Genomic DNA, 57,671 nt, shown 5'->3' with positions numbered 1-57,671 from the left:
GCTTCAGCACCTCAGCGCAAAAAGCCTCATTGACTGCGGAGAAGGGGGAACGACCTTTCGATTTATGGCTCTAAGGGCGTCCCGACAAAAAGGGACCCATGAGCTTTTGGCAGCGGCTCGCTTGCTGCAACGACCTCAGCAGGGACTTTTAGATTTGCTTGAGCAGTTAGGGGTTGTCGCTCGGATCGCGAATCAAAAACTTGTGATGGAAAGTCAGGGATGGAGGAAACCATCGCGCCCTTTGCAGGTAAATACTTCGGAATCCAGCCAATATGCTTCGGCGTTAGCTTTAAATGCATGGATTTTGGACTTTGATTTGGAATTCACACTGGTCGGTGACAAGGTTTCAGAGTCCTATTTTCTGCTGACGCTTGAGATGCTGCGATCCTTGGGCATGAAAATCGAGGAGACCCCTCAAGGGTTTCTGATTCCCTCGGGACAAAAGATCAATAAGTTTGAGTGGACTGTTGAGCCGGATATAAGTTCGACCTTCACCATGGCGGCCGCTGGTGCGCTGGCGGGAGAGGCCATTCTAGATAATTTTCCAGAGAAAAGTGCGCAGCCCGATCTCGTCTTTTTGGAGATTTTTAAGAAGATGAATGTGGATTTTTCTGTGGAAGGTTCGCGATTGACGGTGAAAGAAAGCTCGTCCCTCAAGGCGGTGGATTGGGACCTCTTTCAATCGCCGGATCTTTTCCCGGTGTTGGCGGTGCTTTGCAGCTGGGCACAAGGTGTCTCTAAGCTTTATGGGGCCCCTCATTTGGCTCTCAAAGAATCTCACCGCATTAAAAAAGTTTCTGATTTATTAACCTTAGTCGGCGTGGTCCATGACGTACTACCTGATGGAATGATCATCCATGGCAATCCTCGACAGGCCTTCGTGCGAGGCGCACGCTTTTTTCCCGACAAAGATCATCGTATGGTCATGGCAGCCGCTTTGATGAAATTAAAAGGGCACGAGTTTCATATTGAAGAGCCTCAGGCAATTAATAAAAGCTTCCCCGAGTTTTGGGGGATGATAGGACTTACACCATGATCACCGCCGTTGTTGGACATCGAGGAACGGGTAAGACTGAGTTGATGATGCGGTTGCAGCTTTATCTTCGCGATGTTTCCGTTGAGTTGATCGACTTGGATACAGAGATTGAAAAGAAGATCGGCAAAACCATTCCTGAGCTTTTTTTAGAGCACGGTGAAGCCTATTTTCGAGAACTAGAAAGACAGCTTTTTTTAGAGACTTTGCAAAAGCCTCACCAAGAGATGTATTTGGTTTTGGGCGCGGGTTTTGATCTCACGGTAATTCCTGAAAGTGTTCGAGTATTGTGGGTGAAGCGCCGAACCGATTTAGATGGACGTATTTTTCTTAACCGACCTCGACTTAATCCCGAGATGTCACCGTTAGAAGAATTTATTAAACGCGCAGAGGGGCGAGAGCAAAACTATCGCAATAGAGCCGACGAAGTTTATCTCATGCCTGAAGGTCAGTTTGAAAATCATCATCAGGCCATGGCAGTTGAGAAAACTCTTTTGACCCATACTCTTCATGAGGTGGGAGGGGCATTGACGGTGTTGCCGGATGTCTTTCTGACCGAAAGACGGTGGGAGTTATTCAAGGAAAGATATTCTCACCGGGGAATTTCCTTGATCGAACTTCGTGATGATTTGTTGTCTGAAGAACAGATGCGGCGAATTTTGAACGAAATGCCCAGTGAATTTTTTATCTATTCATTTCGGGAAGAGCGAGACTGGGACTTATTTTGGAGCCAAGAACAAACCATTGAATTCTTAAATAGAGCAGCTTGGATTGATTGGCCTTGGGAACTGGGAAGTCCAGAAAATGTGCTGGCTTATGTGCCTAAAGAAAAGCTGATTCTTTCACTGCATGATCAAACCCAAATGAAGGAATGGCAGAAATTTGAAAATCAGGTGGGGCACATGAAATATGCTCCCGAGATTCAAAGTTTTTCTGAGTTGGGTGAAGGTCATCAGTGGCAAGTGGCCTTGCCGGCGCAAAGAAGTTTTTTACCACGCTCAAAACAAAGTTTATGGGACTGGTATCGTCTGTATCAAAAAGGAAAACAGTTTATCAACTTTTGGAAGGAAGACGGTGGCAGTGCCGGTGATCAGCCTTCTCTGTGGTGGTGGGTGATGACGCCGATCAAGCCTGCTCATTTTGCAGCAGTGCTTGGAGACCCCGCCTATCATAGCTTTACGCCTCTTGAGCATTCAGACTTCTTTCATAAAAAGGGAATGCCCGTTTTTGCTATCACGATTCGTCGCGAGGAATGGGACGAGGCTTTGCCGCTTCTAAAAAAGCTGGGACTGACTCATGCCGCAGTGACGGCTCCTCATAAGGAAAAGGCCGCTCAACTTTGTCAGCACCCTGAAGTGAAGGCCCTTAATACATTGTATTGGAATGAGTCTCAGGGGCTCTGGCAGGGCGCCTCGACGGATGATCAAGGATTTTTAGAATTGATTGAAGGGGCGGGAATGATTGCTCCCTTGCAAAAAGAAATTTTTGTTTGGGGTGGTGGTGGAACTTTAGAGATGATTCAAAAAGCTTTGCCTCATGCAAGTTACTTTTCGTCCCGCACGGGCGCCCCGCGGGCAGGAAGTGAAGGGGCTTTGGAGTTAGAGCCTAAGATTGTTATCTGGGCGGCGCCGCGATCTTCAGAAACTTTGATGCCTCCTCTGGAGTGGCAGCCGACAATGGTTTTTGATTTGAATTATAAAGAAGACTCTCTGGGGCGTGAGTACGCGCAGAAGTGTGGAGCTAATTATCAATCGGGTCTTGTGATGTTTATCGGGCAAGCCCAAGGCCAGAGACTCTTCTGGCGTCAGTGCGAGGAGCAATCATGAGTGCCAATCAGTTTGGTTCACGCTTTGTTGTGACCAGTTTCGGTGAAAGTCATGGGACGGCCTTAGGGGTTGTCATTGATGGCTGCCCGGCGGGTGTGACTTTTGATGAAGGACTTTTAAAAAAGGAATTGGAGCGCCGTCGTCCAGGGCATCACGGCTCGGGTCAGATTGTTTCAGGACGCCAGGAAATAGATGCTCCGGAAGTTTTAAGCGGCATCTTCGAGGGGCAAACTTTAGGGACACCGATTGCGGTGATGGTGCGCAATCAAGACGCTCGCTCTCAAGACTATAAAGAGATCAAAGCGACTCCTCGTGCGGGCCATGCTGATGATATGTGGAAGAATAAGTTCGGTCATAGCGATCATCGAGGCGGGGGGCGCTCTTCGGGCCGTGAAACTGTTTCCCGTGTCATGGCGGGAGCTTTTGCGCAAATGTTGTTGAAGCAGGTCAGTGCTCCGACACGAGTCATCGGATATGCTTCTCAAATTGGTTCCTTTGTCTTGAGCGAGGAAGAACGCTCTCAAGTAGCCCAGAAGGACGTCGATTCTTTTCAAGCCCGTTTTCCATCTTCTCGAGATCAAGAGGTCGCGGAGATGTTAAAAAAGGCCCAAGAACAAGGTGACAGTCATGGCGGGGTCGCTGAAATTTTAATTCAAAATCCGCCGGCCTACTTGGGGCAACCTGTTTTTCACAAATTGAAGTCGGATTTGGCGTTGGCTTTCATGAGTGTTGGCGCCACCAATGGTTTTGAGCTGGGTTTGGGATTTGAGGCAGCCTCAGTGCCGGGGATTCAGTTTCATCAAAGCTCACAAAGTCCCTATGGGGGCATTCGGGGCGGAATTTCGACCGGCGAAAATATTCTTTTGCGAGTTTCCTTTAAACCCACGAGTTCTATTTTAGACGTGGCAAAAAAAGGTCGCCACGATCCTTGTATTGTGACTCGGGCCATTCCCGTGCTGGAAGCCATGACATGGCTGGTGTTGGCAGACCATTACTTATGGGCTAAAACGGATCGGGTATAAGGGAGGAAGGAATTATGGTTTCTGATATTTTTAATCCCGAATGGTGGATAGAAGTTCCTGGGTTTGAGTTTCAAGATATTACTTATCATCGCGCAAAAGATCAGGGCACCGTTCGAATTGCCTTCAATCGTCCTGAGGTTCGCAATGCGTTTCGTCCGCAAACAGTCGACGAGTTGTACACCGCTTTAGAACACGCACGCATTTCTGCGGATGTGGGTGTGGTGATTATCACAGGGAATGGACCGTCGCCCAAAGATGGTGGTTGGGCCTTTTGTTCTGGCGGAGATCAGCGTATTCGTGGAAAAGATGGCTATAAATACGAAGACAAAGAAGCTGTCGGAAAAATGGATTTGGCTCGTTTGGGTCGATTGCATATTTTGGAAGTTCAGCGGTTGATTCGTTTTATGCCGAAAATTGTGATGGCCGTGGTGCCGGGTTGGGCTGTGGGCGGAGGGCATTCTTTGCACGTTGTCTGCGATCTCACGTTGGCAAGTCAAGAGCATGCCGTCTTCAAACAGACAGATCCTGACGTTGCAAGTTTTGATAGTGGTTATGGTTCGGCTTATTTGGCACGTATGGTGGGCCAAAAACGAGCTCGCGAGATTTTCTTCTTGGGTCGCAACTATTCCGCGCAAGAGGCATTCGATATGGGCATGGTCAATGCGGTGGTGCCGCATAAGGATCTTGAAAAGGTCGCGTTGGAGTGGGCATATGAGATGAATTCAAAGTCTCCGACAGCAATGCGCATGTTGAAATACGGCTTTAACTTGATCGATGATGGTTTGGTCGGACAACAGCTTTTTGCCGGCGAGGCCACACGTCTTGCTTATGGGACAGAAGAAGCCGTTGAAGGTCGCAATTCTTTTGTTGAAAAACGCCGCAAGGACTTTTCAAAGTTTCCTTGGCATTACTAAAACGATTTTTTCAAAATATGATTTTATTGAACTCAGATTTTCTTAAGGGAATCTGAGTTTTTTATTTGTGTTCCTCTGAGTCTGTCCAGTGTAAGAAAACAAGTATCATGCGTTCTCTCAGAGAGAGAAAATGAAGTCATGAAAATTCTTGTCGTCACTCTTCTTCTTGTTTTGGTTGCATTGGCATTTTGGGGATGTCCGACGAAGAAATATATTCCTGATCCGCTGCCTCCGCAGCCTCAAGTTCAAAGATTGGAAGACACTCCCGGCTATCTCGGACGAGAACCTTACGTCGGTCCGCGTGTTCAGTTTCGTCGAATGTTAGCAAACAACAATTAGTAGAAAAGGTCTAGAACCGTGGGGCTTTTGCGGACGTTGATAAAACAACTTATGATTTTCTTTTATTAAATTTGCGTGAATCTCTGGTCCTGGTTCTGAAAAAAATTTGCGCTCCAAAGTATTTGTCACTCACCATGAACTCCTCAAAGCAGAATTGGAATCTTTGAAAGCGAGGAATTCCTCAGGGAAATCTCCTGCTCTGGATTTGTGTATTTAAACAAGTGTCGATGACACAAAAGGAGTGTACGAATGTTTACATGGAAGAAGGTGGTTCAAGCGGCCACGGTCTTGCTGATGGGAGCGGCGATGGTTCGTTGTTCTGGTGCCGGCGGGACAGATGCAGCAAGTGGGGCAAGTGATCTGACAATTGCAGGAACATTGGGGGCGAGTTTCGTTTCCTCAGTTTCAAGTAAACCGAGTGATGTCAGAGTAAACGCCATCACTCTTTCGGATCTTGAGATTTATGCGATTGCGTTCACGACGCCTCCTGCGATTGGTCAGGCCAGCGTTAATGCGAATGGGTCTTTCACAGTCTCATTGCCCGGAGCCAAAGGTTCTCAGGTCATGGCGGTTTTCCGTAATAAGACTTCTTTAGTATCCGTTGGTACTGTTAAGTTCCAAGACAATTCAAAGAAGGACATGGATGGTAATACTCAGAAATCTGAATCTATCACGTTGTCAGACAGCGTGAATTTGGGCGCGATTGCGATCAATGAAGAGGGTGAAGTGGTTGTTGATGTTGCCGATATCGCAACTGCGGTAGACACAACTCCGCCACCAGTATCTGCGGCGTTGGATTTGAGCGGAAATTGGACGATCTCGGCCTTTGAAGGCACTTTGCCAACAGGCTATATGAGTGCATGTCCTCTTGGAACTCCAGATAACGAATGTCACGGTCCAAAAGTGAACGAAAACGTTTTCCTTATTGGCTTGAAGGGCGTGGAAGTGGATGCTCAAGGAAACGAAACAACGACTCCTGTTTACGGTCTTTCTTTCTGGAAGGATTCTGCGACAGTGAATGCTTGTGGTAACGTCATTGGGTTCACGGACAATGATTCAAGAACCAACGCGAAGATTGCTCTGACTATGCCGGTGAACTATATGGATGGTTCGACGCAAAGAAGTGTGGGATTCGGTGACACGTTTACGTTCACAACACCCACTGGATTTGGTGGTGATTCCTGTGGAGCTGGCGTGACTGGATCTTGTAATCTTGCGTGGATGAAAACAGCGGCCAAAGCAAAGCACGACATGTGGAGCTGCGATCGTATTTCTGTCGATGGCAAAACGGCGTCTGTTTGTAAGATGGTTAAGGCGTCGAGTCCGGATGTTTACTCTGCCCACATCGAAGGTGGTGGCTGTGTGGACGCGAACAACAAGCCTGTGATGATCAGCAATTGGGGTTCTTTGACTTCAGCTGGATCTTGTACGGAGAACACAACGGGTGTGCCTGCTGGATTTAAATCTTGGACTTGCCCATATACTCTAAATTCTGCGGCGATTACATGTACGAATACTCATGGAAATTTCAGTGGATTTGATGGCACAGCTTTGTCTGGCGCTCTGAGTAATCAGGATATGAACGGATATAATCCTGAAGGCAATGTTGTGGCGAACACCACAAACTGTAAAGATATCGTAAATAATATGACTCGCTACCGTTGTTATGCGGAAAGCTACTGGGATACCAAAGTTGAAGGTGCGGGCTGTTATAAGCGTTATCACTTCAACTGGGGTGCGACAAACATCGCGAACTTTGTTGTGGCGGAAGGCCGTAACAAGCCCGATGGCAACCATATGACTGAAAGAGTTACTTACTCTCCAGATGGTTCTAGCGGTGTCGTCAGCGGCAAAGAGATTGAGCGTGTCTCTGTGAAGGGTGCCGAAAACTCTGAAACAATTTGTGAAACTGAAAGATCTCAAATCCTCAGCTTCAAAAAGGTTTCTGATGCGAAGGTTCTTGTCGATATGAAGACAAAAACACGTCTTGTGAACTCTTCAAACGCAACTTGTGCAGCAGCGGCTGCAAACACGGCTTGTGAATCTGGCGGTGGCGAAAACTGTGAAGTGTACTATCGTCTTAAAGATGGTGGTAACGCACTTTTCTATATCAACAAGTAATAACGAATTTAACGAAAGGGCTCTCCCAGAGAGCCCTTTTTTATCTGTATTGATATGAAATCTAAAAAATTGATCGCAACATTTATTTTTACCCTCTCTTTTACATCGACGACTTTTGCTAAGGAAGAGCGTAAAGGCCTTTCCATTCAACAAATGCAAATGATGCATCTTCAACAAGAACAGCAGCAAAAGAACTACGAGACCATCGTTGGCAAACATCAAAAGCTGGAAGCGTTGGAAGCTCGATTGGAGCGGGTGAATCAAAAACTGGGGCAATCCTCTCTCCAAAACTCCATGTCCCGCTTGGGAGCAATGAAAGAAAAAGCCCATCTTGAAAAGCAAATCGACGACCTCAAAAAAGAAATTAAATCGTCCAAATAGAAGGTACGCCGTACCTTTTTGAAGTGCGCCGCACCATCAGTAAGTGATGGCGTCGGGGCTACTATAATTAAAACTGAACCTTTTAGGCGACGGTGCCTTTGTAGATATAAGCAATTCCGCCAGTCAGAGCCGTGTATTCGCAGTGCGCATAGGCGCCACTGTCTTTCATAAGGCCCAAGAACTCTTCACGACAAGGGAAAGCGGCTGAGGACTTTTGAAGGTACTCGTAGGCTTCTTTTTGACCTGTGACGAGTCCGCCAATCTTAGGCAGAATATTTTGAGAGTAGAAGTTATAAAGTGTTCCAAAGACAGGGATGTTCACCTGACCAAACTCAAGCACCATCACGGTGCCACCGGGCTTGGTCACGCGAGCCATTTCTTTCAACGCCTTCACGGGATCACCCACATTGCGGATGCCGAAAGAAATACTGCAAATATCAAAGCTATTATCGGCGTACTGAAGCTGAGTCACGTCGGCCTGTTCAAACTTGATGTCTAAACCACGCTCTTGGGCTTTGCCTGGGGCTGGGATCAACATCTCAGCGCAGAAGTCTGTTCCAATCACGTCGCCAGAAGAACCCACAGTTTTTTTAAATTCAATGGCAAGGTCGCCAGTGCCGGTTGCACAGTCCAAAACTTTGTGGCCCAGTTTTGCGCCACTGTACTTCACTAACTTTTTTCTCCACAAGTGGTGGATACCCATCGACAAGACGTTATTGCCCTTATCGTAGTTCGCAGCCACTTTTGAAAACATCGAACGGATGATCTCAGGATTGGGAGAATGTTTAGTTTGCATGAACTTCCGCCTTATGAAGAGGTCTGTCGATGGCAGTGAGAATTTTATCAAGCTTGCTCATCATGGTTTCAAAATCACCCAAAGTCAGTGCCTGCATTCCATCAGACAAAGCCTCTGAAGGGCGAGGATGAACTTCGACGATAATACCATCAGCGCCCACGGCAGCAGCGGCATAGGCTAGATCTGGAACCAGCGCACGAATGCCTACTGCATGAGAAGGATCGACGATCACGGGGAGATGGGTATTTCTTTTTGCAAAAGCCACGGCGTTGAGATCTAGAGTATTGCGAGTGGCTGTTTCAAAAGTGCGAATGCCGCGCTCACAAAGAATAACATTTGGATTTCCACCACTGGTAACGTACTCAGCGGCTTTCACCCACTCTTCGATCAAGGCCGCAAAACCACGCTTCAGCATGACAGGTTTCTTTTGCATGCCCAGTTCTTTAAGCAAAGCGTAGTTGTGCATATTGCGAGAACCGACTTGGAAACATTCCACCAAGTCATAGATCTCTTCGATTTGGCGAGCGTCTGTGACTTCAGAAACCAAACTCATGTTGGTTTCTTTGCAAACCGCTTTGATAAAATCAAATGAGGAAGACCCCAAGCCTTGGAAGGCTTTGGAAGACGTGCGCATTTTCCAAATGCCGCCGCGAAGAATATGTGCGCCAGAGGCCTTCACACCTTTTGCGGTCTCCATGAACTGCTCGTAACTTTCAATCGAGCAAGGTCCGGCGAACACGGTGAACTGAGGGCCTCCAATATCAAACCCACCGACATTGACGATTTGGGTTGAGGGAGTTGTTTGCATAGTTTGCATTTCCATAATACGACTTCTTTAGTGGAACGGCAGAATAGCATAACGCTCTCAGGCATTACAAACTTTTTGGAAGCAGGGGCCCTCTTGCGACATAGGGATCAATGGATTCTTATTGAGGGGCCTTTTAAGCCATCTGAATCCTTGGATTGTGACGAAATTACAGTCTTTTTCCCCGATTTCTACGATTTGAAGTCCTCCGTACCCTTGAAAGGGGCTCGAACCTACCGTCTTTCCCCAGAGGAGCTGCGTAAGAATTGTGAGGCTTACTTGGCTCAAAAGCCCCCTTCTAAGGGGCCCTTAACGAGGTCCTCCTGGGTGGAGCCTCAGAGGGAGCACTTTCTCCAGGCATTGGAGGGTATCCAATCACGTATCCAAAAGAGTGAAATTCAGAAGGCCGTCCCAGCCATTTTTGCGCGATCCTCGCAGACTGTGACAGCCGCCGAACGAGTGCAGATGGTGCTCAAACTTTTGGAAGCTCCGCCGACCTTGTACGTTTATGGCTTTTGGCAAAATGGAGAGGGTGTTCTGGGGGCGACGCCGGAAGTTCTCTTTGATTACTCCCAGGGTGTCATGAAAACCATGGCTTTGGCTGGGACTTGCCCTAAGGCGGAAGCTCTTGAAAGAGAGTCTTTGCTCGATGATGAGAAGGAAATGCAAGAGCACCTTCTTGTCTTGGAAGATTTAAAAAATACACTGAAATCTTGGGGCGAAGTGAAAACCAAGGGGCCAGAGATTTTAGAGTTGCCGATGCTGTATCACTTAAAAACTGAGATCGAGGTTCATTGTGCTCAGAAACCTGATTTCTTGTCATTGATCGAACAGCTTCACCCAACTCCGGCGTTGGGGGTGGCTCCTCGTTCGCAAGGTTATCAATGGATGGCCGAGTTCCCGGGACAAGAGGGCCGTCGGGGATTTGGAGCCCCTTTTGCTTTTTTAGGCTCGGAGGAGGCTCTGTGCCTTGTCGCCATTCGAAATTTGCAGTGGAATAGTTCCGTCTCGATGATCGGCTCTGGGTGTGGCATCGTTGCCGCCAGTGAGTTTGAGCGAGAGTGGAGAGAGCTTTATCAGAAACGCCTGTCTGTAAGAAAGATTTTGGGGCTTGAAGTATGACAAACATGGAATTAGCAGCGAAGGTCATTCAAGAGTTGATTCATACGGGGGTGCGAGAATTCGTTCTATGCGCCGGAGCTCGTAACAGCCCCTTGGTGCATATTCTCGATGAAAATAAAAATCTCAAAGTGTATTCCTTCTTTGAAGAGCGTTCTGCCGCCTTCTTTGCGTTAGGTCGAATTGCCAGCACTCGTCGTCCGGTTGCGATCATCACCACGTCGGGAACTGCGGTGGCGGAACTTCTTCCTGCGGCGGTGGAGGGCACATACTCTTCCTTGCCATTGATCATGGTCACAGCAGATCGTCCAAAACACTATCGTGGCACGGGGGCGCCGCAAACGATCGAGCAGGTCGGTATCTTTTCTTATTACAATGAAGTGGCCTTGGACATTGATGCCGAGAACTCTCACATTTCTTTTAAATCTTTGTCGTGGAAAAAACCGGTGCATGTGAATATCTGTTTTGAAGAGCCTCTGATCGACGGGCCGATTCCTAAGATTGAATTCCCGACGGTCTCTGAGCGAACGAAGCTGCCGGGACAAATTCCTTTGGGAACTTTGAAAGAGATGGAAGATTTTTTGAACACCCATCAGCCTTTGGTGATTGTGGGCATTTTGCCCGAGAAAGCCTATGGAACGGTGTTAGAGTTTTTGAAACAATACAAAGCGCCGGTTTATTGTGAAGGTATTTCCAGCCTGCGTGGGCATCCCGATATCAAGGATATCGAGATTCGCTCTGGCGAGCAGATGATTCATCGAATTTTGAAATCGAAAGAGTGTGACTCCATTTTGCGTATTGGAGGAATTCCCACGGCGCGTGTGTGGAGAGATCTGGAAAGTAAGTACAAAGACATTCCCGTCTTTTCAGTCAGCTTTAATCACTTCACGGGCCTAAGCCGTCCTACGCAGCATTGTAATTCCTTGGACCTTTTAAGCCAGGTGGAGTTCTCTTATCCTCATCGTGAAAATGTGAAAGTGAACATTGAAGATGGAACGCGCGCTGAAACGATCCGCGCACTTTTGGAAAAGTATCCAGAGTCCGAGCAAGGATTGATATACGCACTGTCAAAAAAAATGCGGGGCGCCTCAGTCTATCTTGGAAACTCATTGCCCATTCGCGAGTGGGATTCCTGCTCGTCTCATGATGCCATGCCATTGCGAGTGGCGGCCAATCGGGGCGCGAATGGAATCGATGGACAGCTTTCAACATTCCTAGGATGGGCTCACCCTGAGACTGAGAATTGGTGTCTTGTTGGAGATTTAACCGCCCTGTACGATTTATCGTCACTTTGGGCGACTTCTCAATTGGAAGCCAAAAGATTCCGCATTGTGATTATTAACAATGGCGGAGGTCAGATTTTCTCTCGCATGTTTAATAAAGAGATATTCATAAACAAACATCAGATTTCTTTCGAATCCTGGGCAAAGATGTGGAATTGGTCTTATCAGAAATGGCATAATATTCCTGTGACCACAGATTTCGCCGATCAACAGATCATAGAGCTTTGTCCCGATGGGCAGCAAACCCAGGCATTCTGGAAGGAGTATGAATCTTTGTGGAAAGAGTGAATCTCTTTTTCTTGCACGGATTTTTAGGCAGACCCTCGGATTGGGCCGCCGTCAAAGCGCACTTGCCCTTCTCAGAGGAGCTTCGCTTTTTTATTCCGGATTATTTCAAAGACCCTCAATTGGGACCGCAACATTCCTTGGATGTTTGGGCCGAGAATTTCACCAAGTGGGTGGAGCTCAATGGCTGTGCGGGAGAGCGTAACATTTTGGTAGGCTATTCTTTAGGGGGACGTTTGGCGCTGCATGCATTAAAACGTCGTCCCGTCTTGTGGCATAAAGCCGTGCTGATCTCTACAAATCCAGGTTTTAATGACCTTCATGAGTCGCTCAATCCCATTTCGGCCGAGCGCCAGCAGCGCTGGATGAACGATTCATATTGGGCTGAAGAATTTCAAAAGTCTTCTTGGGACATGGTTCTGCGTAACTGGAATGCGCAGCCTGTTTTCGGTGGCAGTGAAAGGGAGCCTCAGAGGGTTGAACAAGATTATTCCCGCGAATCCTTAAGTCTTGCCTTAACTCAATGGTCGCTGGCTCAACAAGTAAATATGCGTCCTTTGCTGCAGTCGCAACTTTCTAAAATCCTATGGCTTGTTGGAGAGCGCGACACGAAGTTTGTTGAGCTTTCGCGCCGTCTCGAGCAAGAAGTCCCAGGGTTGCAGATGCAGTTGATTTTCGGCGCTTCTCATCGAGTTCCCTTTGATAACCCCAAGGATCTTGCGACTTTCCTGAGCCCGTTCTGTAAGATTTAGAAATCCATTTTTCTCATCTGATGTTGGCCTCCGATGAAGAGGTCTGCTGATTCAAGGATAAAACCAAAACTATTTTCGCCAAGAAGGAAAAGATCATAGACGGGATCCCAATCCTGAATTTTAGGGGACGGTTTCGCCGAGATATCCTCGAGAGTCACCCAGGCACCGGTTTCGAAAGATTTGGACTGCACAAGGCCCGCATTGCTCAGAACATAAAGCTTTCCATTTCTATCTACAGCCAGGCTGGTAATGGTGGTCATTCCGGCATCCACACTGACTTCAGTCCACGTGGTGCCGTTGTCGGCGGTGACAAAAACCTTTTGTGCACTGAAGACGTAAAGTTTTTGATCAGCACCCAGTTTGAACTTAAAAACCGATGATGTGTGGGGGCTTCTCATCTTTTCCGTCCAGGTGGCTCCGTCATCATTTGAGTAATAGACCGCAAGATAAGTATTATCGATCTGGGCTGCTAACGCCAAAGCCCCATCATTCAGTATTCTGAAGTCTCGGTAATCGACAGTGGTTGTTCCCGGGATGGCAAGAGTGGAGGTTTCCGTCCAGGATTGCCCCGCATCCGTGCTCTTTATTAAAGAATGCGTAGCTCCTTTATTGGACACCGAATAGGCCGTTCCGTCCGGCGCAAAATCCAAGAACAGATGAGTGCGTGAGACCGGGTCGGTCAGGTCGGAGCTGATCCAGGTGGCGCCATTGTCATTGGATCTCATAAAGCACGGGGAGGAGTAGTTTTTATATCCGGCGATGATCATTTTTCCTGAAGCATTTTTGGCAAAATCTTGGACTTGATAACATTCGCCGGTGTTCGTCATCATGTATTTATCGAACTCTTTGACCCAGGTCTTTCCACCATCCGTCGTTGTGATGACGGAGTACCCATAGTGATTATTTTCGTTAAGTCCTTGGTAGGCCAAAACAATTCGACCATCCTGCTTTTGGATGGCATTTTCGGTCCAGTTGGCCCAATGGTTCAGATAGACGTGCTTGCGAGTTCCAAAGGTCCATGTGGCGCCGTCATCAGTTGAGGTGAGAGTTCTCATGGGGTTGTTATGAACATCCGTTTCATCACTAATCACCCCCACCAGAGTGCCGTCAGATAGTTTCAGCATCGCGGTGCCTTCGTATCCTATGGGGATAAGGCCACTTGTGGGGTTGGTGACAGTGAGCACGCCCCAGGGGCCTGCGGGAGGTTTGCGATAAAGGCGATTTTGATAGCTTGAGAGTTGAACAAAAAACAAAAGAGAACCATCGTCGGCGCGAATAAGTCCGTTGGATTTATAAATAGTTGCAACTGAGAACTCCGAAGTCCAATTGACTCCGCCATCGGTTGTTTTCCACACCTCGGCAGCCGCGCCGGGGCCATTTTTGAAAGTCGCTGCATAGAATGTCGTCGGCGACTCAAAGATAAAAAAGTGAGATCTTGCGGCCCCGTAGGAAACCATAACTGAGGTTGGACCCGTCGCAGGTTTTGTCCATGTCCACGTGTCGGTGCCGGAGTTGTAGGTTCCCTTCAGGATTCCCATGGTCGTCATCAGCCACAAATTGTCCCAGGGGTCGGTCTCCATAATTAACAAAGGAGAGATGTCAGCAGGGGCCAAATCGCTGTCTTGAAGGATGGGGTTCCACGTCTGACCTTGGTCTTTGGAGACCTTGATAAGGGAGCCATTGAGGTCGTCATAACCGCTAAAGAAAACATGCCCTGACGAATTCACGGCAAGATTATAGCAGTAAAAGTCTTTGTTATCGTCGTGAAGATGTAAAGCGGTCGACCAAGTGACGCCATCGTCGACGCTTTTTCTTATGATCAGCTCGAGAGTGCCCGCGCGATCATTCCATAAATTTCCACAGGCGTAGATGATTCCATTTGTGGGGGACACCACGATGTCATGCGCATATCCTTCGAAGTAAGAGTCGAAGTCCGGGGCTGGTGTATCAACGGCGGCGAAGGTCTGTCCTTTGTCGGTCGATCTGTAAATGACGAAAGCTTCGGCGTTTCCTCGAGGACCATTGGGGGTTCCGACAGCGACAATATTTCCCAGGGCCGTTTCAGCAAGCTGTATGATTCCAGCGTTTTCTCCGCCCTTGGCGTAAGTCGTTGGCGGGGCTTCATTCGAGAAAGCATGGATTTTAACCGGAATTGTGGAAGTCGTTCCATGAGAATCCATCACTTGCAGAGTGTCGTTCAAGACCGTCGTGCGAAGGGGAGCGGTGTAAGTTGAAAGAGCTTGATCAAAGAACTCGGCGATACTGCTGACCGTGAAAGGACCTTCGCCGTCTAAGAAAGAGAGAATGATAGATTCTCCTGGGAATAACTCCAGACGTGATTTATTCCAGCGCAATTTTTTGGTCGTAAATGTCCCGCGGATTCCGCGATTTAAATCAATCACTGCGCCATTGGCCATGGGAAGGGCTTCAAAGGTGTAGGTGGTATAGTCGGAGAGAGTGCAGGAGTGATGTTCGAAGAAGTTTCCGTTCACGTCCACGGAGGGACAGACTTCGCTGGCTCCCGTGGCGTCATAGATCGTGACCTTGTATTGACTGGCTCCCGTGTTCTTCCAGGTGAAGTAGGGGAAGGGGGAACCACTGAGTGTAGTGTCCATCGTTGAATCGGAAAGTCCTGTGACGGAAAATTCGGTGGACATCTGTGATGAGTGTTCTAACTCGACGATGCTTCCATCAATAGTACATCCCACAAGAAGCATATGGGCCGTGATCAAAATGATTCCTAAAACGCTCCGGATTTCACGCATACTGATAGGTCGGTATTTCTGAAAAATTGCTTGAGAGTCTGGGGGGGGGGAATTGGAATACTTTTCGAAGTCGTCTCAATTTGAAACGACGATCATTATTCCTTTGTAAGGAGAGTTCGGTTTACTTAAGTAAGGTCTGTGATCCCTCTAGGATCCAAGAGCGGAACTTCTTGACGTTCATATAGATGGACTTCTCAGAGCAGACGTCTTTGTTCTCGATATATTCTTTTCTTTCATTTCCATCCAGCTCGCTAGGAACAGTCCAGGAAATAGCTGAGGCAATGCCGACAACATAATCTTTGCCATTATAGCGCATTAACGCAGGTCCACCGGAATCCCCACTGCAGATGCCTTTGCCAGTTTTTTGATCGACATAGAATTGGGATTCATCATCGGCAACACTTTCAATCATGAGCTCCACGTGGCGTAGAGATCCAGAACCTTGTGTGTCTTTTCCTGTGTTGTCCTTTTTCCCAGAGGTGCGCCCATAACCTGAGGCGGTAAAAAGAAGTCCCTTTTTCAGCGGAAACTCGTCGTTCGGTATTTGCAAAAGCTGGGTTCCTGTTGGGGCTTCCCCTTTGATAAGAATCAGCGCAAGATCGTTGCGATCTTGAGTATTATTTTTTTTGTAAAGAGGATGAGTTAAAACCTTTGCGGCCTGGCGAAGAGTGTAATCCCCAGAAAGAGGTTTGAGTCCGAAGGCCAAAGACAGCCCGGTGTGATCAGATTTAATGCAGTGAGCGGCTGTGAGGATGATGTTTTTTTGAATCAGGAGCCCGGTGCAATAAGTTTTCGTCGGGTTGTCGTAAATGAGCACCACGTATTTGGAAATAATATTTTCTTTTGTGGTGTCTTTTCCACCAACAATGGCTGCGTCGGTCTCGTAAGTGAAAGTCTCCACCTCACTGAGCGATCCCCCACAAGCCGTTAATGCAAAAACGAACAAAGAGCTGACGTACAACTTCGTTTTCATAACTCCCCAGGCTTTATCTTGGATTTCAAATAACAAAAGGGCCGCCTTTTTGTCAGCAGCCCTTTTGCAGTTTTGAAAAAACTCTGTGGTTTATTAAATCTGAGAATTACTTAGCAACTTGGGGATTCACCAAGGAGGTGGAGAGTTTGTTAGCCATTCTGTTCAACCACGTCTTGTAGAAAAGAGCGCTGGTGTAGGCTGAAAACTGTGAGCAATCATTTTTCTCGTCTTCGACTCCGCGGCTGGTGATTCCCCAGAGGTAAAGCTTGCCCTTGATGTCGATAAAGGCGGGGCCACCAGAGTCACCATGACAAGCGCCTTGTCCGCGCGTTTGGTTCAGTTTCATTTCAGAACTGCTAAATGCGGGATCTTCGATTTTTACTGTGGTTACGCGAAGGATTCCCGCGCCATCGCCGGTGACTCCGTCTGAGATACCAAAGCCTGCCAGAATAACCGTAGCGCCCTTCTTAAGAAGGTTCTTGTTTGCCGTGCTGATGAATGTGGCGGGCTTGTAGCCGGCAGGAACGCTGCCCGTGAAGTGAACCAAGGCGATATCGCCGGTGTCTTTTTTTCCGTACTGACGAGACTCCCAGTAAGGGGAAACTTCAACTTTGTCGACCTGACGGCGAAGACTATTTTGAGTCAGTTTTGTGTCGAACATAACGAACATCGACTCAGGCTCGGACCCGATACAGTGAGCCGCCGTTAATACAAGATTGTTGGGAAGAAGAGAGCCTGTGCAGAGTTGTCCTTCATTCGCATCGTAAACAGCGACGATACTTTCCTGAACTTTATCGCCAAGCTGAACCTCGGTACCACCGATAATTGCTTCGCCGGAAGTTTGAATTTCACCGGCATTGTCCGCTTTCGGAGCGCATGCTGAGAGAGCCAAACTTGAAACGATCCCCGCCAAAATCAGAATATTTAGCTTCACTTAAATCCCCCCGGATTTAACATCACAACCCCTGTGGTGCGTTGAGCTAATAAACCCAATTTGGAACCACTTTACAAGATGATAATGTTTATGGATGCCATAAGGGACCGTGGGGTCCCCAGGCAGATGAAAAACTTACAGGTGTTTAAAGCTCTCTGTGGCCTCTATTAGAGCTGAACGAGTTCCGGGTTCCGCTGCTGCATGTCCGGCATCGGCAACAAATGTAAATTTTGCCTCCGGCCAAGCCTTATGAAGCTCCCAAGCCGAACGCGCCGGACAGACGACATCGTAGCGGCCTTGAACGATCGCACCGGGGATGTGGCGGATTTTTTCGATACTCTCAAGAAGCCAGTTGTTGGTTTTAAAGAAAGCATTGTTTGTGAAGTAATGGCATTCGATGCGCGCAAAACTCAAAGCGTATTCAGGATCATCAAACTCTTCAATCGCACTTTGGTCCACAATCAAACGAGACGTTGCCGCTTCCCATTTGCTCCAAGCTTTGGCGGCTTCCAAACGAACATCGGCATTTTCATGCGTGAGTCGTTTGTAATAGGCTGCGACCAAGTCATGACGTTCATTGACGGGAATGGGTTTGAGATACTCATCCCAAACATCGGGAAAGATTTGCGACGCGCCCTCTTGATAGAACCATTTTATTTCGGAGGGACGGCACAAGAAGATTCCACGTAAAACAAGCGCTTTGACTCGTTCAGGGTGAGTGATGGCATAAGCCAAAGCTAAGGTGGATCCCCAGCTTCCTCCGAAGACGACCCACTTGTCGATCTTCAGCATCTCGCGAAGGGTCTCGGTGTCTTTCACTAAATCCCATGTGGTATTTTCGCGCAGTTCCGCACAAGGAGTCGATTTCCCAGAACCGCGTTGATCAAAAAGAATAATACGGTAAGTTTTGGGATCAAAAAAACGACGGTGATCGGGATGAATTCCGCCGCCGGGTCCCCCGTGCAAAAACACCACAGGCTTACCTTGGGGGTTTCCACACTCTTCCCAATAAAGAGTATGAAGATCTGACACCTTTAACATTCCTTTATTAAAAGGCTCAACTTCTGGAAAAAATTCTTTCATAAAAAACCTACCGTGAGTGTTTATTTAAAATGTTTTTTAAAACCCTGCCAACAGTCTTGGTAGTCTTCTTGGATGAAGCCTTTGCCAAGAGCAAAGTCAGTGACCATGTAAGGAGTGCGAGACTCAAACATGAAGGCCATGGTGTTTTGAATCTTGTGTGGTTTTAAATCATCATGACTGGCTTTTTCAAAAGTCTCGCTGTCGGGACCGTGGGCCGAGAAGATGTTGTGAAGACTTCCTCCGCCGGGAACAAAACCGCCGGCAGTCTTAGCATCATACTCTCCATAAATCAGTCCCATGTATTCGCTCATGAAGTTGCGATGAAAATAGGGAGGACGGAACGTATTTTCTGCCACCATCCAACGGGGTGGGAAAATAGCAAAGTCGACATTGGCAATTCCCGGAGTATCACTTCCAGAAGTCAGAACTGTGAAGATCGAAGGATCTGGATGATCATAGCTGACGGTGTTGATGGCGTTGAACTTACGAAGGTCGTATTTGAAAGGAACATAAGTTCCATGCCAAGCCACGACATCCAGAGGAGAGTTCGCCATCTCCGCACTCCATAGTTCGCCGTTGAATTTTCCGATCAGCTCATAAGAACCTTCTTTGTCTTCGAAGGCAGCCACCGGAGACAAGAAGTGGCGACGGTGAGCCAGGCCATTGGCACCGATCGGGCCTAACTCTGGTAAACGGAAGGGGCTGCCGAAGTTTTCTCCGACATAACCCGCGCAAGGACCTGAGGTCAGAGGGTTTACTTGAAACTTCATTCCGCGGGGAACGACGACGATTTCGCCGGGCTCGACTTCAAGAACTCCCAGTTCGGTTTTAATTTGCAAAGATCCTTTTTGCGGGACTATCAGGAAATCACCATCCGCGTTCATCATGAACTTGTTGTCCATTCCTTGATTGAAGGAATAAAGATGCACATGCAGTCCGCGTTGCTCTTGACTGGGGCCGGTGCCGCAGACAGTGCGAAGACCTTCGAGGAAGTGGCCGGTCATATCAGGGAGAGAATTCCAGCGCATTTGATTGGGATTAAAATGCTGAGGTTTATAGAAGGTTTTTTGGGTCAGCTCTTTAAGAGGCTGAAAGGCCTTGTGCACAACAGAAGGACGAATGCGATACAACCAGGTAAAAAGATTGACGTGACGAGGAGCTGTGAAGGCCGTGCCACTGAGTTGTTCCGCATAAAGCCCCAGAGGAGCAATTTGGGGAGAGTTTTGATCTGCGGGAAGCGCGCCAGGGCGAGCTTCAGACGAAAAATGATTTCCTAAGCCTGATAGATATTGTGTTTTCATGTCCTCCAGCTAATCAGCTAGAGGCTTTGAAAGTCAACCCGAAGTATAAAAGTCCCCTCTGAAACGGTTCTTGTCTGCGTCAGGGAGGAAGCTGTTTTCGAAGGCCACCTGATTGCAGCGCTGGAAATCGGCAAAACCAAAACCATGCACGCGATGAAGGACTTCGTAGTCATCGCTCAGTGTCGTTGCAAAGATGCCAGGATCGTCAGAGTTGATTGTGACTAAAACACCGGCATTGATGAGTTGTCGAATGGGATGCTCTTCGTAAGTTTGAAAACTTTGCGTCAGGTAATTGCTGATCGGGCAGACCTCGAGGGGGATTTTGTGGTCGCGCACGAAATGAAGGATGGAGGTGTTGCGAACGATTTGAATTCCGTGGCCGATGCGTTCAGCGCCTAAAATTTCAATGCTATCCTTCACCCATTGAGCGGATTCCGGTTGGGGAATTTCTCCAGAGTGGACCGTGATGTGCAGTCCCGCTTTTTTTGCTTTTTGAAAAAGAGGTGCGAACACTTTGGGATCAAAACCGACTTCATTGTCAGCAAGATCTAAAGCGATGAAGCTGCCTTTATGGTCAATGGCAAAATCAACGACATGCTCGGCGATGGCATAGGACTTCGTTCTTTGCACGATACAAATTAGTCCGACGGCCAAGGGATATCTTTTTTTGGCCATCTCGATCCCTTTGTGAAGAGAGTTGTGAATTTTTTCGAAAGTGAGGTTGGGATGTCCCTCCGAGATAAAAGTGGGGGCGTAACGAAGTTCCAAAAGACGGATGCCATCATTGTATGCGTCTTCACAGGCTTCAAAGGCGACGCGGGTTAAAATCTCTTCACTGGCTAAGACTTTTTGGGCATTGAGGAACTTGTTCAAAACAGATCCCAGATCATTCATGGGTTCAGTAATCAAGAACTGATGCTTTTGTTCACTGGAGGTGACGGCCAAGGGGATCCCGACCTGAGGGGCAAGTTCAGTGAGGGTGCTCCAACGCACTGAGCAGTCCAGATGTCGATGCAATTCGACCTTCAAAATGTCACGAATGTTATGTGAATAGAGATTTTCCATTTAACGCTCCCGGTAAGCTTTCCAGTTCGCTTTACCCCTTTGCTCTTCCAGAGTAAAACTTATCCTATGACAGAACCCATCCAAATCACAACAAAACTCGCTGGCAATCCTTCTCAGGAGCCTCAATTTAAAACCTTCGTCAAAAGTAAAGAGGGTCGACAGATTCCCGTCGCAGATCCTAAAGCCACGCGCGCTTTGGTTTCTTTGATGGATATGAACGCCGTTCTTGGGGGCGCGGCCTCTCACTATGGCGGCCCTGCGGCTTTGGCTGAATTAATGTCAGCTCTTCATGGTCATGTCTTTGATGTGGCGGCTCAAGAAAAGAAACAGTGGCATGATCTCTTCCACCTCATCAACGATGCGGGCCACTGCGAAAATGGTTTGTATGCTTTGAAGGCCAACTATCAGATGGCGGGTCTCACGATCGAGAGCCTGAAGAAGTTCCGCTCGATTGAATCCGGCCTGACTGGGCATGGTGAAGTTCACTGTTTCCCAGCGGGAGTGTTTATTTCCAATGGTCCTTTGGGCTCCGCGTTTCCGCAGACTCAAGGCGTGGCGATGGGTGAAGCTCTTTCGGGTCGTCAGCGTGTGACGATCACGACGATTTCTGATGGTGCGTGTATGGAAGGCGAGGCGAAAGAGGCTTTCGCGGCCATTCCGGGATTGGCGCAAAAAGGGATGATGGGTCCCTACGTTCTGCTCGTCAGCGACAACAACACGAAACTTTCAGGACGAATCGATCAAGAGTCTTTCTCTATGACTCCGACTTTCAATTCGTTGAAAGATTTAGGCTGGAATGTCATTTCATTGCCTGAAGGAAACAATTTGCAGAAGTGTTACGACGCGATTGTTACAGCCATTGAGCAAGCCAAAGCCAATCCGAAAGTGCCAGTGGTTATTCATGCAAAAACAATCAAGGGGATCGGCACCAAGAAAACAGCCGAGTCCGCTTCCGGTGGACACGGGTTCCCGTTGAAGAGCCCTTCAGAGTTGCCGGCATTTTTAGGTGAGATTTACGGAGGAGAAACTCTTCCGGCAGTCTATGGTACGTGGATCGAAGAATTGGTGAAGTGGGAAACAGAACTTAAAGCAAACGCAGTGAAGGACACTGGCGAAAAAATTCAGACAGGTGTTTCTGCGGCGATGGTGCGTGCGCGCAAAGCGGGACTTCCTGTTTTGAGTGTCACCTCCGATCTTCCGGGGTCGACTGGGGTTGCGGGATTCCGCAAAGAGTTTCCGCAAGATTCGTTTGATGTGGGTATTGCTGAAAGTAACATGGTTTCTACGGCGGCCGGCCTCTCAAAATTAGGATACATTCCTGTTGTGGATACTTTCGCGCAGTTTGGTGTTACCAAAGGAGCTTTGCCTTTGACGATGGGGGCGCTTTCTGAAGCTCCAGTGATTGCCATCTTCTCGCACACGGGATTTCAGGATGCTGCGGATGGAGCTTCTCATCAGGCGTTAAGTTATATGGCTATGGTTTCCTCCATTCCTCATGTCGATGTTTACTCTTTGTCTTGCAGTGAAGAGGCGGATGCTTTGGTGTTTGCGGCGATTGAGAACTTTGCCAAAGACCGCAAAGCAGGGAAGGTGCCGAACTCTTCGATCTTCTTCCTGGGACGTGAAAATTTCCCGAAGACGTACGTCAACGGGGCATCTTATGATTTGAAGAAAGCCCAAATTCTGGCTGATACCACGGCTGGAAAAGCAAAAGCCGTAACGGTCGCAACGACGGGATCCTTGGTTCCGCAGGCGTTGCTGGCCGCAAAAGAGCTGGAAGCCCAAGGAGTCGGTGCGATTGTTGTCAATTGCGCTTGTGTGAATCATGTGGACACGGCGACCTTGAAAGCGGTTCTTGAAAAAACTCAAGGACTGTTGGTGACTGTCGAAGACCATCAGATTCTTGGCGGTTTTGGTCAGATGCTGACTCATGCTCTTTTGCAGTCGCAGGTGTCTTTCAAAGTAAAAAGCTTAGGGGTCCATGGTGAATTCGGGCAAAGTGCATATACCGCGCAAGACCTCTATCGCAAACATGAGATTGACGCCTTGGCCATTGTTAAAAATGCCACCTTGTTTTTCCACAATTAGTAAATAGTTGAGGAGTAGGCTAAAAAGAGGGAGTTTTTGAACGGGAGGGAACACTGGGACATCGTAGAGCGACGAAGATTTTTCTGATAGTGGCGCTGATGTTTCCAGGGGGACTCTCCTGGGCCAAAGAGGTTCTCTCATTCGAGGATTGTGTAAGGCTTTTGCGTCAGAATAACGCAGAGCTATTATCCGCCGAAGAAAACTATAAATCACTTCAAAGTCAGGTCAGGAGTTACTACAGCTCTTACCTTCCCCAAATCTCGGCAAATCTTGGTTATCAAAAAGGTGAAACGACAGCGACTGATACCGAAGGGTACACGGCGTCTTTGAGTGCGACTCAAAATATTTTTAATGGTTTTGCCGATAGTGCGAAGATTTCAGAGGCCGAGGGGAAGTTGAAGGTGGCGGAAGCCAATCTTAAAGCTGTCAAAGCCAAGTTGAGCTATGATTTGAAATCCGCATTTGTGGGTACGCTCTATGCTCAAGACTCCATAAAACTTTCCAAAAGTATCCTCCAGCGAAGAACTGAGAATCTGAATATGGTGGAGCTGCGTTTTCAGAGCGGTCGAGAGAATAAAGGCTCCTTGTTGCTGTCTCGCGCGAACTTAAAGCAGGCGCAGTTGGACTCGCTTAAGGCGGAACATGCTCTTGATAACTCCCGCAGCGCCCTCATTCGTGTCTTGGGACTCAATCCCGAAGATCAGATGGAGGTGAGTGGTTCCTTCCCGCAGAGTCTTCCTCCGAAGGAGCTTCCTTCATTCGTTGATCTAGTTGAGAAGACGCCTGAGAAGCTTCAGGCGCAAGGGCAAATCCAGACCGCAGCGGGAGTGTTGCAGGAATCGACCTCGGGCTTTTTGCCGACCCTCAATGTGTCGGGTGCCGTTGGCAAAAGGGGAGTTGGTTTTTTTCCTGAAGAGGATACGTGGAATGTCGGTGCCAGCTTGAGCTGGTCGTTATTTTCAGGAGGTAGGGACTACTTTTCTCGCAAAAGTGCGTTTTCGCAGAAACTTGTTGCCGAAAATAATTGGCGTAACTCGAGACTCGACATGATTGCGCAATTGAAACTGAGCTATCTTGGATTTGTAGAAGCTGTGGAAGAGTTAAAGGTCAGCGATTCTTTCGTTGAGGCCGGCACTGTGCGTGCCGAGATCGGGCGAAGTAAGTATAACAACGGTCTTTTGACATTCGATGATTGGGACCGAATAGAAAACGATCTTATTACTTATCAGAAGAATCAGATTTTGAAAAAAAGAGATCGGGCTGTCGCAGAGGCGGGTTGGGAGAAGACCCAAGGGACGGGAGTTTTAGAATGAAAAAGAACTTTTTAAAAAAGAGTTCCTTGCTTGTGACTCTGGGACTTTTGTTGGTCTTTGGGGGTGTTTATTGGTGGTGGCAACAACGAAACACCAAGGTCGAAACCTATCACGAGGTTCCGGTTGTGATCGGGGACTTGGATGTGAGCATTCAGGCCACCGGAACTGTGCAGCCAAAAAACAGATTGGAAATCAAAGCGCCGGTCGCCGGTCGAATTGAACAGATTTTGGTGGAAGAGGGGCAGAAGATCACCAAAGGGCAGATCCTGGCATGGATGAGTTCTACTGAAAGAGCCGCGATGTTGGATGCCGCCCGTTCCCAGGGACCGGAAGAGTATAAAAAGTGGTCGGAGCTCTACCTGGCAACGCCGGTCATGGCCCCTATCTCCGGAACATTGATCCTTAGAAACGTCGAACCGGGCCAGACCTTCACGACAGCGGATGCGATCTTCGTGCTTTCAGACCGCTTGACCGTGAAAGCTCAGGTTGATGAAACCGACATCGCTCAGATTAAGCTCAAACAAGATGCTCAGATTATTTTGGATGCTTATCCCGAGAAGATGATTCCCGCCATTGTCGATCAGATCGCCTTCGACGCGACGACGGTCAGTAACGTAACAACTTATATTGTTGATGTTGTTCCCAAACAAACTCCGGAGTTTTTCAGAAGCGGAATGACTGCGAATGTCACCTTCTATGTTTCCTCAAAAAAAGGGGTCTTGCTTGTTCCCAGTGAGGCCCTCAAGGTGAGTGAAGGTAAAACAATGGTTTTGTTAAAAGCCTCCGCAGGGCAAAAAGGGGGTTTGCGGAACATTCGTGTAGGGAGCTCGGATGGTCACAGAACAGAGGTTCTGGAGGGGCTTCAAGAGGGAGATGTGGTTTTAAGCACCGAATTTAAAGGTGTTGAAAAGTCATCAGAAACTCGCAATCCTTTTGCCCCCACCATGCCGTCTCGCCGAGGCACACGCCGATGATTGAAATCAAGAACATCCGAAAATCTTACCAGATGGGCGAGACAACGGTGCATGTTCTTAACGGAATCAGCTTGCAGATTGAGCGTGGTGATTTTGTCGCCATCATGGGACCTTCTGGTTCAGGAAAGTCCACCTTGATACATATTTTGGGACTTTTGGATATTCCCACGGAAGGGTCCTATCTTTTAAACGGTCGCGAGGTTTCGACGTTAAGTGAAGATGAGCTGGCGGTGATTCGTCGTGAAGAAATCGGCTTTATCTTTCAGCAGTTCAATTTGCTTTCGCGGATTGAGGCCTGGAAAAATGTTTCCTTACCGCTCCTGTACAGTGCTGATGGATACAATCTTGAACGGGGACGAGAACTTCTGACGCGAGTGGGACTTGCCGATCGTATTGATCATAAGTCCAATGAGTTATCCGGGGGACAGCAGCAACGGGTCGCTATCGCTCGATCTTTGGTGAACAATCCGGCCATTGTTTTTGCTGATGAACCTACCGGAAATTTAGATTCTAAAAGCGAAAAAGAAATTATTGAGATTCTGCATCGGCTCAACGATCAGGGAATCACGGTCATCATTGTCACCCATGAAGACTCCATTGCCCAGCAGGCGAAAAGACTGATCCGTCTTCGCGACGGGGTGGTGCAGTCCGACGAACGACAGAGGCCGTTGGAACAAAAGAATTTTCCGCTTGGACCTGGCAAGCCGGCAAGACCTCCCAAGTTGCCGTGGAAAGAAATTATTGAGCATCTTCATCAGGGGTTTCAAACTTTAGCAGCCAATAAGGTTCGTTCCAGCCTTTCGATGTTAGGAATTTTGATTGGTGTCGCCGCTGTGGTCGGGATGTTGGCCCTTGGTGCCGGAGCACAAAAATCTATCGAAAAGCAACTGTCTTCCCTGGGATCGAATCTTCTTGTTCTGCGGGCCGGAAATGTTCGAGTGGGCGGAGTCGTGACTCAGGAAAGTTCCCGCATTCGTCTTTCCATGGAAGACGTCATGGCAGTTAAAAACCAAGTTGTCGGGATTCGCGATGTTTCACCTTCGTCGACGGGACGGGCCCAAGTGACTTACTTGGATAAGAACTGGAACACGACGATCCTAGGGGTGACACCTTCCTTTGCCAAGATTCGGGCCAGCGAGCCGATCTATGGACGTTTCTTTTCTGATGATGAAAATCGTAAACGAGCTTTGGTGGCAGTTGTCGGCATAACAGTCGTGCGGGAACTCTTTGGCAATAAGTCGCCGATTGGAGAAATGATCAAAATCAACAAAGTCAATTTTCGGGTGGTTGGTGTTCTGCCAGAGAAGGGCACAGCCGGTCCTCAGGATCAGGATGACCGGATTGTCGTCCCCGTGTCGACTGCGATGTATCGTCTTTTTGGAAGAAACTACGTTGACTCGGTGGACGTTGAGGTTGCTCGGGCCGAGGATATTCCTGCGGTTCAGGATTCCATTCTTGAGGTGATGAACGGAAGATACCGAGTGCCGTTGTCGGCCCAAGGCGACGCGTTTCAAATATTCAATATGGCGGATATTCAGAAGGCGGTTGATGCCAGCAGCAAGACAATGGCGCTGTTGTTGTCATCAATTGCGGCAATTTCTTTAGTCGTCGGTGGTATTGGTATCATGAATATCATGCTGGTCTCGGTCACAGAGAGAACCAAGGAGATTGGTTTGCGTAAAGCCATAGGCGCTCGTCGCCGAGATATTCTCATGCAGTTTTTGGCGGAATCTATTGTGGTCAGTGTGTGCGGCGGAGTTTTGGGGATTTTGTTCGGCGTTGGGTTTTCTGTTCTGATGGCGAAGCTTCTGGGGTGGACCGTGGTCATCTCCTCAGCATCTGTTTTGATTTCCTTTGGATTCTCCGCTTTGGTGGGGATCGTTTTTGGCAGTTATCCCGCGCAGAAGGCCTCCAAACTTCATCCGATTGAAGCTCTCAGGTACGAGTAGATAAAAGTAAAAAGCCCATGGCAGAAGCCACAGGCTTTTTTTGATTATCGAATTTTCAATCGACTTATGCCGCTTTGGCTTCCTCATGATGAGAGAAGTGCGCAATTTGACCCATCTGATCTGCAGAGAAAGCAGAGACGATATCAACAAGGATCACAACTTTATTGTCGACCTTACCCATGCCGCGGACGAAAGACATCGCGTTTTCATTACCCAACACAGGTGATGGTTCGATTTGTGCTTCTTGAAGATCTACAACTTCTTTCACTGAGTCTACGATCATGCCCACCTGACCAATTTCAGTGTCGATCACGATAATGCACGTGTCACGTGTTGTATCCTGAGGCTGCATTCCAAACTTAATGCGTAGATTTACTACAGGAATGATTTTACCGCGAAGGTTCATCACGCCTTTTACATAGTCTGGTGTGCGGGGCACAGGAGTGATTTCACCGAACTGATTGATTTCGCGGACGGTCTCGATGGCGACGCCGTACTGTTCAGCCATGAGTTGAAACGTGAGATACTGACCTGGTTTTGCTTTAATTAGATCGCTCATTTTAATTCGCCTTTCGCAGTCTTATAATCACTAACAAGGGACTTTTCGAGAAAAACGGTTCAGGACTTAAGGAAATTCTCGACCCCATCAAAAAAATAGTTTTCTCACATATCCGTTGTTCTGGATTGAGACAATGGTCCTGTCTTATTTTAACTAACTCAAACCCGGACGGAATTTGATCTCATTCTGGACCATTGACGTAAATAGAATTGTGCAGGGGTCTCCGATAATTTCATGTGATTTTCGGAAGATAATGGACATGGAGCATACATGAGTGACGACAATTCGTTTTTTGAGGAACTGCAGACGGACTTTTTGAATGAGTCTGCGTTTATGTTGGAACAGTACGAAGAATATATGATGAAGCTGGAAAACAGCCAAGATCCAGCGAAGGATTTGACGGATATTTTCCGAGTCGCTCACTCAGTAAAAGGGGGCGCGGCGGCGGTAGGTCTGACAGATCTTTCTAAATTCGCCCATGTGATGGAAGACCTCTTGGATCTTTTGCGTTCTCAGCCTTCTTTGGTGAACTCAAATGTTATTTCTCTATTGCTCCAATCAGGTGACGAACTTAAAAATCGAGTGACCTTTTTACAGCAAGGGAACAAGGGCGGTTGGGATACGACGGCTCTGAAGACCCAATTAATTCAAATCACAGAGGAGCTTTCAGGTAAGCGCTCTAAGCACAGTCAGGCGGACGCCCCAGCACCCGTTGCGGCGGAGGAAGTTAAAGAACAAGCCCCTGATGACTTCTTCTCTCAGACGACGCCGGTGGCTGAAGCGGCCTCTGCGGACGATAATACAAATCATGAATTACTTGCAGAGCTTTTAGCGCAACTGTCTCCAGAAGATCAGGCCGAGTTCTTTGCGAAAGAGGCCGAATCTAAGAAAGTTGAAGAAGTGGCGGCGGCTCCTGTCATGGCGCCAGTAGATGTTCCACCTGCTCCCGCAGCTGTGGAAAAACCGGCTCCAACTTTAAAAGTGGTTCCATCGGCCCCTCAGGCACAAGCCTCGGGTGGTGGTGCAGGTTCAAATAATTCAAGTGGTAATAAGACCAATGCGGCGAAAGCGGCCAACAGCACTATTAAAGTGGATACAGGCCGTGTTGATTCCGTTCTGGATGCGGTGGGAGAGCTGGTCGTTCTAAAGAATCAGCTTGTGCATGATGAAACGGTCCGAAGTGGTGTGAATCTTCGTTTGGAAGCGATCGTGGATCAGTTGGATAAAGCGGTTCGTGAGCTGTATGAAAAAACCCTGAGTATCCGCATGACGCCTCTGAAATCTATGTTCATCAAGATTCAGCGTATCGTTCGCGATGTGTCTATCAGTCTGGATAAACCTGTGGATTTGCAGTTGATCGGTGAAGAAACCGAAGTTGAAAGAACAGTCTTTGAGCTTTTGGGTGATCCTCTCGTGCACTTGGTTCGTAACTCGATGGACCACGGCGTAGAGAAAAAGGAAGTTCGTTTGCAAAAAGGCAAACCTGCGACTGCGAAAGTCACTGTGTCAGCAAAACAATCGGGCGGAAACGTAACGATCGACATCACCGATGACGGTGGCGGTATCAACCGTGAAAAGGTTTTGAATAAAGCGATCGAAAGAGGCTTTGTTCCTGCGGGCGTAGACCCTGCGACGATTCCTGATGAGCAGGTCTTCCAATATATCTTCCAACCTGGATTTTCAACGGCCGACAAGATCTCTGATCTTTCGGGTCGTGGTGTGGGCTTGGATGTGGTGAAGTCCAACTTGGATAAGATCAATGGAAAAATTAATATTTACTCGAAGGCGGGACAAGGTTCGACCTTCCGTCTGACGATCCCTCTGAGCACGGCCATCACCGATGGTATTATTGTCGCTTTGGATGGAGCTCGTTATATTCTTCCTATTCATTCGATTCGAGAAATCGTGCGGGTTCTTCCAAAGGATTACACGAATGTTTCTGGAGCGGGAAAAGTGGCAAGTATCCGCGGGCATCTATTGCCGGTGATTGATGTGTCCAAGACCTTGGGATCTATCAATTGGACTTTGAACAAACGTGATGAACAACTGACTCAAAGAAGAGACAAATCACTGAGTGCTCGTCGTGAAGAAACGATGTTGGTGATTATTGAATCTATGACGGGTCAGATGGCCTTCCCCGTGGATGATGTTTTAGGACAGGCGCAAGTGGTTGTGAAACCAATTACAACAGGTCAGGACATCCCAGAAGTGGCAGGGGCCGCGATTCTTGGTGACGGTCGCACGGTGCTGATTCTTGAGCCCGGAGCGCTTGTGAATAATGTAGTTAAAGGTCGGGAGATGGCGGCATGACGGCAGTAAAAAAAGTCGAAGTCATTGGGTCTCTGAATGATTTTGAAGAGATCAAGTTATCAGATAAGTTGTTTAGCAAGTTTGCTGAACTTATGTATAATCTGGCGGGCGTGGATTTGCCACTGACGCCTAAGAATCATGCGTTGATTCGAAACCGCATTGTCAAACTTTTGCGAAGACACTCATTGAAGTCTTATGAAGAGTATTGGGATATCCTGGAAAAAGGATCACCAGAGACGGTGTCGGAGTTTATTTCAGCCCTGACGACGAATATGACTTCTTTTTATCGTGAGTCGAATCATTTTGATTTCCTTTTAAGCGTGTTACCAGACATGGGAAAAAAAATTGGTTCTGAGTTGCGTCTTTGGTGTGCGGCGGCGAGCACAGGGCAAGAGCCCTATACGATTGCCATGACAGCTTGTGAAGCTCTTGGCGAAAGTCCTTCCTCGAAGGTGCGAATTCTTGCAACAGATATCGATATGCAGGTTTTAAAGAAAGCCTCTGTCGGGACTTATGAAGAAAGAGAAATGCAGGGATTGCCACCGGCACAACGCCAGAAGTATTTTGAAAAAGTGAAGTCGGATGGTGAAGAATATTGGCGTGCCAAAGATCGAATTCACGACATGATTCGTTTTGCGCCATTCAACTTAATGAATCCGAAGTATGAGTTTCAGCATAAGTTCCATGTGATTTTTTGCCGAAACGTTTTAATTTATTTTGACGAACCAACGACAAAGAGAGTGATTGAGAATCTGGTGACTTGTTTGGCACCGGGTGGGTACCTAATTCTGGGCCATTCGGAATCTGGGAATGTGAAGCATCCTGATCTTAAACCGCTGTCTAGAGCAGTTTACCAAAAGATTTAAGGAATTGAGGCTCGACTATGGCACAAAAAATTCGTGTTCTCATCGTGGATGACTCGGCAGTAATTCGTAAGCTGCTTGAAAAGATTTTTAGCTCCAGCCCAGATATGGAAGTGGTGGGGACGGCTTCAGATCCGTACATTGCCCGAGATAAACTCGTGGCATTAAAGCCTGATGTCATGACCTTGGATGTGGAGATGCCGCGCATGGATGGCATCAGCTTCTTAGAGAAAGTCATGCAGCATTTTCCGACTCGAACCATCATCTTTTCAAGTTTGGCGAAGACCGGGTCAGAAACATATCTTCGTGCTTTGGAGGCCGGGGCCATCGAGATTATGGAAAAGCCCTCTATTGACGTCAGTCAGGGTTTGGAGTCCTTGTCACAAACCATCTTGGAAAAAGTCCGAGTGGTGGCAAAAGCCAGAATCAATCCCATTAAAAAAGTGGTGTCCCCTTCGGGGCCCGTTGCGAAATCAACTCCAACATCGTTGGCTCGAACAACGCATCAATTGATTGCGGTGGCGTCGTCAACGGGTGGGACAGAGGCTTTGAAGGTATTCTTGAGTGGTATGCCAGCAGACATTCCTGGGACATTGGTGGTTCAGCACATGCCTCCCGGGTTCACGAAATCTTTTGCGGATAATCTCAATAATATGTTCCCCTTTGAGGTGAAGGAAGCCGTAGACGGAGATCAGGTTGTGCCGGGTCGAGTGTTGATTGCTCCTGGCAACTATCACATGGAGATCACACGCAGTGGTGCGTTCTATTACGTGAAACTTCATCAGGGGCCTGCGTTGCACAGTGTGCGTCCCGCCGCCGATTATCTGATGAAGTCCGTGGCAAAGTTTGTGGGTAAAAATGCCTTGGGTGTTGTCTTAACCGGTATGGGTAAAGACGGTGCAGAAGGCCTTCTTGAAATGAAGAATGCCGGTGCTTACACCGTGGCTCAGAATGAAGAAACTTGCGTTGTTTACGGAATGCCCGCAGCGGCGGTTGCGTTAGGTGCGGCCGATAAGGTTCTTCCTTTGGATAAAATTGCCGGGGATTTATTGCATCAGGTTCAGGCTCGTAACGCAGCTTAAAATCCGTTCATAATGATTATTCTTCACCCACATCTTTATGGTGTGGGTGACTTTCTTTGGATCCTTCGTTAGGATCATTCTATGAAAAAATTGTTATCTGTACTTCTTGTTCTCTCTTTCTTTGCTACAAGTTGCCAAACTACGTCGTCTCGATATGAAGTGATCCATACAGCCAATGAGCGATCGGATCATGCCAGTGCGGAGGCGGTGGGAACACAGTATGTGGTTTCGACCCAAGGACGTTTTGCAACGAAAGCTGCTGAAAAAATGTTTTCTTTGGGAGGAAATATTATCGACGCCACCGTGGCGGCTTCGTTCGCAGTGTCGGTAGAGCGTCCTCAATCCACGGGACTTGGGGGCGGGGGCTTCATGCTTTATCATGAAGCTCAAAGTGGGAAGACCTATGCCATTGACTTTCGTGAACGGGCTCCCCTGGCTGCGACCAAGAATATGTATGTGGGAAAAGACGGTGTCGCTAGTCCGCAGCGCTCTCAAAATGGAGCCCTTGCGGTGGCTGTTCCCGGTTTGGTGGCGGGACTTCTTGACGTCCATAGAAAGTTCGGACGTCTTCCGTTGGAAAAGGTTCTACAGCCGGCCATTGAATTGGCTGAAACAGGATTTCCCATCTATGAAGAATTTCATCGAGCTCTGGACTTTCGCGCAAACGAACTCAAAAAAGATCCAGCAGCCAAATCCATTTTCTTAAATGCCCAGGGGCAAGTACCCCCGATAGGGACTCTTCTGGTTCAAAAAGATTTGGCAAAGACATTGCGCTTGATTGCACAAAAAGGGAAAGACGGCTTCTATTCCGGTTCTGTGGGAAATTCGCTTGTGCGCTATTCACAAAGCAATGGAGGTCTTTTAACTCAAAAAGATTTAAAAACCTACGAGGTGAAATGGCGTGAGCCTCTTCTGGGGCAATTTCACGGCTACCAAGTTTACTCAATGCCTCCGCCAAGCTCTGGGGGTGTTCATGTAATACAGTTTCTGAATTTTTTAGAAAATGATCATCTTTTGCAGGAAGGAATCCTCTCAAAGAAGTCGATCCATCTTGCCGCATCGGCTCTGCAATCCTCTTTTGCTGATCGGGCGACCTATCTTGGGGACCCTGATTTTGTTTCTGTACCGGTGAAGGGGCTGATCTCGCCCGAATACATTCATGCGCGAAGAAACGAAGTGAGTTTACAGCGAGCGCGCAAGGCCGGGGAGGTCAAGGCCGGGAATCCTCTTCCCCATGAGTCGACCGAGACGACTCATCTTTCGCTGATGGATGCTCAAGGCAATGCAGTGAGTACGACTCAGACGATCAATGGTTGGATGGGGGCGGCGGTGGTCGCGCCAGGAACCGGCGTGGTGCTGAATAATGAGATGGATGATTTTTCAGCGCAAGAGGGAAGTGCCAATCTTTTTGGGGCGATCGGCGGGAAGGCCAATGCCATTGCGCCAAAGAAAACCCCTTTAAGCAGCATGTCCCCGACTCTTCTACTGAAAGAGGGAAAGCCTATCATGGCCGTGGGAGCCCCTGGAGGGACACGCATTATCAGTTGCGTGGCTCAGACGATTTTGAATTATGTTGAGTTTAAGATGCCCTTGTATGATGCCGTCGCGTCGGTTCGCTACCATCATCAGTGGCAGCCCGATGTTCTTTATATCGATCCACCCGGGCCACGCCCGGAGGTTCTTCAAGAGCTGAAGGCACTGGGGTACGATGTGCGCCTTGAACCTATTCCTTGCAATGTGATGGCTGTCACTCGCGAGGGGGCGACACTTCGCGGAGTGGCAGATCCTCGCGACATCGGAACGAGTGTGGGAAAGTAAAAACCCGTCACTAACCGGTGAGGGCTTTATTTGCTTTTTTCAGTCTTTGTGACAGTGTTTTAACAAGGGCCTTCGCCCACGAAGGGCGGGCAAAGATGACGTTGTCTAAAGAGCCATTGGGAATTGCAATCAACTCCACTTCTGTAATGGCCTCGACGGTCGCAGAGCGGGGTTCATGATTGAAGTGCCCCATTTCTCCGACAAATTCTCCGGGCATGATTTCACCCAGCATAACTTTGTCTCCATCGGGACCTTCAGAGTATGCACGCAGACTGCCTTTTTTTACGATATAGGCCATTTCCGTGTGATCGCCTTCTTTGAAAAGAACATCACCGGGGTTGAGCTGTTTTAGTTCGTACTGAGGCTGTGATTCGTTTTTCTTGGGTGAAACGATTTTAGAAACGCAGTCGACAACAGCCTGTTCGCGATCGGGCTCTGTGAGAAATTGCACGCGCCCTGACGCAACTTCCGCAGCGAAGAGGTCGTGGTCGGCGACGTAAGACATGATGATGATAGAGATGTCATCGTTGCTTTTTTCCTTGAGAATCTTTGAGACGATTTCAAAGCCAGATCCTTTGGGCAGATACTCATCGATCAAAATTGCTTTAGGGTGAACGTTGTCGAGTTTGTATTTGGTCTCAAACCACTCGGCTCCGTGAAAGATCGTGCAATTTGGAAAATTTCTCGTGAGCACATCGGTGCAACGTTGAACGCGAGTTTTATCTCCGCTGACAATTAAAAATGTATTCTTCTTCTCCAGCCCCATCGTTAAAACCTTCCATAATTAAACTGATTCTTGTTAAGAACCAGTCAATGGTGACATATGAGACTATTATCTTATGGGGATCTGGGAATCACAAGGTGGAGGGTTTATATCGAATTTGAGTGTTCTAAATTGAGATATCCTCGCGGATTCAATTAATGCCGCGTCTCTTCCGAACTCTTCACCGGCATTCCGTCACGGTATTTTTCTACTTGTTGCACCCAGTACTGCATTTCGGCGCCTGAAAGAGAATAATCCATGTGAGCAAGTTTCAACGCCAAGCCAAAGGCTTCATTGTGAATGAAGGCCATTTGACGACGCTCTCCTTTGCGTGAGTAACTTTCAATTCGATGCAGTCCTTGCATGATGTGCAGGGCTTTAAAAAACACGGCGGTTTCCTGTTTGAAAATTCCAACTTCTTCACGCATGAAATAAGCCAGTCGAGAATCATTCATCAACTCGTCATGATTCCAAGGATCTTCCCCGTACTGGGCTTTTAAGAACGCCATCATGAATCCAGCAAAAAGTTCAGTGGAATCTTGTTTGTCGATTCCCGCCAAATTAATGCGCGCCAGATGGATTTCAAAAATCTCCATCTTAGCCGGATCCATGAAAACGGAATGAAGACCAGGAAAGATTTGTTCTAAGATGTGCAAATCAAAAAGTTCCATGAACGCCAGGTGCGGCTCTTTCAATCGCAAAAACTTCAGCCACTCTTCGCGACGACGGGGCAGAACGGACTTTTTAAGTTCTCCACTGCACTCAGCAATCGCGGCACGCATGGATGATTCGATGGAAAAATGCAATTTATGAGACAAGCGGATCGCACGCAAAATACGGATGGGATCTTCGATCAATCGCTCTTTGGGATCCCCGATCATTCTTAACACGCGATTTTCGATATCCTGAATGCCGCCACAGTGATCAATGAGTTTATGCTTCACCGGATCATAAAAAACGGCATTGGCTGTAAAGTCGCGGCGTTGGGCATCTTCTTCGACCGTGCCGAAGTAGTTATCTCCATCGACAGCCTCGTCCCCTAAGGTGTTGAGTTCGTCTTGAGTGACATTACGACGGAATGTGGCGACCTCAAACTGTTGGTCGCCACGTTTGACCAAAACCAGCTTAAAACGACGGCCGATGACATAAGCGTTGGGAACTTTTTTGCGAACTTGGTTGGGTAACGCATTGGTGGCGATGTCGAAGTCTTTGGGGTGGATTCCCACAAGCAAATCGCGCACGCAGCCCCCGACGAGGTAGGTTTCAAATCCGGCCTCTTGAAGGTTACGGACAATTCTTAATGCATAGGAGTCGATCCAGTCCTCATGGAGCTGGGGCTTTTGTTGAGATCTCATTGAGGCTGAATCTACATCCCTTGGCCTCAAAATTCAAATTGGAATAAAAAAAACTCTGAAGAACAGACCTTGACCTTAAGTCCTTGAAATAATTGAGGGAGCCTAAAATTTATCCCGCACTTTAAACATGACGAACCTCTGGCTGAGGAGTATATAGCCCTCATGTCGTATCTTAACAATTTCTACCATCACTTCTACGGCCCCGAGAATGGGCGCAAATGGGTGTTTTTGCATGGTCTCATGGGCTATGGGCAAAACTGGCGCCGAATCATCACGGGCCTTGAGTCTACAGAACGTTGTTTGGCTTATGATCAGCGAGGCCATGGGCGATCGTTTAAGCCCGAGGCCGGTTATGCCCCTGAAGACTATGCAAATGATCTTCGACGTATCGTGGACGAGTTGGGTTGGGAGAAGTTTATCTTAGTGGGGCACTCTATGGGGGGGCGAAATGTTATGAATTTTGCCACGCGCTTCCCCGAAAGACTGAGTCATCTGGTGGTTGAAGACATTGGTCCCGAGTCCAGCCCTCAAGCCCACGAGTACTATGAGTATTTGCTGAATCTTGTGCCAACGCCCTTTGCCTCCCGAACCGAGGCTCGACGGTACTTCTTTGAGGACTTCGTGAAAGCCGCGAAGACCCGGGAAGATGTGATGGTCATGGCGAACTATTTTTATGCAAATGTGGAGGAAAAACCCAACGGAACGGTGGACTGGAAGTTCTCCAAGCGAGCGATCATTGAGTCCGTTCGTCAGGGGCGGAGTGATGACCGCTGGTCTGAGGTGCAAGGGCTGCGGGTCCCGACCTTGTTGATTCGGGGTGGGAACTCGACCGAGCTAAGCCATGAAAGTTACACTAAAATGTTGGCCAGCAATTCTATGATTAAGGGCGTCGAAATTCCTGAGGCGGGCCATTGGGTCCATTCAGATCAACCTCAGGCTTTTATCGAGGCTTTAAAACTGTTTGTAGGCGGCTTTTAAGCCCCCTCTTTGACATTTAGCTCCCTGGTCAGTACCTTGGAGCTTCAGACCGGAGTAGTGAAAGTTGAAATTTTCAGAGTTAAATTTAGAGTCTAGTTTATTAGCAGCAATCCAAAAAATGAATTATGAGGATTGCACTCCTATTCAAGAACAGGCGATGCCGACGATTCTTGATGGTAAAGACGTCGCCGGGCTTGCACAGACCGGAACGGGTAAGACGGCCGCTTTTGTCATCCCTTTGATGGAAAGAATTCTTCGCGCACGTCCCGCTGCGGGCGATGTGACGGAAGATCAAAAAGCTCTTATCGAAAAAAGAGCCTTCAAAGATTGGAAGCCACAGAACTTTATTTTGATCTTGGTTCCCACGCGTGAATTGGCAGAGCAGGTTTTCGAGAACATCGCCAAGTTCGGTGCCGAAGCAGGCCTTCGTGGTTTCGCCATTTACGGTGGAACGGGCTATGACAAACAAAAAGAAGCACTGAAGAACGGTGTTGAATTTATTGTCGCAACCCCAGGACGTTTGATTGATCTTTACAAAGAGCATTTGGTTGATCTGAAGCAAGTTCGCGCGATCGTTTTCGATGAAGCTGATCGTATGTTTGATATGGGCTTTAAGGACGATATGAAGTACATCTTGCAAAGAGTCCCGCGTGAACGCCAGTTCCTGGTATTTAGCGCGACTTTGAACTTTGATGTTCTTAATACCGCCTACCAGTTTGGTTCTGAGCCTGTTGAGATCAATATCAGCCGTGACCAAGCCAAAGCTGAAAACGTGAAAGATCAGATCTTCCATGTGGGCGGTGATGAAAAACCTCAACATCTTTTATCTTTGCTGAAGATGAGCAATCCCAAGCAGGCGATCATCTTCACCAACTTCAAGTTGAGTGTTGAAAAGATCGCGAAGTTTTTAGTGGATAATGGAATTCCGGCTATGGCGATTTCCAGTCTTTTGACTCAAGCTCAGCGCAATCGCGTGATTGAGCAGTTTAAAGCGGAAAACAACATGAACATCCTCGTGGCGACAGATGTGGCCGCTCGAGGGTTGGATATCAAAGGCGTCGACCTGGTTATCAACTACGAACTTCCTATGGACAGCGAGTCCTATGTTCACCGTATCGGTCGTACGGGTCGAGCGGGAACAACAGGTCAGGCTTTTTCATTAGTGGGTGAAAAGGATATCGAGTCCTTGGCGCGCATTGAAGATTATTTGAAGCACAAGGTTGAAGTCGGTTATCTTGAGAACGATCAGTTGGTTCAAGAATTCAAGCCGATGTCCCATCATCATGAAGGTCACTATCCGAAGTCCTTGGATCGTGCGCGGGCTCCTCGCGGGGATCGTCCCGAGCGTGGAGAGCGCGGTGAACGTCGCGGAGGTGGTGGCGGCCGTGATCGCGACAGAGACAGAGATCGTCGTGGCGGGGAACAACGTCGTCATGAAAAAGGTCCTCGTGATCAGCAGAAGTCAGCTCATGGCGGGCGTCCTGCGGCAGCACAACCTCGTCCAGAGCATAAAAAACATGAGGGTGGAAAACACAAACGCCCAGAACACAAAAAGCACGAACATCGTAAAGGACCCCATCCGCAGCATCATGCTAAGAAGCATGCTCCGGTGGTGGCCTCGAAGTCCCTGGGGCAGAAAATCTCAGGGTTCTTTAAGAGATTATTCTCTTAAGAAGATGAAAAGGCGCCACGAAGGCGCCTTTTTTATTTTTTAATACCAGGGAGTGGAAAGAGAAGGGAAAGGCCTTCGAAGTGATTAATTGGGAATACTGGTATATTTTCCCAGCGTCAGTGATTATCGCTATGACCGCCAATGCAACGGGCTTTTCGGGAGGAGTTTTCTTCCAGCCGTTCTTCTATTTTGGTCTGAATGTTCCCCTTATTAATTCGATTGCGACTGGAATTGCCACAGAGACCTTGGGCATGACCAGCGGAGCCTGGAGATATGCTAAGCAAAAGATGCTGGATCGCACGCAGATAACGTCTTTGTTGCTGTATATTTTCTTGGGAGTCTTTCTGGGGCTGTTTGTTTTTAGTTACTTACCAGCGCCCTGGTTGCGTTTGATTGTGGGACTGGTTGTTTTCGCCGTCGCCACCTATCAAATGGGACTGGCTCTTAAGAATCGTTTTGGATTTAAGACACATCTCCGTCCTGGATTTGCTAAAAAGTACTGGCTTGTTTTTCTTTCTGCGGGATGTTTTTCCGCATGCACGGGGACCGGTGTTGCTGAAGTATCGCAACCCATGTTGGAGCAAAAAGGAAAGCTGACCAACTTGCGGGCGAACGCGACAGCCGTATTTTTAGAGGCCTGTGCGGACTGGTTGATTTCATTGTTTAATTTAACCTGGGGAAACATCAGTCTGGATGTTCTTTTGTTCAGTGGGACTGGCGTGATTATCGGAGCTCAGCTGGGGGCGAAGTACGCCTATTTGTTACCAGCCAAGCTCCTCAAGGTCGTTTTTTCTGTCGCCTTGCTTTCCGTGAGTCTTTTTTATCTGTACACGTTTGTCGTGTATCTGTATCCGTCGTCAGCTCTTTAAAAAACCTGACTATTTTTTTGCAGAAAGAAGTTTTACGGCTTCTTCGTTACTAGATTTTTTTGCAATATCTAGAGCGGAAAGACCTTCTTTGTTCTTCGCCTTCACGTCAGCTCCAGCTTTTAAAAGCATTTTGACTGAATCGTTGTTTCCAAAGCGAATACTTTGCATTAACGCCGTTTCGCCGAGTTTGTTGGTTTTATTGATCAGCCCCTTATTCTTCTTAAGGATCAAAGCGGTGATATCGGCATTGTTGCTGGCTGCTCTCATCAACAAAGTATCTTCATTATCGCCAGCAACGATCAAGTCAACATTGGCTCCGGCATTGATAAGAACTTTGGCGGAATCAAGTTGATCATTGGTCAAGGCAACAGCCAAAGCCGTATCGCCCACTTGGTTTTTCAGCTCTAACTTCACTTTTTTTGCCAAAAGTTTTTTAACCATGTCGACGTTGCCACCGAGGGCTGCACTCATAAGAGGCGTCATTCCTGTTTCATCTTGGGCATTCAGATCAATGGTTTTATCTTTTAAAAGAGTATTAAACTTTTCCGCATCGCCGGTTTCTGCAGCCTCAAGGACGGCTTTGACCTTCGCGGCAGAGGTGGTCTTTTCCATCGATGTCTTGGCTAAACAAGTGGAAGACAGCAGGGCCAGGATGGATAAAATTTTTAAGTAAATCTTCATATCATGGTCCTTTGTTAGCCTTTGCTGCCCACGGCGGCAGTCGCATTCGTCAACTTCGAGTCAGCATCAAAAGGAAGAGGAAGAAGCTCTTCGTATTTGATCTTCTTAGGTCCTCCGTTGGAAACGATCAGGTCATTGACCTTTTCTTTGATCGTCGCACTTGCAGCACCCCATTCGGTTCTGTTGTCTGTGTGCATGAGGACAGCGAAGTAGATCACGCCATTTTTCGTCGAAACCGTTCCCGTCAAGGTTTTAGCTTTATTGACACTTCCTGTTTTAGCAACCGTGGATCCCGAGAAGTTACCGCCATAGCCCGCGACCGTGGAGCTCTGGTCAACACCAGCGACAGCCATGATCTCATTAAGTTCGTAGCCTGACTTCTCTAAAGTTTTATCAAGTCTGTAAAGAACCTTGATCATCGTTTCACAAGTCGCCTCATTGTAGATATCGGTGTTGGGATTATAGATGTAGTTGGCATTGTTGCCGGATCCCAAATGGAATTCAATTTCATCTGTTCCCACAGACAGCGCACTTTTGATAAAGCGATTGAACTCTGAGGTGCCGCCCAAGTTCCAGTAAAGAGTGTCGGCGATATAGTTATTAGATTGATTGTTCATGCGCTTCAAGATCGTGCGCATGGGTGCCGAACGATAAACCAATGTTGTCGTTTCAGGGGTTTTTGCAAAATCACGCTTAGCCTTAAACTCCACGCGATGGACGCTGATAGTCGGGTTGCTCTCCATTTTTGCGCCAATTCTGTCGGCCTTGGCTTTTAAAGCGGCATACATTTCCTTGCGAATAGGAGTGGCAAAGTCCGCCAAAAGGGATCTGCGAACAGCCTCTGTCTGCTTTTCGATGGTATCGTAGTACGGAGTGTCTCCGCCGATACGAGGTTTCTCCTCCGCCAGCCAGTCTAAAAGGAAGTTTTCATCAAAAGTCAGGTTTTCAATCTTCTTGATGTCGACGCCCGCGCGGTTAAGTTCTGAAATAAGGAAGTAGCTGGCATTTCTTCCAAAAATAGGATCGCGGCTGCCTTCGATATGAACATCATAGCTGTCGTTGCCGACCTTATTCACATGAAGTTTTGTGGCATAACGATAATCGGGTCCAAGCTTTTCGACGGCCCACAAGGCGGTGACGACTTTTGAAATAGATGCCAGAGGGAATTTTTCGCCTTTGTTTTTATCTCCCTCAATGATTCGCCCTTCGGAATTGGCTTTCATGTGGCAGAGGGAGTTGACATAGACCTTCGCCGAAGCCGAAGAGGCGGCGAGAAGGGATCCCAACGTAACGTACAGCATTTTCTTCTTTAACGAGTAGACCATCTAGTTCTCCTAGTCGACGTAGCCTTCCATACACGGAGTGTGCCGTTGTAGGCACATTTTAAAATGGCAATGTGGGTGTCTATTTTAGATACAGTGACGCTTTTTGCGCTTCAAAATGAGACAAACGGTGTCAGTTCTGATTCCGCTTCGACGATCTTTAATCCCGTCAGAAGTTCAGCAAAGCGACGGGTCCAGCTCTCGTTGTCATTCAGGCAGGGGATCAAGGTGTATTCTTCCCCGCCGTGTTCTTTAAAGTGGGCTTGCCCTTCAAGGCCGATTTCTTCCAGAGTCTCTAGGCAGTCGGTGACAAAGGAGGGACAGAAGACGGCGATCTTCTTTTTATTTGTTTGCGCTAGTATTTCAAGGGTGTGATCGGTTGCGGGTTTTAGCCATTCACCGCGTCCTAATCTAGACTGGAATGATACACTCCAGTGACTGTCAAGAAGTCCCAAGGATTCGGCGATTCGTGTGGCGGTGGCATAGCACTGGGCCCGATAGCAGTTCTTGGCGCAGGCTTTTTTTTCGAAACAACAGCCATCACTTTGAAGGCAACCCTGAACCTTGCGAATTTGTTTTTCAGGCAGACCATGAAACGAGAACAGATAATGATCGACCTTTTTGTCGGCCAAAGCTTCTCGAATCATTTGCACAGAGGGTTCAATGAAGGTGGGATCCTCAAAGAAAGGTGGCACAGTTTCTGTTGGCACCTCTAGCCCCAGTCGACCGATGAGGCGATCGACTTCTTTGAGCGAGGAGCCCGTTGTGGCCTCGGCGTATTGAGGATACAGGGGTGCAAGGATCAGGGTTTCTAGATTCATTTCCCCAAATTCCCTTAAGGCCTTTTCGATGGTGGGCTCGGCATAGCGCATACCAACTTTGACGACATAGTCTTCGCCCAGTTGCGCTTGAAGTTTTTTTGCAAAGCGATCCGTGTACACGGTCAAGGGGGACCCTTCATTGGTCATCCAGATCTTTTGATAGTTGGCTGCAGAATAGGGAGCTCTGCGTGGGACGATCAATCCGTGAACCAGAAGCCATCTTGCAGGATAGGGAATGCTGATGATGTCCTTATCCATTAAAAAAGTTTTCAGATACTTTTTAACATCATGAACCTGGTAAGTTCGAGGGCTTCCGATGTTAAGAAGAAGAACGCCTTTTTTAGGCATAGCGACTCGCGATTTCTTCAGCTAAAACTTCGCTGCGTTCAAGAATTTTACTTAAGCCAATACCGCCCAGGTAGTTTCCATGCAGGTATAGCTCTTTGGCAGGGAGCATGCTTTTTAAAAGTTCCAAAGTCTTTTCCAGCTGAAGATCATAATAGGGGAGTGCCTTGTCCCAGCGGTTGATCCGGTAGTCCAAAAGACTTTCTTTGTGACCAAGAATGCGGAAACGCTCGTCGGCAATCAATTTTAATAGATCTGAATCAGAGAAGCTGAGCAGATCTTGTTCTTTTTCTCCACCCATCATCCACGTCTCATTATAGGTTTTGTTGCGATCTGCAAAAATATAAGAGTTCATCAATACACCCAAGGATTTTAAACCATATCCTCGGGGAATGAGACAGCCAAAACCTTGATAAGTGGTCTGGGCTTTGTTGAAGAACAAGGTGACACTCATGAGAGACGACATGCGGATTTCAGAAAGGACTTGTGACAAAGAGGGGTGGGACTCTTTAAGCAAACGGCAAGCCGCCGACGCGGAGGTGGCGATGATGACGGGACCTTTGAGTTCGCGGGCGTTCACAGAGGTATTCAGATGAATTCTGACGCCCAACTCTTTCAGCTTTGCCTCGAGATGATCGACCAGATCTTGCATGCCTCCAGGGCCTGTGAGCAGTCCTTGATACTTGTCTTTTTTCTTTTTTGAAAAGAGAGGTCCTAAAATCACGCTGGCACTTAAGCCAGAGATCTCGTTGCCATAAATGCCCTGCATCGCGGGACCCAGAATATGCTGGGTCGCCGCGGGACCTAAAAGACGTAAACCCCATTGTTCCAAAGTTTCCTGGGATTGAGGCTTCAACGAGGTTTTTCCTTTCAGCAACTTGGGAAGAACCCGACAGATCAGACCCAAGGTTTCAGAGAAGCTTAACGGCCAAGTTCGGGGTTTTTTGCGAAAGAGGAATCGTTTTTTCGCCGAGGCCAGCGGAAGACTGGGTTTCAAGCCCAGCTCGTTAAAAAGATCTTCTGCTTTGGAGGTACGAATGAGGGCATTGGCGGCCCGTTCGGCGATGCCATGTTCGGTGGTGTCGGTTCCTAAAAGGCCTCCCACTCGCGACGAACTTTCATAGAGGTCAACCTGAAATCCTTTTTGAGCCAATTTAAGAGACACAGAAAGGCCGGCAAAACCGGCCCCGACGACACTGACAGTTTTCATATAGATTGAGAGAAAATTTTTGTTTGAGGTTGTTTTTGTTTTAAACGCTCATCGAAAAATACACAGGCGTTACGCAAAAAGGGACGGCCCGCATCTTTAACAATCAGCTTGTGGTCGCGAATCTCCACTAACGAATCCTTCAACATTTCCTCAAGGAATTGTTGCGACTGAGTTTCTTGAGCTTCATTGATGAAGTCCACTTCAAATTCAGTCATCAGCTTCATGATCTGATCACGACGAATCTTGTCTTCTTCAGTCAGGACGTGACCACGCAAGCTGGGCAGACGCCCCTCTTTAAGGGCCGCTTCGTAAAGTGGCAAAACTTTTTCATTTTGATGAAAGCTATAAGGTGTTTCAGAAATGGAAGAGACGCCCATCCCCAAAAGGACATCAGTGCGTTGATCGGTGTAACCCATGAAGTTGCGATGCAGACGTTTTTCATTCATCGCGACACAGAGGTTGTCTGTGGGAAGAGCAAAGTGATCCATGCCCACTTCGACATAACCCGCATTCAAAAGGATGCCCCGAGCAATTTCGTAGAGTTCTCTTTTTTCCGCGGCCTTAGGGAGGTCCTCGTCTTTAAAAAGTCTTTGTTGAGGACGAATCCAAGGAACCAAGGCAAAACTATAGAGTGCAATACGATCCGGGCGCAGTTCGACGGTGGCTTGGGCGGTTTCGCGAATGGATTCAGCCGTCTGACGAGCCAGTCCATAAATCAAGTCAAAGTTCACGGAAGTATAACCCATGTCCCGGGCTGCTTTGGTAAGTCCGGCGGTGATTTCGTAGGGCTGAATGCGATTAACCAGTCTTTGCACTTCAGGATGGAAATCTTGAACGCCCATGCTGACGCGAGTGAAACCCAATTCACGTAAAGCCTTGAGCTGTTCAGGATTCGTGCGGCGCGGATCCACCTCAATAGAGCCTTCGAAATCTTGCGGATCAATTTTTACGCGAGATAAAATAGGTTTTAACAGAGTCACCAAAGATTCAGCCGAAAGGAACGTGGGCGTGCCGCCGCCAAGATGAATGTGTTTCAAAGGCTTTTGCAAAAGCTCTGGCACTTGTTCAGTGTAAAGCTGCCACTCTTTCAAGATCAGATCCACATAGGGGGTTTCTCTTTTGTGATCTTTGGTGATGATGTTGTTGCAACCACAAAAGGTGCAAAGACTTTCACAGAAAGGGATGTGTAAATACAGAGACCATCCTCCCGGCTTTTCTTGCAAAGTCGCGCGAAGATGCTCCACCCACTGAGAGTCGGTAGGATTGGTTTCCCAATAGGGTACCGTCGGGTAAGAAGTGTAGCGAGGAGCTGGAACGTCGTATTTGGCTAAAAGGTCTTTCATCATAAAAGCTCCTTGCGGACGGTCTCTACAAACAGCTTCACATTCTTTTCCGGAGTTTTCGGAAGAACGCCGTGACCTAAACCACAAACCCAGCCGGCACGTTCTTGAAGAGTCATCTCTTTTATCGGGGCCAAGAAAGTTTTAAGGGCTGATTTAAAATCAGTCTCGTCCATAAAGAGCATGCCTTGATCGAAGTTGCCCTGAACAAAACCTTTATTTTGAATTTTGAAGGACTCTGCAGGGGAACAGCGATGGTCGAAGCCCTGACCTGCCCACGGAAGATCGGTGAAGGCTTTATTGAAGAAAGCAGGCTGTGTGCCTTTAGAGTAAAAGCCGATCTTGCCAGGGAAATCTTGAGCCAGACGAGTCAAGATGGGCTGACTCCATTGTTGGAAGAACGCCGGACTGACTTCTCCTGACGCGGTATCCATGACCATCACCACTTCAGCGCCCCCTTCAAACTGCATACGAATATTTTCTTTGAGCAGGGGGTACATTTTCTCTAAAAACTGAGGGAACAAAGAGATTAAGGACTTGGATTGGGTGAGGGAGCCCGCATGAGAACCCTCCACCGCATAGACAAACAGAGTCCAGGGACCTCCGACAAAGCCAATCAAACTTTTATTCGAGGGAAGGACGGCTCGCGTGGCCTTCATCGCTTCTTTCTGGAAGCCCATAAACTCAATGGCCTTTTCGACCGAACCTAATTGAGAGATCGTTTCAGGATTCAGTTTAAAAGCCAATTGAGGGCCGTGATCGGTGTAGTCCAACCCCATGCCCAAAGCTTCAAGAGGAAAAAGAATGTCGCTGAAAAGAATGGAGACATCAAAATCGAACTCAGCCACGGGCCCCAGAGCGACTTGAGCCGCTAATTCTGGATTTTTACAAAGCTCCATGAACGAGTGCTGAGAACGAAGTCCTTGATAGTGTTTGTGATAGCGACCCGCTTGGCGCATAAACCAAATCGGAGGAACGGCTTGAGGAGTTCTTTGTAGAGCATTTTTAAAAAGGGTATTCATGAGGGTTCCTCCACGGACCATTGGTAGCCGACGCCGCGAACGGAGCGAATGTGTTTATCTCCATCGCTTCCCAGTAGTTGTCGTAGGCGCACAATAATATTATCAATTGTTCGATGACTTGGATTCTTATCAACACCCCAGATTTCATTCATGATCTCATCACGACTCAGAACGCGGGGGGATTTTTCAATAAGAAGCTGCAAGATCTTCATATCCGTGACGGGAGGATATTCGATCTGACCAGATTTTTTTTGTACGGTCATGTTGGTGAAGTTCACGGTGCAGGATTCAAGTTCCATTTCCCGTGCCGGAGCGTGAGCTTCCAGGACATGCTTCACGCGAAGTAAGAGTTCCTTGAGGTGAAAGGGCTTGGGAATATATTCTTCGGCACCCAATTCAAATCCTCTTAAGCGAGATTCGGCATCGGCCTGAGCCGTTAAAAATAGAAATAAGACAGGTGAGACCTGCTTAATTTTTTCCGCCAACTCAAAGCCATTTCCATCGGGAAGCCCAACATCTAAAATGATGATGTCGAAGTCTTTGGATTTTGAAAAAAGAGTCCACGCTTCACTGAAACTTTTTCCCCAGGCAACGTTATACTCTTTTTTGAGTCTTTCGGTCAGGGTTTCTCCTAAAGAGAGGTCGTCTTCGACGAGAAGGACTTTTCTCATTTTAAACGGCCCTCCAATTTCAGTCGGGATTGAAAGCCTTCATTTTCCTTGGATTCAAATTGAATATCGCCCTTCATCTTTTCCAGAAGACTGCGTGTAATAAGAAGTCCGATCCCATTGCTGCGGGCGTCTTGAGACATTAATAACTCAGACCCCAGTTTGCTGATGTCACCTTTAAAGCCCAAACCATCATCTTGTAGAAGAACCTCAATGTGATTTGTATCAAGGCTTTTTACTTTTAAGCGAACAGAGCTGGCCTTGCCGTGCAAAACGGAGTTTTGCAGAAGATTTTTAAAAACGCTTAAGAAAGCGCGGCGGTCACCACGCAAGATGGCCTCGCGCTCAAGCTCCAATGAAAGCTCTGAAAACTCGTTGCGAAGGCTGGATAGAAGATCACTCAAAGAAATATCTTCTTTGAGCAGTTGACCACTTTCAAGATTGGCCAGCAGAAGTGAGTTTTCCAGTTGCAGGTCCAACCGCTGAATGTCATCAATCAGTCGCTTCATGACGGGATGAGTGTTGCCATGCAGATCTTCTTCTAGAACCTCCGCCTGCAGTCGAAGTCGGGCAATAGAGGTTTTTAAGTCGTGACTAAAAGTAGAAAAGAAAAAACGCAGTCTTTGATGTCGTTTTTGGTCGCGATAGCTAAAAAGCACCAGCGCGACGCCCCCCAGAAAGATCGTCGCAAGCAGGATCGATCCCTCCCAGGCGAACATGCGATGGGATTCACTTTGATTCAGACGCATTAAAAGGAAAACCCACCACCAAGTCACAAGCGAAAACGTAAAGGCGAACCAGACGACCGCCAAAACTGTTTTCACATGAGGTTTAAGGATTTTCTTAAGCATCTTAGTCCGCCGCTGAAATGATAGTATGAGCCGCTTGCTCTAACAGTTCGTCAGAGTGAGCCATAGAAACAAAACCAACTTCGTAAGCGTTCGGGGCTAAATACACGCCCTGATCCAAAGCTTTTAAGAAGAGGCCTTTAAAGGTCGCCCCTTGATCACCAGGAATTTGCGAGATCGCACGGATCGGATTTTTTGTGGGACCATGAATCCAGAACAAGGACGCCACTTGGCTGACTTCTAAAGGAACGCCCTTTTTGGCAAAGCCTGCACGCAAAGTGTCTGCAAATTTCTGAGTGCGCTTTTCAAGAACATTCCAGCCGTCAAGACGTTGCATTTTTTTGAGTGTGGTGAGACCCGCGCGCATACCAATCGGATTGGCGCTCAAGGTGCCGGCTTGATAAACATCCCCACTGGGAGCAACCATGTTCATCAGTTCAGCTTTACCGCCGTAACACCCTACAGGGAAACCACCGCCGATGATTTTTCCATAGGTTACAAGATCCGGGCGGATGCCGGTTTTTTCAACCATGCCACCCAAACCCACACGGAAGCCCGAGATGACTTCGTCAAAAATCAAAAGGCTGCCATTCTTCTCGCAAAGTTCGGCGACTTTCTTGAGAAACTCAGGCCGTTGGACCAAAAGGCCATAGTTTGCAGGCAAGGGTTCAATGATCACGGCGGCGATGTCTTTGCCGTGGGTTTGAAAAACGGTTTCAAGTTGAACTTCATCATCCAGAGGTGTCACCACGGTGTGTGCTGCCACCTCGGCAGGAATTCCGGCACTGGAGGAGGCCGCCGTTCCCGCCAGACCACTGCCGGCTTTGACTAAAAGATTGTCCACATGGCCGTGATAACAACCTTCAAATTTCAAAATTTTAGTGCGTCCTGTGGCAGCGCGAGCGACTCGCAAGGCACTCATAACGGCCTCTGTCCCCGAAGAGACAAAACGCAATTTTTCCATGAAAGGCAAAGTTGACGTGATCCACTCGGCCAACTCAAGCGAGTAGATTTCTGTGGCACCAAAGGTCCATGCAGTGTCCACCATACGATGAACTTCTTCTTTCACTTCGGGATCAAGATGTCCCAGGATCAAGGGGCCAAAACTTTGGCAGAAGTCGATATATTTTTTATCTTCGACAGAGGTGAGGAAGGCGCCTTCGGCTTGTTTAAAAAAGACGGGCGCGCGATCAAGTCCTTTGAAAGAACGAACCGGCGAGTGAACACCGCCCGGAGCTACTTTGAGAGCGCGCTGAAAAAGTTCTTCCGAAGTTACTTGGTGCATTGTTGTCTCCAGTCTTCTTGATCCAAAAATATATTTAAACGAGCCGGATCAAACGCGTTGTGTTTTTCCATGTAGGCGCGAAGAACCTTATAAGTGTTTCCGGGGCCACAGGCATGATGTTTTTTTAAAATCTCAGGGGCTTCTTGGATTGCGTGCAAGAACTGACTTCCACTATTCCAGAAGAAGCACTCCTTGTTAGTCACAGAAGCCAAAGTCCCGAGAGGCTGCAGTCGGTAGGTCGCCACGAGAGGCAGGTTTTCAGAGGAGGTCTCAAAACCCTCTTCATGAGAAAGTTTTGCCCAGTGCAAAGACCTTCCCGCCAAAACGTCGAGACGGGCGTCTTCTTGTTCACCCAAACTCTCCGCACAGCCATGCACCCATATACCTTTTTGCGCCAAGTTTTTCCATGTTTTTAGTCCCGCCGTCCAAACAAAACCTGGAGACTTTAAACCCTCGGGCCAAGCCTCAGCGCGGGCAACGTACAGAGCGTTGAGATGAGGGGCCAAGGGCGTCGGAGAAAGTGGGAGACGCTCGGCACGAACTTCCGAGGACCAAAGTTGTTCTGCCGGAAAGCGAGGAACGGAATGGTTCGGAGTCAAAGTTCGAGTATTGAGAACCTGCCCTTGATCCGTCAAGCCCTTGAGAAAGGTGATCTCTCCATAAGGGCGAGAAAGAACCGCCACACCGATTTTTTGATGGCAACCGCCACCAAAACTGGCCAGCCAGGTGCGTTCTTTTTGTGCGCAATGGAAGGTGCTTTCGTCGTGAATGTCTTTTAACAATGCTTCAAGGTCGGGGCGTTTGGCCATAATTTCAACGGCCAAGGCTCCTTGCGCGGCGGCGTTGGGATTGATACTGAGAGGCAAAACAGCCCAGTCCAAATGGCTCAAATAAGAGCGAAGTTGGTGACGGACCTCTTGGAACTCGTCTTGCCGAGCCACTAACAAACGATCCAGTGCCGCCTTGGCGACGATCAAACCGTCGACTTCGGGATTCTCAAGCAACTTACGAAGGCGAGTCGGGATGTTGCCGCGCACACTTTCAAAACGAACGGACTCCAGAGAAAACGGCAGATGAGTTTTAAAAAAATCGGTGAGGTTGTATTCTCGACGGGGCGAAGAGCTGAACACCCGAAGAGCTTTTGTCTGCTGAATCTTTTCAAAATGAGTTTTTTTTAACAGAAGAAGATCTCGTTGATCGGCTCGCGGCAAAGTGGCGGCAATCACGGTGTCGCTTTTATGTTCGGTGGGAAGGTCCTTCCAAGAATGCACCACCATATCCGTTTCACCGCGAATCAGTTCACCATAAAAGTCTTCCGTGAAGACACCTTTTTCGGGGATTTGCCAAAGAGGATCCGTGAGATTTTTATCCCCTAAAGATTCTTTGAAGCGGTATTCGATTTCAAGGTGTGGATTTTTTTCTTTCAGAGCGTCTCCGACCATATAGGCCTGAAGACGAGCAAGGTCACTTTTTCGTGCTGATATTTTTAAGCGCATATGTCGTCCCAACCAAGAGGACGAAGCTCTGTTCTTTGCGTAAAGGTCAAAGCCCTTTCCAAAAGATGCGCTTTGAGGGCCTCAAGTTTGGTTTGGGTTTCCTTTTTTGTTTCTTCAATTTCCGCAAAGAATTGATGAAGACCCATGAACGATACATGGGGGAATTGTGTTGCCAGCAAAGAGGCTAAGTTGTTTTCCTCTCCACGCAGATCAAAAACCGCCTGTGGGCGAGTTTCTTGTCTATTCATCAATTCTAGGATTCGTGTATCGGTCAGGGGCGCTGCGATCACCATCGCTTCGCCATGAATGTAAGAGTCATTGTATGTTGTCAAAGATAGATTATTGTACTTCGCCGCGAAGTCTTGCAGTTTGGTGACGTCACGACACAGAACCTGCATGGATTTTTTGTGGGCCAGCCACGGCAGAATTTCTTGAGCCAGATGGCCCGAACCACAGATGGTGACGCTTTCAACTTCTTTTGTATAACGACGCAACAGGCTTCCGTAACTTTGTGAACCCATGCCCACCAAGTGCTCAGCCCGAGTTCTTTTTACCTCGGCCATAACAAAATTGAGCCACTTTTGGTGATCCGCAAAAAGAGGATCTTGAAGTTGCTTTCGCGAGTCCACGAAATTTCTAAACTGGCCAAAAACTTCAGTTTCTCCGACGATGGGCGAGTGCAAACCACAAAGGATTTCCAGAAGAAGGCTGAGAGCTTTTTCGCCGCGAAGAACTTGATCATCGACTTCAATCAGGTCGCTGAAGTCATTCAACTCTGTCTCAGTACAAAACAAGATCTTGCGTAGGCATGTTTTCCAGATCGCTGCATCTTGAAGAGACTCCGAGAAGTTTCTATTGGATTTTCTGTGAACGAGAAGTATATCTTCCATGTGCAGACAGGTTTATCACTAAACTTTCAGTTAAGTGTCATCGAATTGTCATCAGCCTGTTTGGAGCACGGCGCACAAGGACTTAGGTTCAAATTTTATAAGGACCCGGTGGAGGAATCATGAAGCTCACTCAAAGACCCAGACGGAATCGTAAGACAGAAGCTTTGCGACAAATGGTGGCAGAGACAGATTTGAGAGTGTCTCAACTTGTTTTACCCTTATTTCTTTGCGAAGGAAAAGGTCAGCAACAGGTGATTCAGTCCATGCCGGGGATCTATCGCATGAGTCCCGATGTTCTTTTACAGGAAGTGGGGAAAGCCGTCGCTTTAGGAGTGAAGACCTTTGATCTTTTTCCCGCTCTTTCGGAAGTGCATAAAGATCCTTATGGGAAAGAATCGCTCAATCCGAACGGCCTTTTGCCGACGACTTTGAAAATGATTCGTGACAAGTTTCCGGAAGTGACTTTGATTTCAGATGTCGCTTTAGATCCTTACTCGTCGGATGGTCACGATGGCATTGTTAAAGACGGGAAGATTTTGAATGATGAAACAGTCGAAGTTCTGGCGAAGATGGCGATTGTTCATGCGCAGGCGGGGGCGGATATTGTTTCCCCTTCAGACATGATGGATGGGCGCGTGGGCGCGATTCGCGAGGCGTTGGATCAAGAGGGTTTCATTGATACGGGAATTCTTTCTTATTCGGCCAAGTATGCCTCTAGCTTCTATGGTCCTTTCCGCGAGGCGCTGGATTCGGCGCCCAAGTTTGGCGATAAAAAAACTTATCAGATGGACTTCCGCAATGCCCGTGAAGCTTTGCGTGAGGTGGAGTTGGATGAGATGGAAGGCGCTGACATGGTTATGGTCAAGCCAGCTTTGAGCTATCTGGATATCATCGCCGACGTGAAAGCCCACACTCATTTGCCGGTGGCGGCCTACAATGTCAGTGGTGAGTACGGTCTGATCAAGGCCGGAGCCAAGGCAGGTATCATCGATGAAACCCGAGCGATGGTGGAAACTCTTTACTCTATCCGTCGCGCCGGGGCGGATGTGATCTTCACCTATTTCGCTTTGCCGATGGCGGAATGGCTCGCGACTCATCGAACTTAGCCCCCTCGACTATCGTCCACCTCCTGCTGTTGAGGCCGATTAAAAAAAAGCGCTGGTCGTCCTCAAAAGCTTTGGTTTACAATTTTCTCTTAACAAGGAAGTTGTATGAAGTTGGGCGTTGAGGTTTTGTTGTCGAATGCAAAGATGTTGAAGTCCCTGAAAGGGAAACGTGTGGGGTTGGTTTGTCATCCCGCCAGTGTCGACGAAAATCTTCAGCACAGCCTGGATTTGCTTTCTAAAAAGATCAAACTTTCCTGCGCCTTCGGTCCTCAGCACGGAGTCCGCGGCGACAAACAAGACAATATGATCGAAAGCCTGGACTTTGTTGATCCGGTCCATCAGATCCCGATTTTCAGTCTATACGGTGAAGTTCGTCGCCCGACGGCAGAGATGATGAAACACTTCGATGTGCTTCTTTTTGATCTTCAAGATTTGGGCTGTCGGATCTACACCTTTATCACAACATTATTGTATGTGATGGAAGAGTGCGCGAAGTTGAACAAAACCATGATCGTCCTTGATCGCCCCAATCCGGCAGGTCGTCCTATCGAAGGATTTAAAATGCTTCCTGGGTGGGAGTCTTTTGTCGGGGCGGCTCCGATTCCCATGCGCCATGGTCTGACGGTGGGGGAGTTGGCGTTGTACTTTAAAGATTTCTACAAGATGAATTTGGATCTTCAGGTCGTGAAGATGAAGGGCTATTCTCCGGAAAAAGGCCCTGGATTTGGTTGGGACTTAAAAAGACCCTGGGTGAACCCATCACCGAATGCAGCGTCGTTGAACATGGCCCGCGCCTATTCAGGAACCGTGTTGATTGAAGGCACGACCTTGTCAGAAGGCCGTGGGACCACTCGAGCGTTGGAGGTGATTGGGGCCTCAGACATCGATTTTGCCGAAGTTTTGTTGCGCATGAAGAAGAAAGCACCTCAATGGTTTAAGGGTGTGACGTTGCGAGAGTGCTTCTTTGAGCCTACGTTTCATAAGCATGTGGGAAAACTGTGTCATGGTTTTCAGTTCCACACGGATGCACAAAGCTATCAACACGCGAACTTTAAACCTTTTCGCCTTGTGGCCTTGATGCTCAAAGTAATTCGCGAGATGCATCCGAAATATCCGATCTATCGTGATTTTGCCTACGAGTATGTTCGCGACCGCCTGGCTTTTGACGTGATCAATGGAGGGCCTGCTTTGAAGAATTGGATTGAGGACGCGAAAGCAACTCCCAAGGATTTGGAAACGGCGTTAGCTAAAGACGAAAAATCTTGGACTAAAGAACGAAAGAAATATCTTTTGTATTAGAAAGTTTTATTCGGGATCGTTCGCTATTTGGCTTTGAAAGCTCGATCGAACTGATCTCGATGTTCCTTATCTCGGAAGATCAAATAGTAGCGATTGGGGCTGAAAAGACAGTCAAAGCGGTATTCTTCTGGAGATCCCAACGCAAACTTTTGCAAATAGTGAAGAAAAACTAATTTCTCAGAAAGCATGACGTCCACGCGTCCTGACTTAAGAAGTTTGATTCGAGTGTCGACGTCTTGAATTTCACGATAGCTTTTTGCGGTGGTCATAATTTCTGTGATGTGATCCTTCTCTAAGGACGTCTTCGCATTTTTAAAGGCGACCACATCAAAGTTTTTAAAATCTTCAGTCTTCTTTAGATGAATTCTTTTGTCGGTTTTTGTGACAGCACAATTTTGGAAGTCATAGAAGAAGGAAGACTTAAATGCAAAGGGGAGAGATTCTTCTTTGACGTTGATGGTCGCATCAATTTGATTGTTGCGAAGTCGCTCAATGACTCGCAACGAGGGGAAGTGAAAGTACTCAGGCGCAAAGCCCGCTTTGTGCAGAGCCATATTCAACAGGTGGCCTTCATCTCCTTGGGGTTGGTTCGAAACTAGAAAGATATGAGGATCTTGACCCGTGGGAACTCCGACCCTCAATGGAACCTGAGCGCCGACGGTGAATGGGAGGCAAAGAATGAGCGCGAAAAAAACAGATTTCAAGAAAACCTCTGTCTAAACAGGATAGTTTCAGGAGTCTGGGTTGTAAAGTCTGGCTCGACTCTTTCAAGAGTCGGTCTCAGCTATTGAACGGGTTGCGCGGTTTCTGATTTCTCAGAAGGCGTTTGTTGGGAGCTCCAAGCAAAGGACTTCATTATTTGATTACAACTTTGCAGAGATTTTGAGAAATTTTTCTTATCATCAAGACAAGTCATGATCGCCACGCGGTCTTCGTTTTTCAGAATCACTTGGCGAATCTGTTTATTCTTTGTGCGCGATAACATATCCACGACAAGAGCAGGGCTTCCATTGAGGTTGAAATTTTTTGCAGAAATGACCTCGAAGCCATAATTGGGGTAATCCCGCATCCATTTGCGGGTGTAGAGTTCTAGGGACGCATTCTTTGCGACCTTGTCTGTGCGAATGCTGAGACTGCCGTTCTGTGGGCTTTCTTTTGAAGAAAAGCGGACCGTATCCAGTAGGCTTTGTTCCGAGTTGCTGACGGGGACCCAATCTGTGCCTTCTGTTTTTAAAGTGAAACCTTTGTGTAAGAAATAGAGGCCTTTTTCTGGCGTGGTTAGGGCCGAAGAACTGGTCGCCGGATAAGGAGCGGCCATGGCGACAAAAGGAAGATAGATAAGGAGGCTAAGTAAGTATCTCACTCTTTAAGAGTAGCTTGTACAGGGGGTTCCAGGCAAGGGCCTAAATCCGTGGGAAGGTTCACTATGTAAATTTGTTTTTTATCCTGAAATGAGCGTGAAAAGGCCAATCGCTCTGTGGATTCATTAGAGAGTGCAGGGGAGTATAAAGAATCCTGACCCTTGAAGGCCACCTGAGTACATTGCTTTTCGAGGTCATAGACTTCAATTTGGTATTGTTTTTCACCCTTGCGAAGAATGCTATAGAAAAGTCTTTGAGGTGTTCGAGGCGCAAAAAAGAGATCGCGGTAAACACCCTCTCCTTTTTTTAAAACGAGCGGCATCTTCTTTTTTAAAGAATAAAGTACAAGGCTGTATTCTTCTGTTTTGAGATTTTTTTCCACCCACGCCACCTGTTGCAGATCTGGTGCGAGAGCGGGGAATCTTTTCTCTTTATCTTTTTCTGCAGAAACAAGGCTGACCGGAAGATTTCTAAGATCAAGGCGGTAAATCCCCGTCAGATCCCCGCGATGGGACGTGAAAAGAATAAAAGGTTTTACAGAGTGGGGAACAAACAACGGATTGGCATCAAAGCCAGGTTGCTGAGTGACACGCAAAATGTCGTTTCCATAGAGATCACTCATATACAAATCTGACGGAGGAAAGTCTTTGTCGAAATTTTTATTTAACAGAGGACTTTCTTTGATTTCATCTGTCGTGGAAGCGTAAAGAATTTCTGAATCGCTGATATAGATAGCATCAAAAGCGTCACCGTCAGAGAAGGTCACTCGACGATCTTTGTTGCGCAGAAGATCCACTTCATAAATCTGAGCGCCTTTGTGTAAAACCCGGCTGCGACTGGTGTAAAGTAAACGCGTACCATCCTCGGAAAAGCGCGGGTGATCGTTGTCTCCAAGGAAGGTGATTTGTTTTGAACCCTTGGCAAGAAGGTAATCCGAAGACAGGATGTCTTTGGTGAGGCTCAGATGGGTGCAACCAACTAAAAGAAATAACAACCCCGCGATCGCACCACTGATCCACTTCATATCTCAACCTTATGCAGTACTTTCTGTAGCAAGGAAGAAGGATTGACCTTCTTCAGCTCTTTTAATTCAACCCACTCAATGTTTTTTCCAGACATTGATTTTCGCTGAGTAATTTGAATAAAGATATCATGATGTGTGATGTTGTGTTTGGCATCATAGTCTTTGGGCTTGTTTTTTTCCTTGGCAATTTCCCCTGGGAAAATCATCTGCCCTTTCAGGAAAGGGGCGTAATCATTCTTAACAAGAGCGACTTTATGGTCTTTGATTGCGACAAGGGGCTTCCAGACCCAGACCTCGCTGTCTTTGCGAGGTTTTTTGAGGGGGAGCTTCTCCACCGCATTTTTTTCCCGTGCAACACAGCTCGAGGCCCAAGGACATAAAATGCAGGTGACCTTCTGAGGTGTGCAGACGGTCGCCCCCAGCTCCATTAAGCCTTGGTTTATGACGTCGGCTTGTCCTAACAAAGCCAACTCGTCAGAGATGTTTTGAAGGATAGCCCGTCCCTGATTGTTCCACCATTCCAGCTTCAAACCATAACGACGTGACAGAACGCGGATCACGTTGCCGTCTAAGACGCCGACTTTTTCGCCAAACGCAATGCTGGCAACGGCGCGAGAGGTGTAAGGGCCAAAGCCTGGCAGCTCCAAGAGTTCTGCGGCGGTCTTTGGAAATCCTTGAGTCGACAGGGCTTTGGCGGCCTTGTGAAGATTTCGTGCGCGGGAGTAATACCCCAACCCCGCCCAAGCTTCCAAAACCTCGCTTTCGGGCGCTTCGGCCAAAGCGTGAACGGTCGGAAATTTTTCTAGAAATTTTTCGAAATAAGGAATGACCGCAATGACGGTGGTTTGTTGCAACATCACTTCCGAGAGCCAAATGCGATAAGGGTCTTTATTCTCTCGCCAAGGTAGCGAGCGGTGATTCTTTTTGTACCATTGCGTAAGGTGCTTATGGTCGAGTTTATAGTCGTATTTTGCTGTCATTCGCGGTAATGTAGTCTTCAGATAATTGAGGAGTCAATATGGAATACAAGCCACTCAGCGGACGCGAGTTTCCCCGATTTTCTGCGATTAAAACTTTCTTCCGATTGCCTTACGTGGCAATAGACGCAGACTATGAAGTTGGAATTTTTGGAATTCCTTACGATGGTGGGGTTTCCTATCGTCCCGGGGCGCGATTTGCTCCTTCGAAAGTGCGTGAGATCTCCAGTCTTGGGCGGGGTTTCCATATGACTCGCATGGAGAACTTTTTTGAAAAACTCAAAGTGGCGGATATCGGTGATTGCCCGACCGTTCCGATCGATCAGAATCAAACTTACGAGCGCATTGAGAAGTTTGTCGGCGAAGTTCTTAAGAACAATAAAAAGTTTTTGTCGGTCGGGGGCGATCACTCCACGACATTGCCGGTCTTGCGAGCTTTGAAGCAGAAGTATGGAAAGCCTTTGGCTTTTATTCACTTTGATGCTCACTTAGACACTTACCCCGCAGCGTGGGGGTGCGAGTACCATCACGGCGCATTTGCCCGTCATGCGGTCGAAGAAGGTTTAGTGGATCCCCAAAAAATGGT

Annotated in this window: 50 protein-coding genes (2 of these 50 cut by a window edge); 24 read left to right on the top strand and 26 right to left on the bottom strand. The window is 47.8% G+C overall.

The window, feature by feature from the left end:
* The 7 genes from ACM64D_RS15785 to ACM64D_RS15755 all read left to right on the top strand — a co-directional run.
* Positions 1–1,036 carry the 3' portion of a 3-phosphoshikimate 1-carboxyvinyltransferase gene (locus ACM64D_RS15785; RefSeq protein WP_415064198.1) on the top strand. The gene continues 140 nt to the left of window position 1, outside the view, so only the last 1,036 of its 1,176 coding nucleotides appear in the window; the start codon falls outside the window, past its left edge; its stop codon occupies positions 1,034–1,036.
* Positions 1,033–2,859: a shikimate kinase gene (locus ACM64D_RS15780; RefSeq protein WP_415064197.1), complete on the top strand. Its 1,827-nt coding sequence runs from the start codon at positions 1,033–1,035 to the stop codon at positions 2,857–2,859. Before ACM64D_RS15785 ends, ACM64D_RS15780 begins: the two co-directional genes overlap by 4 nt.
* On the top strand, positions 2,856–3,881 hold the full coding sequence (gene aroC / locus ACM64D_RS15775; protein ID WP_415064196.1) for a chorismate synthase: 1,026 nt from the start codon (positions 2,856–2,858) through the stop codon (positions 3,879–3,881). Before ACM64D_RS15780 ends, aroC begins: the two co-directional genes overlap by 4 nt.
* A 14-nt stretch (positions 3,882–3,895) precedes the next feature.
* The gene (locus tag ACM64D_RS15770; protein WP_415064195.1) at positions 3,896–4,795 is read left to right on the top strand and encodes a 1,4-dihydroxy-2-naphthoyl-CoA synthase; all 900 of its coding nucleotides are present in this window, start codon (positions 3,896–3,898) and stop codon (positions 4,793–4,795) included.
* 138 nt (positions 4,796–4,933) lie between these two features.
* Positions 4,934–5,134, top strand: coding sequence for a hypothetical protein (locus ACM64D_RS15765; RefSeq protein ID WP_415064194.1), 201 nt, complete (start codon positions 4,934–4,936; stop codon positions 5,132–5,134).
* Between the two features lie 249 nt (positions 5,135–5,383).
* Entirely contained in the window at positions 5,384–7,255 is a 1,872-nt protein-coding gene (locus tag ACM64D_RS15760) for a hypothetical protein (RefSeq protein WP_415064193.1), read from the top strand.
* 54 nt (positions 7,256–7,309) lie between these two features.
* Positions 7,310–7,636, top strand: a complete 327-nt coding sequence (locus ACM64D_RS15755) for a hypothetical protein (RefSeq protein ID WP_415064192.1) — start codon at positions 7,310–7,312, stop codon at positions 7,634–7,636.
* An 82-nt stretch (positions 7,637–7,718) separates the two neighbouring features.
* Here the strand turns inward: ACM64D_RS15755 and ubiE are convergent, their stop codons facing one another.
* Positions 7,719–8,432, bottom strand: coding sequence for a bifunctional demethylmenaquinone methyltransferase/2-methoxy-6-polyprenyl-1,4-benzoquinol methylase UbiE (gene ubiE / locus ACM64D_RS15750; protein ID WP_415064191.1), 714 nt, complete (start codon positions 8,430–8,432; stop codon positions 7,719–7,721).
* The gene (gene aroF / locus ACM64D_RS15745; protein ID WP_415064190.1) at positions 8,422–9,255 is read right to left on the bottom strand and encodes a 3-deoxy-7-phosphoheptulonate synthase; all 834 of its coding nucleotides are present in this window, start codon (positions 9,253–9,255) and stop codon (positions 8,422–8,424) included. Before aroF ends, ubiE begins: the two co-directional genes overlap by 11 nt.
* A 78-nt stretch (positions 9,256–9,333) precedes the next feature.
* On the opposite strand from aroF, the gene ACM64D_RS15740 reads away from it, so the two are divergent.
* The 3 genes from ACM64D_RS15740 to ACM64D_RS15730 are packed head-to-tail and all read left to right on the top strand — an operon-like array spanning position 9,334 to position 12,676.
* Positions 9,334–10,359, top strand: a complete 1,026-nt coding sequence (locus ACM64D_RS15740) for a chorismate-binding protein (RefSeq protein ID WP_415064189.1) — start codon at positions 9,334–9,336, stop codon at positions 10,357–10,359.
* The gene (menD, locus tag ACM64D_RS15735; protein ID WP_415064188.1) at positions 10,356–11,927 is read left to right on the top strand and encodes a 2-succinyl-5-enolpyruvyl-6-hydroxy-3-cyclohexene-1-carboxylic-acid synthase; all 1,572 of its coding nucleotides are present in this window, start codon (positions 10,356–10,358) and stop codon (positions 11,925–11,927) included. The genes ACM64D_RS15740 and menD overlap by 4 nt, the downstream gene beginning before the upstream one ends.
* Positions 11,915–12,676, top strand: a complete 762-nt coding sequence (locus ACM64D_RS15730) for an alpha/beta fold hydrolase (RefSeq protein ID WP_415064187.1) — start codon at positions 11,915–11,917, stop codon at positions 12,674–12,676. Before menD ends, ACM64D_RS15730 begins: the two co-directional genes overlap by 13 nt.
* On the opposite strand, the gene ACM64D_RS15725 is transcribed toward ACM64D_RS15730, so the two are convergent.
* The 6 genes from ACM64D_RS15725 to add form a co-directional block, all read right to left on the bottom strand.
* Positions 12,673–15,441: an exo-alpha-sialidase gene (locus ACM64D_RS15725; protein ID WP_415064186.1), complete on the bottom strand. Its 2,769-nt coding sequence runs from the start codon at positions 15,439–15,441 to the stop codon at positions 12,673–12,675. The two genes, ACM64D_RS15730 and ACM64D_RS15725, sit on opposite strands and share 4 nt — an antisense overlap.
* A 121-nt stretch (positions 15,442–15,562) precedes the next feature.
* Positions 15,563–16,414, bottom strand: a complete 852-nt coding sequence (locus tag ACM64D_RS15720; RefSeq protein WP_415064185.1) for a S1 family peptidase — start codon at positions 16,412–16,414, stop codon at positions 15,563–15,565.
* 106 nt (positions 16,415–16,520) lie between these two features.
* The gene (locus ACM64D_RS15715) at positions 16,521–17,348 is read right to left on the bottom strand and encodes a S1 family peptidase (RefSeq protein WP_415064184.1); all 828 of its coding nucleotides are present in this window, start codon (positions 17,346–17,348) and stop codon (positions 16,521–16,523) included.
* 135 nt (positions 17,349–17,483) lie between these two features.
* The gene (pip, locus tag ACM64D_RS15710; RefSeq protein WP_415064183.1) at positions 17,484–18,431 is read right to left on the bottom strand and encodes a prolyl aminopeptidase; all 948 of its coding nucleotides are present in this window, start codon (positions 18,429–18,431) and stop codon (positions 17,484–17,486) included.
* A gap of 20 nt (positions 18,432–18,451) precedes the next feature.
* The gene (hmgA, locus tag ACM64D_RS15705) at positions 18,452–19,732 is read right to left on the bottom strand and encodes a homogentisate 1,2-dioxygenase (protein ID WP_415064182.1); all 1,281 of its coding nucleotides are present in this window, start codon (positions 19,730–19,732) and stop codon (positions 18,452–18,454) included.
* A 33-nt stretch (positions 19,733–19,765) separates the two neighbouring features.
* Positions 19,766–20,797, bottom strand: coding sequence for an adenosine deaminase (gene add, locus ACM64D_RS15700; RefSeq protein WP_415064181.1), 1,032 nt, complete (start codon positions 20,795–20,797; stop codon positions 19,766–19,768).
* Between the two features lie 66 nt (positions 20,798–20,863).
* On the opposite strand from add, the gene ACM64D_RS15695 reads away from it, so the two are divergent.
* The 4 genes from ACM64D_RS15695 (at position 20,864) to ACM64D_RS15680 (ending at position 27,121) form a co-directional block, all read left to right on the top strand.
* Complete coding sequence (locus ACM64D_RS15695) at positions 20,864–22,885, top strand: transketolase C-terminal domain-containing protein (protein ID WP_415064180.1); 2,022 nt, start codon at positions 20,864–20,866, stop codon at positions 22,883–22,885.
* Positions 22,886–22,983: 98 nt separating this feature from the next.
* Positions 22,984–24,198, top strand: coding sequence for a TolC family protein (locus tag ACM64D_RS15690; RefSeq protein WP_415064179.1), 1,215 nt, complete (start codon positions 22,984–22,986; stop codon positions 24,196–24,198).
* Positions 24,195–25,172, top strand: a complete 978-nt coding sequence (locus tag ACM64D_RS15685; RefSeq protein ID WP_415064178.1) for an efflux RND transporter periplasmic adaptor subunit — start codon at positions 24,195–24,197, stop codon at positions 25,170–25,172. Before ACM64D_RS15690 ends, ACM64D_RS15685 begins: the two co-directional genes overlap by 4 nt.
* Complete coding sequence (locus ACM64D_RS15680) at positions 25,169–27,121, top strand: ABC transporter permease (RefSeq protein WP_415064177.1); 1,953 nt, start codon at positions 25,169–25,171, stop codon at positions 27,119–27,121. Before ACM64D_RS15685 ends, ACM64D_RS15680 begins: the two co-directional genes overlap by 4 nt.
* 64 nt (positions 27,122–27,185) lie before the next feature.
* On the opposite strand, the gene ACM64D_RS15675 is transcribed toward ACM64D_RS15680, so the two are convergent.
* Positions 27,186–27,680, bottom strand: a complete 495-nt coding sequence (locus tag ACM64D_RS15675) for a chemotaxis protein CheW (RefSeq protein ID WP_415064176.1) — start codon at positions 27,678–27,680, stop codon at positions 27,186–27,188.
* Between the two features lie 270 nt (positions 27,681–27,950).
* Here ACM64D_RS15675 and ACM64D_RS15670 point away from each other — a divergent pair, with 270 nt between their 5' ends.
* From ACM64D_RS15670 to ggt, 4 genes are all read left to right on the top strand, one after another.
* Positions 27,951–29,990, top strand: a complete 2,040-nt coding sequence (locus tag ACM64D_RS15670; protein ID WP_415064175.1) for a chemotaxis protein CheW — start codon at positions 27,951–27,953, stop codon at positions 29,988–29,990.
* Complete coding sequence (locus ACM64D_RS15665) at positions 29,987–30,856, top strand: CheR family methyltransferase (protein ID WP_415064174.1); 870 nt, start codon at positions 29,987–29,989, stop codon at positions 30,854–30,856. Before ACM64D_RS15670 ends, ACM64D_RS15665 begins: the two co-directional genes overlap by 4 nt.
* Positions 30,857–30,873: 17 nt before the next feature.
* Positions 30,874–31,935 carry a protein-glutamate methylesterase/protein-glutamine glutaminase gene (locus tag ACM64D_RS15660; RefSeq protein ID WP_415064173.1) on the top strand — a complete coding sequence of 354 codons (1,062 nt, stop codon included), beginning with the start codon at positions 30,874–30,876 and terminating at the stop codon, positions 31,933–31,935.
* Between the two features lie 81 nt (positions 31,936–32,016).
* Entirely contained in the window at positions 32,017–33,753 is a 1,737-nt protein-coding gene (gene ggt, locus ACM64D_RS15655; protein WP_415064172.1) for a gamma-glutamyltransferase, read from the top strand.
* A gap of 10 nt (positions 33,754–33,763) precedes the next feature.
* Here ggt and ACM64D_RS15650 read toward each other — a convergent pair whose 3' ends face one another.
* Together ACM64D_RS15650 and ACM64D_RS15645 are read right to left on the bottom strand one after the other, a co-directional pair.
* Positions 33,764–34,519: a cyclic nucleotide-binding domain-containing protein gene (locus ACM64D_RS15650; RefSeq protein ID WP_415064171.1), complete on the bottom strand. Its 756-nt coding sequence runs from the start codon at positions 34,517–34,519 to the stop codon at positions 33,764–33,766.
* 152 nt (positions 34,520–34,671) lie between these two features.
* The gene (locus ACM64D_RS15645) at positions 34,672–35,871 is read right to left on the bottom strand and encodes a poly(A) polymerase (RefSeq protein ID WP_415064170.1); all 1,200 of its coding nucleotides are present in this window, start codon (positions 35,869–35,871) and stop codon (positions 34,672–34,674) included.
* A 162-nt stretch (positions 35,872–36,033) separates the two neighbouring features.
* Between ACM64D_RS15645 and ACM64D_RS15640 the strand changes: the two genes are divergently transcribed.
* From ACM64D_RS15640 to ACM64D_RS15630, 3 genes are all read left to right on the top strand, one after another.
* Positions 36,034–36,849 carry an alpha/beta fold hydrolase gene (locus ACM64D_RS15640; RefSeq protein ID WP_415064169.1) on the top strand — a complete coding sequence of 272 codons (816 nt, stop codon included), beginning with the start codon at positions 36,034–36,036 and terminating at the stop codon, positions 36,847–36,849.
* Between the two features lie 118 nt (positions 36,850–36,967).
* Positions 36,968–38,521 carry a DEAD/DEAH box helicase gene (locus ACM64D_RS15635; RefSeq protein ID WP_415064168.1) on the top strand — a complete coding sequence of 518 codons (1,554 nt, stop codon included), beginning with the start codon at positions 36,968–36,970 and terminating at the stop codon, positions 38,519–38,521.
* 80 nt (positions 38,522–38,601) lie between these two features.
* Positions 38,602–39,390, top strand: a complete 789-nt coding sequence (locus ACM64D_RS15630; RefSeq protein WP_415064167.1) for a sulfite exporter TauE/SafE family protein — start codon at positions 38,602–38,604, stop codon at positions 39,388–39,390.
* Between the two features lie 9 nt (positions 39,391–39,399).
* Here ACM64D_RS15630 and ACM64D_RS15625 read toward each other — a convergent pair whose 3' ends face one another.
* The 11 genes from ACM64D_RS15625 to ACM64D_RS15575 all read right to left on the bottom strand — a co-directional run bounded on the left by ACM64D_RS15625 (position 39,400) and on the right by ACM64D_RS15575 (position 51,318).
* Positions 39,400–40,071, bottom strand: coding sequence for an ankyrin repeat domain-containing protein (locus tag ACM64D_RS15625; protein WP_415064166.1), 672 nt, complete (start codon positions 40,069–40,071; stop codon positions 39,400–39,402).
* A gap of 14 nt (positions 40,072–40,085) precedes the next feature.
* Positions 40,086–41,396 carry a D-alanyl-D-alanine carboxypeptidase gene (locus ACM64D_RS15620; RefSeq protein WP_415064165.1) on the bottom strand — a complete coding sequence of 437 codons (1,311 nt, stop codon included), beginning with the start codon at positions 41,394–41,396 and terminating at the stop codon, positions 40,086–40,088.
* Between the two features lie 110 nt (positions 41,397–41,506).
* The gene (hemH, locus tag ACM64D_RS15615; protein WP_415064164.1) at positions 41,507–42,562 is read right to left on the bottom strand and encodes a ferrochelatase; all 1,056 of its coding nucleotides are present in this window, start codon (positions 42,560–42,562) and stop codon (positions 41,507–41,509) included.
* Positions 42,555–43,769: a protoporphyrinogen/coproporphyrinogen oxidase gene (locus ACM64D_RS15610; RefSeq protein WP_415064163.1), complete on the bottom strand. Its 1,215-nt coding sequence runs from the start codon at positions 43,767–43,769 to the stop codon at positions 42,555–42,557. Before ACM64D_RS15610 ends, hemH begins: the two co-directional genes overlap by 8 nt.
* Positions 43,766–45,115, bottom strand: coding sequence for an oxygen-independent coproporphyrinogen III oxidase (hemN, locus tag ACM64D_RS15605; RefSeq protein WP_415064162.1), 1,350 nt, complete (start codon positions 45,113–45,115; stop codon positions 43,766–43,768). Before hemN ends, ACM64D_RS15610 begins: the two co-directional genes overlap by 4 nt.
* Positions 45,112–46,131: a uroporphyrinogen decarboxylase family protein gene (locus tag ACM64D_RS15600; RefSeq protein ID WP_415064161.1), complete on the bottom strand. Its 1,020-nt coding sequence runs from the start codon at positions 46,129–46,131 to the stop codon at positions 45,112–45,114. Before ACM64D_RS15600 ends, hemN begins: the two co-directional genes overlap by 4 nt.
* A complete protein-coding gene (locus ACM64D_RS15595) occupies positions 46,128–46,802 on the bottom strand; it encodes a response regulator transcription factor (protein ID WP_415064160.1) in 675 nt (224 codons plus the stop codon). Before ACM64D_RS15595 ends, ACM64D_RS15600 begins: the two co-directional genes overlap by 4 nt.
* Positions 46,799–47,650, bottom strand: a complete 852-nt coding sequence (locus ACM64D_RS15590) for a sensor histidine kinase (RefSeq protein WP_415064159.1) — start codon at positions 47,648–47,650, stop codon at positions 46,799–46,801. Before ACM64D_RS15590 ends, ACM64D_RS15595 begins: the two co-directional genes overlap by 4 nt.
* 1 nt (position 47,651) lies before the next feature.
* Positions 47,652–48,932: a glutamate-1-semialdehyde 2,1-aminomutase gene (gene hemL / locus ACM64D_RS15585; protein WP_415064158.1), complete on the bottom strand. Its 1,281-nt coding sequence runs from the start codon at positions 48,930–48,932 to the stop codon at positions 47,652–47,654.
* Positions 48,920–50,428 carry a hydroxymethylbilane synthase gene (gene hemC, locus ACM64D_RS15580; RefSeq protein ID WP_415064157.1) on the bottom strand — a complete coding sequence of 503 codons (1,509 nt, stop codon included), beginning with the start codon at positions 50,426–50,428 and terminating at the stop codon, positions 48,920–48,922. The genes hemL and hemC overlap by 13 nt, the downstream gene beginning before the upstream one ends.
* Positions 50,419–51,318, bottom strand: coding sequence for a hypothetical protein (locus tag ACM64D_RS15575; protein ID WP_415064156.1), 900 nt, complete (start codon positions 51,316–51,318; stop codon positions 50,419–50,421). The genes hemC and ACM64D_RS15575 overlap by 10 nt, the downstream gene beginning before the upstream one ends.
* A 119-nt stretch (positions 51,319–51,437) precedes the next feature.
* On the opposite strand from ACM64D_RS15575, the gene hemB reads away from it, so the two are divergent.
* Together hemB and ACM64D_RS15565 are read left to right on the top strand one after the other, a co-directional pair.
* Positions 51,438–52,424, top strand: coding sequence for a porphobilinogen synthase (gene hemB, locus ACM64D_RS15570; protein ID WP_415064155.1), 987 nt, complete (start codon positions 51,438–51,440; stop codon positions 52,422–52,424).
* Positions 52,425–52,529: 105 nt separating this feature from the next.
* Positions 52,530–53,723, top strand: a complete 1,194-nt coding sequence (locus tag ACM64D_RS15565) for an exo-beta-N-acetylmuramidase NamZ domain-containing protein (RefSeq protein WP_415064154.1) — start codon at positions 52,530–52,532, stop codon at positions 53,721–53,723.
* Positions 53,724–53,746: 23 nt separating this feature from the next.
* On the opposite strand, the gene ACM64D_RS15560 is transcribed toward ACM64D_RS15565, so the two are convergent.
* The 4 genes from ACM64D_RS15560 to ACM64D_RS15545 form a co-directional block, all read right to left on the bottom strand.
* On the bottom strand, positions 53,747–54,427 hold the full coding sequence (locus tag ACM64D_RS15560) for a substrate-binding periplasmic protein (protein WP_415064153.1): 681 nt from the start codon (positions 54,425–54,427) through the stop codon (positions 53,747–53,749).
* A gap of 80 nt (positions 54,428–54,507) precedes the next feature.
* Positions 54,508–55,086, bottom strand: a complete 579-nt coding sequence (locus ACM64D_RS15555; RefSeq protein WP_415064152.1) for a hypothetical protein — start codon at positions 55,084–55,086, stop codon at positions 54,508–54,510.
* Entirely contained in the window at positions 55,083–56,108 is a 1,026-nt protein-coding gene (locus tag ACM64D_RS15550) for a TolB family protein (protein ID WP_415064151.1), read from the bottom strand. Before ACM64D_RS15550 ends, ACM64D_RS15555 begins: the two co-directional genes overlap by 4 nt.
* Complete coding sequence (locus ACM64D_RS15545; protein ID WP_415064150.1) at positions 56,105–57,088, bottom strand: A/G-specific adenine glycosylase; 984 nt, start codon at positions 57,086–57,088, stop codon at positions 56,105–56,107. The genes ACM64D_RS15550 and ACM64D_RS15545 overlap by 4 nt, the downstream gene beginning before the upstream one ends.
* Before the next feature lie 38 nt (positions 57,089–57,126).
* Between ACM64D_RS15545 and speB the strand changes: the two genes are divergently transcribed.
* On the top strand, positions 57,127–57,671 hold the 5' portion of the coding sequence (gene speB, locus ACM64D_RS15540) for an agmatinase (protein WP_415064149.1). It continues 388 nt past the right edge of the window; 545 of the gene's 933 nt are visible here — the first part of the coding sequence; its start codon is at positions 57,127–57,129; its stop codon lies beyond the right edge, outside the window.

The organism is Bdellovibrio sp. (assembly GCF_047637665.1).
In the GTDB taxonomy this organism is placed as follows: Bacteria; Bdellovibrionota; Bdellovibrionia; order Bdellovibrionales; family Bdellovibrionaceae; genus Bdellovibrio.
Note: the sequence above shows the minus strand (reverse complement) of the source record. Positions and strands in the feature narration are given on the sequence as shown.

Excerpts from the sequence above, each read along its gene's own strand:
- ACM64D_RS15640 (WP_415064169.1), top strand. The coding sequence starts at position 36,034 with ATGTCGTATCTTAACAATTTCTACCATCACTTCTACGGCCCCGAGAAT.
- ACM64D_RS15650 (WP_415064171.1), bottom strand. The coding sequence starts at position 34,519 with ATGGGGCTGGAGAAGAAGAATACATTTTTAATTGTCAGCGGAGATAAA.
- ACM64D_RS15620 (WP_415064165.1), bottom strand. The coding sequence starts at position 41,396 with ATGGTCTACTCGTTAAAGAAGAAAATGCTGTACGTTACGTTGGGATCC.
- ACM64D_RS15765 (WP_415064194.1), top strand. The coding sequence starts at position 4,934 with ATGAAAATTCTTGTCGTCACTCTTCTTCTTGTTTTGGTTGCATTGGCA.
- ACM64D_RS15575 (WP_415064156.1), bottom strand. The coding sequence starts at position 51,318 with ATGGAAGATATACTTCTCGTTCACAGAAAATCCAATAGAAACTTCTCG.
- ACM64D_RS15685 (WP_415064178.1), top strand. The coding sequence starts at position 24,195 with ATGAAAAAGAACTTTTTAAAAAAGAGTTCCTTGCTTGTGACTCTGGGA.
- ACM64D_RS15695 (WP_415064180.1), top strand. The coding sequence starts at position 20,864 with ATGACAGAACCCATCCAAATCACAACAAAACTCGCTGGCAATCCTTCT.
- ACM64D_RS15760 (WP_415064193.1), top strand. The coding sequence starts at position 5,384 with ATGTTTACATGGAAGAAGGTGGTTCAAGCGGCCACGGTCTTGCTGATG.
- ACM64D_RS15690 (WP_415064179.1), top strand. The coding sequence starts at position 22,984 with ATGTTTCCAGGGGGACTCTCCTGGGCCAAAGAGGTTCTCTCATTCGAG.
- ACM64D_RS15755 (WP_415064192.1), top strand. The coding sequence starts at position 7,310 with ATGAAATCTAAAAAATTGATCGCAACATTTATTTTTACCCTCTCTTTT.
- ACM64D_RS15770 (WP_415064195.1), top strand. The coding sequence starts at position 3,896 with ATGGTTTCTGATATTTTTAATCCCGAATGGTGGATAGAAGTTCCTGGG.
- ACM64D_RS15720 (WP_415064185.1), bottom strand. The coding sequence starts at position 16,414 with ATGAAAACGAAGTTGTACGTCAGCTCTTTGTTCGTTTTTGCATTAACG.
- ACM64D_RS15545 (WP_415064150.1), bottom strand. The coding sequence starts at position 57,088 with ATGACAGCAAAATACGACTATAAACTCGACCATAAGCACCTTACGCAA.
- ACM64D_RS15670 (WP_415064175.1), top strand. The coding sequence starts at position 27,951 with ATGAGTGACGACAATTCGTTTTTTGAGGAACTGCAGACGGACTTTTTG.
- hemN (WP_415064162.1), bottom strand. The coding sequence starts at position 45,115 with ATGATGAAAGACCTTTTAGCCAAATACGACGTTCCAGCTCCTCGCTAC.
- ACM64D_RS15590 (WP_415064159.1), bottom strand. The coding sequence starts at position 47,650 with ATGCTTAAGAAAATCCTTAAACCTCATGTGAAAACAGTTTTGGCGGTC.
- hemL (WP_415064158.1), bottom strand. The coding sequence starts at position 48,932 with ATGCACCAAGTAACTTCGGAAGAACTTTTTCAGCGCGCTCTCAAAGTA.
- ACM64D_RS15725 (WP_415064186.1), bottom strand. The coding sequence starts at position 15,441 with ATGCGTGAAATCCGGAGCGTTTTAGGAATCATTTTGATCACGGCCCAT.
- hemB (WP_415064155.1), top strand. The coding sequence starts at position 51,438 with ATGAAGCTCACTCAAAGACCCAGACGGAATCGTAAGACAGAAGCTTTG.
- ACM64D_RS15645 (WP_415064170.1), bottom strand. The coding sequence starts at position 35,871 with ATGAGATCTCAACAAAAGCCCCAGCTCCATGAGGACTGGATCGACTCC.
- ACM64D_RS15595 (WP_415064160.1), bottom strand. The coding sequence starts at position 46,802 with ATGAGAAAAGTCCTTCTCGTCGAAGACGACCTCTCTTTAGGAGAAACC.
- aroC (WP_415064196.1), top strand. The coding sequence starts at position 2,856 with ATGAGTGCCAATCAGTTTGGTTCACGCTTTGTTGTGACCAGTTTCGGT.
- ACM64D_RS15550 (WP_415064151.1), bottom strand. The coding sequence starts at position 56,108 with ATGAAGTGGATCAGTGGTGCGATCGCGGGGTTGTTATTTCTTTTAGTT.
- add (WP_415064181.1), bottom strand. The coding sequence starts at position 20,797 with ATGGAAAATCTCTATTCACATAACATTCGTGACATTTTGAAGGTCGAA.
- pip (WP_415064183.1), bottom strand. The coding sequence starts at position 18,431 with ATGAAAGAATTTTTTCCAGAAGTTGAGCCTTTTAATAAAGGAATGTTA.
- hmgA (WP_415064182.1), bottom strand. The coding sequence starts at position 19,732 with ATGAAAACACAATATCTATCAGGCTTAGGAAATCATTTTTCGTCTGAA.
- menD (WP_415064188.1), top strand. The coding sequence starts at position 10,356 with ATGACAAACATGGAATTAGCAGCGAAGGTCATTCAAGAGTTGATTCAT.
- ACM64D_RS15635 (WP_415064168.1), top strand. The coding sequence starts at position 36,968 with ATGAATTATGAGGATTGCACTCCTATTCAAGAACAGGCGATGCCGACG.
- ggt (WP_415064172.1), top strand. The coding sequence starts at position 32,017 with ATGAAAAAATTGTTATCTGTACTTCTTGTTCTCTCTTTCTTTGCTACA.
- ubiE (WP_415064191.1), bottom strand. The coding sequence starts at position 8,432 with ATGCAAACTAAACATTCTCCCAATCCTGAGATCATCCGTTCGATGTTT.
- ACM64D_RS15675 (WP_415064176.1), bottom strand. The coding sequence starts at position 27,680 with ATGAGCGATCTAATTAAAGCAAAACCAGGTCAGTATCTCACGTTTCAA.
- ACM64D_RS15680 (WP_415064177.1), top strand. The coding sequence starts at position 25,169 with ATGATTGAAATCAAGAACATCCGAAAATCTTACCAGATGGGCGAGACA.
- aroF (WP_415064190.1), bottom strand. The coding sequence starts at position 9,255 with ATGGAAATGCAAACTATGCAAACAACTCCCTCAACCCAAATCGTCAAT.
- ACM64D_RS15660 (WP_415064173.1), top strand. The coding sequence starts at position 30,874 with ATGGCACAAAAAATTCGTGTTCTCATCGTGGATGACTCGGCAGTAATT.
- hemH (WP_415064164.1), bottom strand. The coding sequence starts at position 42,562 with ATGCCTAAAAAAGGCGTTCTTCTTCTTAACATCGGAAGCCCTCGAACT.
- ACM64D_RS15610 (WP_415064163.1), bottom strand. The coding sequence starts at position 43,769 with ATGAAAACTGTCAGTGTCGTCGGGGCCGGTTTTGCCGGCCTTTCTGTG.
- ACM64D_RS15600 (WP_415064161.1), bottom strand. The coding sequence starts at position 46,131 with ATGAATACCCTTTTTAAAAATGCTCTACAAAGAACTCCTCAAGCCGTT.
- hemC (WP_415064157.1), bottom strand. The coding sequence starts at position 50,428 with ATGCGCTTAAAAATATCAGCACGAAAAAGTGACCTTGCTCGTCTTCAG.
- ACM64D_RS15780 (WP_415064197.1), top strand. The coding sequence starts at position 1,033 with ATGATCACCGCCGTTGTTGGACATCGAGGAACGGGTAAGACTGAGTTG.
- ACM64D_RS15625 (WP_415064166.1), bottom strand. The coding sequence starts at position 40,071 with ATGAAGATTTACTTAAAAATTTTATCCATCCTGGCCCTGCTGTCTTCC.
- ACM64D_RS15565 (WP_415064154.1), top strand. The coding sequence starts at position 52,530 with ATGAAGTTGGGCGTTGAGGTTTTGTTGTCGAATGCAAAGATGTTGAAG.
- ACM64D_RS15665 (WP_415064174.1), top strand. The coding sequence starts at position 29,987 with ATGACGGCAGTAAAAAAAGTCGAAGTCATTGGGTCTCTGAATGATTTT.